Origin of the sequence: Pseudomonas sp. GL93 (genome assembly GCF_003408955.1) — a bacterium.
GTDB classification, from domain to species: domain Bacteria; phylum Pseudomonadota; class Gammaproteobacteria; order Pseudomonadales; family Pseudomonadaceae; genus Aquipseudomonas; species Aquipseudomonas paracarnis.
Window position 1 is genome coordinate 1 of the sequence record NZ_NKRF01000012.1, and the last position, 56486, is coordinate 56486.

Sequence of the window (56486 nt, forward strand, 5' to 3'; positions counted from 1 at the left end):
TCATTTGAGAGTGTGGAGCAACTGGCATCAGGCTTAGAGGATTACATCACCTACTACAACCAAGACCGCATAAGCCTCAGACTGAATGGCTTGAGTCCGGTACAGTTTCGGACCCAGGCACTAAATCAATAGCGTCTCCTGTCCAACTTTTGGGGGGCAGTTCAAACCTTGGCTACTATTCGGCGGGTGTCAACATCGGCGTGATGATCGCGCCATCGCTGGCGTTCATGTTGCTGGCCCGGCCAACCTTGCCGTCACCCTGGCTGCTGGCAGGCTGCGTGTTGTTGCTGTTCGCCATCGCGGTGGGGATGATGAAAAGCTCGGCGGTGTTATGGAACCAAGAGGCGTAGACGGCAACCGGCGCTGCGCCTTGCGCGCGCCAGGTTGCGTCACCGGGTTACTGGGCGGCGATGGCGTAACCGTCGAAGGCGCTTTGCTGTTGCAGCGCGGTCACGATGCTCTTACGTGTGACCGGCTGTTCGGCGCCGCTGTTGTCGATGAAGGTTTCGCTCGCAAGTTCCGCCTCGCTGCCTTCGCCCACAAAGGTGAAGCCCAGGAACTCCAGCGCTTCGCGGTCCACATTGAGCTTGGAGCGCGGCGTGCGCAGCGGCAGGGTGACGCTGATGCCATCCTTGCTGATCACAAACACTTCGGTGTCTTTCTTGGCGCGTGCAGCCTTGCCCTTGCCGGCGCTCGGGTTGCTGATGGCCTGGTGCGACTGGTTAAGGACCTTGAGGGCCAGGCCATAGACCAGTTCCTGGAATTCGGGGTCGTCCTTGAAGCTGGACAGGATGCGGCTGATCGAGAACTGGCTGCTCAGGTGTTCCAGGGCGGCGTTGTCTGCGGCTTCGGCGTCTTTCAATTGCTTGAGCTGGCCCATCAGCTCATAGGCTTTGTCATCGTCGAAGGCATCGTGGGCCTGGCGGATGGCAACGCGCAGCTCGCGGATCTGGTCGCTTTCCTTGGAGGTGTGAAACGCGTCAAGCACCATCTCGCTGATGATCTTGGCGGCTGGCACATGCTGTGAAAGATTGATGGCGTTTTCGTATTCGGCTTTGGCGTGCAGGGCGACTACGGATTCTTCGGCGGATTTTTCGGTGTAGGAATCAGACATTAAAATTTCACTGCGTAGTAAGCGGAGGAGACAAAAAACGTCGGGCATTTTCAGCGGGTGAGGGCATCAGGTCAAGGCAGCCCGCTATTCGTCCAGCTGGGTGAGACACGCCTGGAGAATATCCAGGCCTTCCTCCAACACCGCAGGCTCAATGGTCAGCGGGGCCAGCAAGCGCACGATGTGCCGCGACTTGCCGCTGGGCATTAGCAGCAAGCCAGCCTCTCGCGCCAGCGCCAGCAGTTGCGCCAGTTGCTTGGGGGCAGGTGTACCGTCGGCATGGGCCAGTTCAATGCCCCGCATGGCGCCGACACCGGTGAGGCGGCCCAAGTAGGGCGACAGTTGCTGTGCGCGCCAGGCTTCATAGCGGCCCACAATCGCGGCCTCCTGCGCGACGCCCCATGCGTGCAGGCTTTTGTCGCTCATCAACTCAAGGGTCGCCAGCGCCGCCGCACAGGCGATGGGATTACCCGAGTACGTACCGCCCAGGCCGCCTTTGGGCAGGTTGTCCATCAGCGCCTTGCGCCCGACCACCGCCCCCAGCGGCATGCCGCCGGCGATGCTTTTGCCGAGCAGCAGCAGGTCCGGCTCGATGCCCAGGCGCGAGAAGGCGAAACGCTGGCCGGTGCGACCAAAACCCGACTGGATTTCATCGATGATCAGCAGGATGTTGTGCTGGTCGCAGAAGCGCCGCAGGGCCTGGGCGAACTCAGTGCCCAGGGCGAGAAAACCGCCTTCGCCCTGTACCGGCTCGATGATGAAGCAGGCCACATCGGTTACGTCGATTTCCACGCTGAACAGACGCTCCATGGCCTTCAGCGCTTCGGCGCAGGTCACGCCGTTATCGGTACTGGGGTAGGGCAGGTGATACACAGGGCCGGGCAGTACACCGACCTTCTGCTTGTAGGGCGCGACCTTGCCATTGAGGTTGAGGGTCGCGAGGGTGCGCCCGTGGAAGGCGCCGTCAAAGGCGATCACCGCCGTGCGCGAGGTGGCACCACGGGCGATCTTCAGGGCGTTTTCTGCCGCTTCTGCGCCGCTGTTGGTGAGCATGCCGCTGACGGGGTAACCCACCGGGATAAAGGCGCTGAGACGTTGCATCAACTCGATGTAAGGCGTATGCGGCGCGGCGTTGAATGCGTAATGGGTGAGCCGGGTGGCTTGCTCGCAAATGGCCGCCACCACGGCCGGGTGGCAATGACCCAGGTTGAGTACGCCGATACCGCCGACAAAGTCGATGTAACGCTTGCCCGCCATGTCCCAGACTTCTGCGTTTTTACCGTGGCTGAGGCTGATGGGGTGAACGATGGAGATCGACTGGCTGATGCTAGCGTGGCTCATGACTCTGGGACTCGACAGTGGTGGGCGCAGCGCTATCTAAGCCGCGCGCCTGGCCTTGCCGCAAACGAAATAAAGTTGCCGGGTCATTCCACCTTGGAAGGAGCTGCGGCCTATTCCGACACCCCATCCTTGCCCGCCGCCTTGGACCGATACAAGGCTTGATCGGCCCGCGCCATCAGCGCAGCCGGGGATTCACCCATGCGCCGCTCTACTACGCCCAGGCTCAGGGTAACGTTCAACGCGCCCAAGGGGGCCGTCGTCTTGATTTTATGGCGAATCCTTTCGGCCAACTCTTTGGCCGTGTCCAGGTTGCTTTTGGGCAGCACCACCATAAACTCATCGCCGCCCCAGCGCGCCAGCAAGTCGCTTTTACGTACGCAGGCTTCCAGGTGTTCCACCACCCGTATCAGGGTCTGGTCGCCGACGCCGTGGCCGTATTGGTCATTGATCGGCTTGAAGTCATCGACATCCATAGCCACCAGTGCCAAGGGCAGGCGGAAGCGCTCGGCGCGGTCGCATTCCTCCAGCAGCACTTTTTCCAGGCGGTACCGGTTGGCGATGCGCGTCAGGGCGTCGCGCTCGGCCAAAGAGCGGTTTTCGTCCAGCTGCAATTGCAGTTGCTGGTTGACGCGCGACAACTCAAGGGTGCGCTCCGCAACCAGTGCTTCCAGGGACTGGTTGCGTTTTTGCAACTGTTCGATGGAGCATTTGCGCGCATGAATATCGCGGTGTGCGCCGATCATGCGCGCCACAGAACCGTCGGGGTTACGGGCAATGACGTAGCCACGGTCCTCGATCCAGAGGTACGTACCGTCTTTTTTGCGACAACGGTATTCGGCCCGGTAATGAGCAGCGCGTTGGCTGATGTAGTCATCGAACACCGCCATCACGCGAGGATAATCCTCGGGGTGGATCACGTTCTCCCAGGTGAAGACGCTGTTTTCCAGGGAGTGGTGGGAGTAGCCAAGCATTTCGTACCAGCCGGGATTGCGGTAGACGAAGCCGGTATTGGCGTTCCAGTCCCAGATGCCATCACTGACCAGTTCCATAATGGCGTGCAACAGGTCGACGTTAAGGTCGGACACCTCATTGCGTAGCGGTTCTTTGCCGGATGTATCGTCCATCTGCGCGCTTCCTGCGGGGGCTGGCGCCCAAGGCCAGTCATGGTTGACGCCGATACTCCGTGGCTGGCGCTACTGTACATCGGCGCTTGCGCGCTTTGAATAGGGCAGGTGTGCTGCTTATGACGAGTGGCGAAACGCTATTTTTCTGGCGCCATCATTTTAGTCCGAGGCCGTCCATCCGCGTTGTGCTGGTAAATCTCCTGCGGTTGGCCCTGCTCATTGAAAAACACCTGGCCAATGCCCGCCGAGTTCCACAACCGCTCACCCGCTTCGGCATGCTCTGGAATATAGGGCACCACCTGCATAGTGCGGCGGCGGGTAAACCAGTTGAGCGGCGAACGCGGGGAGTAGAGCCAGCGGTTGAGGCGATCGAACCATTCAAGCAGGCGCGGCGGGAACTCGTTCTTGATACCACTGCTGGTGATTTGCCAGATCTTGGGGCCGCCGTTGCGGTGGCGGATCAGCACTTGGTAGACGAACGAGTAATGCACGTCACCGGAAAGGATCACGTAGTTACCCGGCGTGCGTGAGTGGCGGAAGATATTCAAAATCACTTGGGCGGCGCCGCGGTGGGCCATCCAGTTCTCGGCGTCCACCAGTAGGGGAAAACCGCACCAGCTGAAGACTTTTTGCACTGTCTCGATCAGCTTGACGCCAAAGACCGGCGCGGGCGAGACAATGATGGCGGATGGGTGGTCCAGCAGGGCTTGTTGCAGTTCGCTCAAGGCTTCCCAGTCCAGTAGGCCGGAAGGTTGCTTGAGGGTGAACTCGCTGCGCCAGCGTCGGGTGCGGGTGTCGAGTACCACCAGCGCCGGGGTGGTGGGCAATACGTAGTGCCACTGCTGGAATTTCAGCAAGGCGTCCAGCAACGCGTCTTGCGCCGTCGCGTCGAGATGATTGGCCTGTACCTGGCCGGTCAGTGCCTGGGTTTGGCCCAGCAGTTCGCCAAACACCTGGGGCTGGTTGCCCCAGCCTTGGCATAACAGATACGCCAGCAAGGCATTGCCGATGATGCGCTTGGAGAAGGGGTGGCCGTAGGCGGTTTCTTCCCACTGCGCGCTGAGGTTCCAGTCATCGGTGATGTCGTGATCGTCGAACATCATCAGCGTCGACAGGTGCGCGAACACCCGCGCCACCCCAGGCAGGCCGTTGCGGAACTGGTCGATATGAACCTGTTCGCGGGCATAGCGTTGTTGTTCTTGCGCACTCAGCGGCGGCGGTTCTGGTGTGATCAGCGTCCAGGGTGTCGGCGACCAGGCCAGCAGGTACATGGCGATCACTTCGGCAAAGGTCACCAGGTGATTGTCGGCGGTGCTGCTGGTGAAGATTGGTTTCTTCACGCCGCCGAAAAAGCGTTCGCGCAAGGTCTCGTTACTGTCCAGCGCAGGGAGCAGGTCGGCTCGGTGGTAATAGCTGGCGCGATGCCCATAAAGGCTGGCGCTGTCGCTCACCACCGCGCCCTCCAGAAACTCATCGTACAGGCCCAGGCGCGCAATCAGCCCATGAATGGCCCGCAGCATGGGCCCTGCGACGTCGTCGGCGTAGATCTGGTCGCCATTCATCATCAGCAAGGCTGGGCGTTCGAGCGGTGTGCGGGCGTCCGCCAACAGGCGGTCGACACACAGCAAGCCTTCGTCGGCACGGTGGTGGGGTTTGCGGCACGAGCCATGCACCAAGTGGTGGATGCGGCTATGCAGCACGAAACTAGGCGTAGTCGCGTCGCCATACAGCAAGTGGGGTGCCCATTGTGCAATGCCGAGGCCGTCGATCAACAGGTCGTAACCGATGATTTCATCCTGTGGCAGGGCGTCGCTCAGGGCTATGTCGATCAGGTGGATAAAGGCATGGCGCCCGACGGGTACGACTTGGCAGTGCGTTGCATCGAGCGGGATATCCAGCGCCTCGCCCGAGGGTAATTGCAGCCGCAAGCACAGGGGCAGGGCACGACTGCCCACCAACCAGATAACCAGGCGCTGTGGTTCCAGGCGTCTTAGCAAGGGGCCGGTGATCACGGCAGGCAGGATTTCAGGTTGACCCATGAAGAATGCAGCTCATACCAAGTGGAACTGGAAAGGATAACGCAGAGGATGTCAGTGTTTTGTTAACGCAAGTGCAACGCGGTGCGCTGCACTCGTTGCCGGTGACTGGTAACGGTTTAAAGCAGTTTGCCTCCTCCAAGGGAGGTCATACCCGAATCTTTGGGTTTTGGTCGCGTGTCCTGCCCCTGTGGGGGGCTGCCAACCGGCGAAGAGGTGGGTGCGGGATTGCCTGGAGGCTGGTTATCTTTAAAGCCTTGCTGGATGTTATAGCTGAAGCTGTCAAACGAATTGCCAATGATCATCGGTAAAACCCCTTACTCAATTGGAGGACTGTTGTCGCATCAATACTCCCTTTGACTGCGCATTGAGTGAGTGGAGCTGGCCGGGTTTTTCGTTCCCGGCCATAAGTAACCCTATGTTGGCTTGTAGGATTTATGCGCGTTTCAAGCTGGCTTTGGCACCGTAAACCTGAATTCACTGCCGCGTCCCAGTTCGCTTTCGGCTTCGATTCGTCCACCATGGGCCTGGACAATCCCCTGGGTGATATACAGCCCCAGCCCGCTGCCCGTGGGGTTGTTTTCAGTCTGGGTCCAATAGCGATCGAATACATGGGGCAAGTCGTGCGGTGCAATGCCTTCACCCGAATCGCGCACCGAAAATATAATCTCCTCGCCATTGCTCATGGCGCTGATGCCGATATTGCCCTGGCGCGGAGTGAACTTGATCGCATTGCCGATCAGGTTCGACAGCACCTGGAACAAGCGCTCCGGGTCGGCCTTTATTTGCAGTCCAGGCTCGGCATTGAACGACAGATCAATGCCTTTTTCCGTGGCCAGGGGGGCCAGCAACGAATACGCCTCTTCAAAGATCTGGCTGACGTCCAGCGCCACCGGCTTGACCACATAGCGCCCGGCTTCGATTTTCGAGGTGTCGAGCAAGTCTTCCAGCAACACATTCATGCGCCCGGCGGCCTGTTGCATGGTGTCGATCGCTGAAGAGATACGGCGTGAAGTGTGGGGGCCATCGGAGCTGAAGGCTTTTTGCATCATGCCGCAGAGCATGGAGATGACGGTCATGGGGTTGCGCAGGTCGTGGGAAACCACCGCCACCAGCTCGTCCCGCGCACGCACCGCTTGTTGCTCGCGCAGCACCTGCCGGGACAGGTCGTTCTCCAGGGCCGAGCGGCGCAAATCGTTGGCGGCAAACAGGTCGCCATGGCTCCATTTGGTGGAGATGCCGGCCATTTCCACCTTCCAGATTTCAAACGAGGTGCGTGGGCGAAGGCGCATGCCCGCGTCGCAGGTTTCCAGGTTCAGCGGCTTGTTCGGGTCGCCGCTCCAGTGGATGTTCTCTTTGACTTCCGGGCGAAACCACAACACACCGTTATCCACAGGCTTGGGCAAACTCATGGCGAGCACACCACTGGCCACGCTCTGATACTCGGCGGCAGGCGGGTAAACCGAGGCCAGGTGATGGCTGGAAAAAACCGGCTCACCCTTGCCCTGCAACCACTTGTGCAGCGCGCGTATCTGCGCTGGTTCCGGGCAGTTGCCGTAGCGGTGCAGTTGTTTATCTTCGATGATCGCCACGCCGCCGGAGAGGGTCAGGTCCAGCAGCATTCGGCCTTGTTGGGCCAGGCCGTCGAAGACGTTATTGGCAGAGGCTTTCATCGCTTGGTCCAGCAGCGCCAGCGCTTCGACTTTCTCGTCGCGCTGGCGGGTCAGCTCCAGGGTCTCCATGGCACTGATCTGCAATGACAGCACCTGGCCGATGGTCTGGCAGGCCATGCGCAGGTCATTAGGTACCAGCAGCGGCTCACGGTTGCCGCAACTGATCAGGCCCCAGAGTTTGTCGCCCTTCATCAATGAAATACTCATGGACGACAACACGCCCATGTTCTGCATGTACTGGCAGTGAATCGGCGACACGCTGCGCAGGGTGGCGAAGCTCAGGTCCAGGGGCTGCCCGGTGTCCGGGCGCAATTTGGGCAGCAGCGGCACCGGTTCGTAGGACGCATTCGGGATGATCCGTAGCCAGTTGGTGCGATACAGCTCGCGAGCCTGCTCGGGGATGTCGGACGCGGGGAAGAACAGCCCGTTGAACAATTCCATGGACGGCGCCGAGGCCTCGGCGATCACCTGGCCATGGCCTTCCTCTTCGAAGCGATAGATGAGCACCCGGTCATAACCGGTCATGGCCTGGATTTCGTTGACGCTGATGGCGTAGAGCGCCTCCAAGGTCTTTGCCGATTGCAGGCGGTGCAGCATCTTGCCCAGGTTGCTGGTGCGGCCATTGTGCGCTCGGGGTTTGAAATCCTTGAGCCGTGGTTCGAATTCCAGCACTAACACGCCCTGGTGGCGATGCAACAGGCCTTCGAACTGCTCACCCTTGAAGGTGATCAGCAAGGGCGGCGAGTCCAGGAATGCGCTGTCCTCGGCCATGGTTTGCACGGCCTGGGCGTACTCCTCGCCAATCAATCTGTGCAACGGTTGATCCAGCAGCGCCTCGGGGGCGTGGCCGAACAACGTACCAACGTTGGCACTTACCTGAATGATGTTCAGGCCAGGTTCCGACAAGGTCAGCAGCACGCCGTGGGGCTGGATGGCCCCCGGAAAACGAATGGGTTCATCGGCGCAGTTGGCAAGCAGCTCTTCAAAATCTTCGGGTTTCATAGCAATACCTCCTGGCTGTCGAGCCATTGCTCAAAGCCGCTGAATGTCGAGCGGGCTGCCATCACCGCGCGTGTGGCGGCCTGTGTATCCAGTGGCTGGCGGCCCAGATAATCGAGGAAATCTTTCCAGCGCCGTCCGGTCTCGGCGCCGTATACATTGAGAAAGGCACCGCCGTTGTCGGCGTTCACATCCAGGCGCAGGGCCATTTCCCGGCGTAGCACTTGGCCGCCCAGGGTGGCGCCTTCCAGCACATACAGGGCGCCGAGGCACGCAGCCGGTGTGTCTAATCCGGGGAGTTGGGTACAGCGAGGCAGGGCATGGATGGCGTGGTCAGTCAGGCCGAGTGCGTGCAGGTCATGGACCAAGGTTGGCGTTTTCACACGCAACACAGACTCATATCCCTCGGGAATCAACCCGCTGTCATACAGCGCCGCTTCCATCGGCTGATAAAAGCCGTAGTACGCCTGCAGCAAGCGCCGATACCACTGGGCATCCAGGCGCTCGGAAAAAAACGGCAGGCGCTGTTCCAACGCCACATGCAGCAGGCCCGTGCCCGTGCGCAACGTTTCCAACAAGGAGGGCGCACCAACGTCATGGGCCTGTGAATGCATTCAATGAGCTCGAACTGTGGGCCTGTCGGCCATGAATGACGCGTGAAAATGGGCGATGATTCTACACAACTCATTGTCGTCAGCTGAACGCATAAGCGAAAAGGCTGACCAGCGAATCAGAAAAGTCGCTCCCTGCCCTTTACATGACCGCAGAACGGGCCCTCAAGTTCGGTTGAAATGATGTCGCGCTGCTATCAATGCAGGGACAGGCCCTAGTGCGTCAATGCTGTCTGCACGCACTCAAGCAAGTGGTCGGTACTCCAGGGCTTGGGCAGAAACCGCACGGAACTGCCCAACTCGGCGGCGATTTTTGTATTACCTGAGGTCAGCACCACCTGTACTTCAGGCCAGCGATGGGCGACGACGCGGCTCAAGTCATAACCATTGAGCAAGCCGGGCATTTGAATATCACTGACAATCAAATCCACCGGGTCATCGCCGCGCTCCAGGTAAATCATCCCTTCGTCTGCCGATGCAAACGATGTCACCACCGCACCAAAGTCTTCCAGCACATCCACCATCAACGCCCGAATGATCTCGTCGTCTTCCAATACCAAAATCGATGGCTGAGCCATGATCCTTACTCCACCATCAGGGGTTCAGTAAGGTGGAGTAGGGGTTGGGTATATAGGTTCGATTGGGTGTTTTTTAAACGATGGGTGGTCGTTTGGCCACTTGTGAGCCATGGGCACGACAATCCGTTAAGGTGAACGCCACCCTGCCGCCCAAGGAATGCCATGTTCAACCGTAACCCACTCGTGCCGGAACTGATCGTCCCCCGCCTCGCCGCAAGCCTGGCGTTCTGGGTCGAACAGTTAGGTTTCGCCATTGCCTATCAGCGCGCTGAAGAAGGCTTTGCCTACCTCGACCTGAACGGCGCGCAAATCATGCTTGAACAATACGACCCCGTGGCCGGTCAGTGGCTGACCGCACCGTTGCAGCCACCGTTCGGCCGCGGCATCAACCTGCAAATCGATGTGCCCTCCGTGGCGCCCATCCTGCAACGCCTGGCGCAAATTGGCTGGCCATTGTTCCGTGATGTAGAAGACGCCTGGTACCGAGCCGGTGACGTGGAGGCCGGGCAGCGCCAGTTCATCGTGCAAGACCCGGACGGTTACCTGGTACGCCTGGTGGAGAGGCTGGGGGAAAGGCCGTACGAGCAGGCATAATCGACGTCAACAGCCGATAGGGAGACCTGAATGAAGTATGTGTTATTGACCCTCGCCCTGACCGTTATCGCCGTACCCGCGTTCGCTGCGGGCGACGCCGAGGCGGGCGGCAAACTCTTTACCAAGACCTGCGGCGGCTGCCACAGCATTGGTGAAGGCGCGCGAGGTGGTTTTGGCCCGGAACTGAACGGCATCATTGGCCGGCCTGCCGGTACCACCACGGACTACCAGTACTCGGATGCGATGAAGAACTCGGGCGTGGTATGGACGCGGGAAAAACTGGCGGCCTACATTGAAGACCCGAAGTCGGTGGTCAGTGGCACGCGGATGATCTTCTGGGGGATCAGTGACCAAGAGAAGATTGAAAATATCCTGGCGTATCTGGAGAAATTCCCAGGCTGACGGCTACCACCGGGCACAACGTCACCGTCCTCTGTAGGAGCGAGCTTGCTCGCGAAAAACGTCAACGATCACGCGTGCTTCCTGAATAAACGCGACGCCTGTGAGCTTTTCGCCAGCAAGAACTGGCATCAGTAGCGAACCCGCGACGCAAGGTCCGGGTAATAGGTCGCAAGTTCAGTCAAGCACTGCCGCAGCATCTTGGCATCGTGAGGTAGGCGCTCTGAAAAAATATCCCACCCAGAAAACTCAAGCGTCTCGGGCATTTCTACCAAGCCGGTGATGGCGTCCCAAAAGGCATCCCAGTTTTGGCCATACCAGTCGGGGAAGTTGAGTGAACTGCACAGCGTGGTGTGAAGCTCTTTGGGAGTCTGGATGCGGCTCAGGTCTATTTTGATGATGGATGAACGGGTCACTTGTGCACCATTTGCTTTTTCATCTGCTACAGCTCAGGCTGAATTCTTTGAGTCTGCACTACTCGTTTGCAACTTCGTAATCAAATGCGATGAAGTAGTCGCTTTCTGAAAGAGCAATTTCATGAGAAAAATGCGGCTGTATCACTGATAGCCATTCCTTGCGCAATTCAAACATGCCGTTATTGACGTCCACTGCGCTCAACAACCCGAGCGTGGAAATCACCGAGTAGTCATCTCCGAAGTTCGCTGAAATCTCCGTTCCGCTTAGTCTCTCTGTGGTTCTGTCGAACCATTCCAACATTACTTTTAGTCCCATGTACCCCTTGAGTGTGCCGTCGTCGCGGTGCTCGATATGCAGCCGCATCTGCGAACGCGCTCGTTGCAGCGAACGCAACTGTTCCTCGTTGTAGAGCGCGCTATCACTTAGATCTGACGGCCAAGCCAGCGCTACCAACCCTGTCAACAGGCTACCGCGCCCCGGGCGTCCACTTCGCGCCCGCCCAACAGACTTACATGGCCGTACTCCTTGATCAGTTCCAGTGGGACAAAACCGGTGGGGCTCGAGTAATGAGCGATACCGTCAGGCAGTTGGCATGGTTTTATGAAAACGCAGCTTGGAGGTTGGGCTGGTGTAGGTGGCTGGGCAGGGGACGGCTCGAAAAAATCGACAGTAGGCGAATACGGCACACGCGACGGTTGCCGGGTGAGGATTCGTCGCTTGAGTAACGCTTGTTCGGTGGGTGGATAAAAGCGTTCTGACATGACCGATTCACTTCCTTGCGTGAGGGAGTGAGCCTATGAGGGGGAGTCAGGAACAGATATCAGCTCAACTTTCAGTTGATGTGGGAAAAGTTGACTGGTACGTGAGTCACCGGCATTGTTTCGAATATTGCGATTTTCGTTTGTTTCGTTTAGCGTTGGCCTCAACTGAATTGCGCAAGACCGGAGTTGCATCATGACCAACCTTCCCAAAACGATCCTTCCGCTGGAAAAAGAAGTCGAGGCAGCAGTGCAAGGCCAGCGTGAATTAGCGTCCCTATTGTCGACCAAATTTGAAACCCAGCGCATCGACATCTTCGACAAAGAAGACAAGCCACACAGGCTTGTCCTACCAACCTCCGCACTGCGTCTGCTGGTCGATATTCTGGGCGAATTGGCGCTCGGCAATGCCGTCAAGGTAGTGCCGGTTCATGCCGAGTTGACCTCGCAGGAGGCGGCCGACCTGCTTAATGTGTCACGCCCGCATTTGGTCAAGATGCTGGAGGAAGGCGCCATCCCCTTTACAAAAACGGGCCGACATAGGCGAGTCCGTTTTTCGGATTTGATGGCGTTCAAGCAACGGCGTGACGAGCAAAGCCAAGAGGCAATGGAAGCGCTGGTTCAACAGGCCCAAGAGTTGGGAATGGGGTATGACGGATGAGGTGTTCGCCCTTTACTGCGGTGTACGATGCTTGTGTTCTCTATCCTGCGGCACTTAGGGACTTACTCATGTGGCTTGGTTTGTCTGGTTTGTATCGAGCGCGATGGACTGGCCAGATTCAGGATGAGTGGAAGCGCAATGTACTTAAGAACCGACCCGATCTTACGGCGGCTCAGGTGGACTGCACGTCGGCGCTAATGGACATTGCTATACCTGACGCGTTGGTGACGGGATATGAGGATCTGTGTTCGAGTTTGGATTTACCAGACCCGGATGACCGGCATGTGTTGGCGGCGGCAATTCGGAGTAAAGCTGAGGTTATCGTGACCTTCAATTTGAAAGACTTTCCACCTCATATATTGGCTGCCTATGACATTGAACCAATGCATCCGGATGACTTTATTTCGGATCTCTGGGATTTGGATCAGGCGGCAGTGTTGGGAGCGGCGCAGAAGCAGAGGAGGGCGTTGAAGAAGCCCGCGATGGAGGCGGGAAGTTATCTTGAGATGTTGATGCGGCAGGGGTTGGTGCAGACTAGCAAGGCAATGGGACCCTATGAAATGATGCTGTGAGCAGGATGAGCCCGGTGTACGTCAGCTGAACCGCAATAAAAAAGACCTTGAAACACCAAGGTCTTTTTGTGTTCCTGCGGATCAACTCAGCAGGTGCTTGGAAATCAGCTGGGAGATTTCCACGATCGAGGTCTTGCCAGTGAATTCGAATTTCACCTTCCCCAACGACGAAAAATAAATCTCCAACTCCGAATCCAAGTCAAACGTCCCTGACGTTTCCACCGAGTACGCCACGATGTTCTTGTATGGCAATGAGGTGAAATCCTTCTTGCTGCCGGTAATCCCCTGCACGTTCACCGCGATGATGCGTTTGGTGGTGAACACGACGCCGTCGCGCATGGCTTTGTAGGCGTCGACCACTTCTTCGCCGTCCAGCAGCAGGGCCGCTACGCGTTCGGCGTATTCGTTGTTTTGCTTGAGCTTGAAGAAACCTTTGTTGTTGAAGTCGATCATGTGCCTGTCCTGGGTAAGGGGTGCCGTCGGTGTATGACGTTTTGCTTGCGGATCTGTATCTAACGCCTGGGCCTGCAAGCCCCTAGCATGACGCTCAACACGACCGCGTCGGCGAAGGATTTCACGCTGGCAGCCTAAAAAACCAGGAGCCAATCCATGCCTGATATGTCCAGCTTGCTCGCCTACGGCCTGATTTCACTCGGGATGGTACTGACACCCGGGCCGAACATGATCTACCTGATTTCCCGCTCCATCTGCCAGGGGCGCACGGCCGGGTTGATTTCCCTGGGCGGGGTGGCGCTGGGGTTTTTGGTGTATATGGTGTGCGCGGCACTGGGTATCACCGCGTTGGTGATGGCGGTGCCTTTTGCCTACGACGCGCTGCGGCTCGGCGGGGCGTTGTACCTGGTGTACCTGGCCTGGCAGGCGGTCAAGCCGGGTGGGCTCTCGCCATTCCAGGTGCGCGACTTGCCCAAGGACAGCCCGCGCAAGTTGGTCACCATGGGGCTGGTGACCAACCTGCTCAATCCCAAAGTGGCGGTGATGTATTTGTCGTTGCTGCCCCAGTTCATCGACCCGAATGGTCATGGCAGTGTGCTGATGCAATCCCTGGCGCTGGGCTCCCTGCAGATTGTTATCAGCGTGAGCGTCAACGCGGTGATTGCCTGCATGGCGGGTTCCATCGCGGTGTTCTTCGTCACACGGCCAGGTTGGCAGGTGCTGCAGCGCTGGCTGATGGGGTCGGTGTTGATGGGCTTGGCGGTGCGGATGGCAGTGGAAGGGCGCAAGTAGATCAGCGTGCCATCACGTTTACGATCACATGCAGGATGAACGCAGGGCCGTAGCAGGGTTGCCCGTGTTCGTTCTCTATCCGCCAGATGGAAGTGACCGTGCAGGTCTCCTTGGGGGCGGCGAACTCTACAGTGATATGCACGGGTTGGCCGGGCAGCGTATCGGCGATGGAGATTTCGTTGTTCAGGCTGCGCAAGTGTGTGTCCATTACAACTTCCAATGGCGCACCCGTAGCGGTGCGTCGGGCGATGACGTACTCGCCGTCTACGCGCACCAACTTACGCCCGCGCCAGGGGTAGGTGCCGAGGTTCTGGACCTCCCAGGTCTTATGAAAAATCTCACTGGGCAGCACCACGCTTTGATCGGGCGTGGTGACGTCTGCATTGAAGACGGCGATGTCGCTGGGGTCGTGCAGGCCGACGGCGCGGTTCGTGGTCGCAATCGAACAAGCATCCACGGGGGCGCCAGCCAGGTCGGCGAAGTAACGAAACAGCAACAGCGGTGAGACCTGGAGTGCCTTGGCGAGTTTGATCAGGGTGCGTACCGAGGGATCCTGAGATACACCGCCGGTCAAACCGTACAGATAGGTTCTGGAGATGCCGGCTTCCTTGGCCAAGGTGGTCATGGATTTGCCCAGCTCGCGACTGCGTCGCACAACGAGAGATCGGAGGGTGTCGCGCGTTCGTATGCTCATATTCGATTGCCAATCCCTAGTCCTTGAAAAGGTCTGCAAGTTGTTCGCCAAAGAAGACAACCTGACCGCCGTTGCGGGTAACGCGCGATGCACACTTACGGCCTGCTGGCGATGTTGTGAAGGACACGGATGGGGCCCTTTTGTTGGCTATGTCCAGTGTCGTAGTTTCTCGCATGCTTGCGAACCTAGTGTTTGTTGCATTCCTTCACATCTATCTTTGGATATAGCGATGACTCAAATAAAAAAGTGCTGCGCTTCCATTGCTCGATCAGGCTTCGGCACTCTGCAAATACCTGAAGCCATGCTGCGGGACTACAAACAAATTGTTGATGGATATTCAGCAATTTCCCAAGCTACCAAAGCATCCTTTTCTTTCAGTCAGGACACTGATGGTTTTTTCCCATTCGGTGCCGAATATTCAAGTGTTGAGAATCATCCTGATCTCTGTGAGCGATTCTGTTATTGGCCTGCACATGCATCGAAACGAATAGGTTTTGAATTTACTCGGAGCGTTTTTTTTGCCACCGTGGATATTTTTGAACGCCAGATCAGCGAGTTGGCTCAGGAGTTGATGGACGGAATTTGTAGTGAGTTTGGGGTACCGTCACTCGCCCCGTTTCGCTCGGCGTCCTATGTGCAGTTGTGTGTCTATCACGCCCAGGCTGCAAGAACTGGGCGTCGATTCGCCCAAGATCCCCATGAAGATGGTCATATGCTTTCGTTTATCAAACCTAGCCGCGAAGGGCTGGTGTTGGTGAAGGGGCGTTCGCTTGAGCCCGTGCGTCTTTTGGAGAACGAGATTGCAGTGCTAGCGGGGTCTTTACTGACTGAGCTATCTGATTACGCAATTCCTGCGGCTTATCACGCGGTTCTCACCCCTCCGAGACCGGTGGAGAGAAGCTCGTTGATTTATTTCGCTAACCCGACTCCGGAGCAAGTGTTAACCAGCTTTTTCCGAAGGCAGCCAATTGACTTGAGTGGTGCTGTGAATGCTCGCCACACGGGCTTCGGTAATCAACCTATTCAACTCCTATAAATTTCTCTGAGGGCACGGACACTCCATGGCTCCCTACTTCAATGCTCTCTACCTCGAAGGCTTGCTCTTGGGTATGGGGCTGTTCGCCGCCCCCGGGCCCAAAGACACCTTGGTAATCCGTCAAGGTGTCAGCCGTGGTCCCGTCTGGGGCGTGGTCGCAATCTGCATACTGGCCGACATCCTGCTGATTGCTTTGGGCATCACTGGGTTAGGTTCGCTTTTGGAAAGCCGGCCAAAGCTGGTTGCGCTGTTGCTGATCTCCGGTGCAGCGTATCTGCTTTGGTTTGGCGGTCAGCGCCTGTTGGCTTGCCTGCGTAATCGATCCATGCCGGATAGCCAAGGTGCGCATTCGCAGCGTGGTCTGTTGCGCACAGCGGTAGTGCTTGGGTTCGCCAACCCCTACGCATGGCTCGACACGGTCGTACTGATCGGTTCTATCGGCGCAGCCAAGCCCACGGACCAACAAGCATTCTTTGCTACGGGCGCCATGACCGCGTCGCTGTTGTGGTTCGTGTTATTGGCGTTGGGATGTCAGCGGGTGACCAAGCTATTTCGTGCGCCGGTAGTGTGGCGTTGGCTGGATGCAGGTGTGGCGGTGTTGATGGTGTATCTCGCTGGAATGTTGATTACGGATTCACTGGATATCTTTCAGATAATCCTTGAGGGCCGTTAGCGCAGTGGGCAGTTCATCAAGTTGATCCACGCCTTGCACATGATTCGCCAACCTTTGCAGTTCGCGCCCCATCACCGTGTCAGCCCCGCCCAATGCCCCAAGTGCTTGATCAACACATTCAGCTATTTTGGACTGAATCGTAGCCAGATCTCCCTGGCGCACCAATAATCCAAACACCTCCCGCTCATAGCCATCCATCACCAAGTCATCCCGTAAAACCGGGCTGCCGCCGTCCGTCTCATGCACCAGTTTAAGTGCAAAGAGCGCGACCGCTTCCAGCGTCAATTCCATGGTTTGAGTTCCTCGGCGTTTTTGGGGGAAGGTGGGGAGGGCGATGATCACTGTTCTGCGCGTGGAAAAAAAGACCCAATCTTCACCGTCTATTCCACGTGACTCCGGTGTTCCCATCCGCTGTGCCTGGGCAGCGCATTATCTGGGGGAGATGGCCAAGGCGGTGGTGGATGATTTGGCGAATGGGATGTTGCCGAATGGGGTGACAGAGGAGGGTGATGCGGTTGCTGTGTAGGCAGATGGTTTGAAGGTGTCGGGGCTGGCGTCTTCGCAGGCAAGCCAGCTCCCACATTGGATCGTGTTTCAGGTTGGTAATGGGCAGTGAGCAATAAAGCAGCTGGTTGTTCACTTTTTTGCAGGCGAAAAAAAAGACCTTGAATTTCAAGGTCTTTCTTTAAGATGGTGCCCCGAGGGAGACTCGAACTCCCACTCCTTTCGAAAACGGATTTTGAATCCGCCGCGTCTACCAATTCCGCCATCAGGGCTCAATGGCGGCGAAGTATAGAGATGAGATTACCGTTGGTCAATCACGTTTCATGGTCTATTTTCACTATTTCCGCTAGACTTCCCGGCCCTGCTAGACGAACCCCATCATGCGCGTTGCTGACTTTACTTTTGAGCTCCCTGATTCGCTGATCGCTCGCCACCCTTTGGCCGAGCGTCGCGCCAGTCGACTGCTGACCCTTGATGGGCCCAGCGGTGCCCTCGCACACCGTCAATTCACTGATTTGCTTGAGCATTTGCGCCCAGGCGATCTGATGGTTTTCAACAATACCCGGGTGATTCCAGCGCGGCTGTTTGGCCAGAAAGCTTCCGGCGGCAAGCTGGAAATCCTGGTGGAGCGGGTGCTGGACAGCCATCGCGTGCTGGCCCATGTGCGCTCCAGCAAGTCGCCCAAACCGGGGTCGAGCATCCTGATTGAGGGCGGTGGCGAAGCCGAGATGGTCGCGCGCCACGATGCCTTGTTCGAGCTCAAGTTTGCCGAAGAAGTGTTGCCGCTATTGGAGCGCGTCGGCCATATGCCGTTGCCTCCTTATATAGACCGCCCCGACGAAGACGCGGACCGCGAGCGCTATCAGACCGTGTACTCACAGCGCCTCGGCGCCGTCGCCGCCCCGACTGCCGGGCTGCATTTCGACCAGCCACTGCTGGATGCGATTGCCGCCAAGGGCGTCGACACCGCCTATGTAACCCTGCACGTGGGGGCCGGTACGTTTCAGCCGGTGCGTGTGGATAACATCGAAGACCACCATATGCACAGCGAATGGCTGGAAGTCAGCCAGGACGTGGTGGATGCGGTGGCGGCGTGCAAGGCGCGGGGCGGTCGAGTGGTTGCCGTGGGTACCACCAGCGTGCGCTCGCTGGAGAGTGCAGCGCGTGACGGCGTGCTCAAGCCGTTCAGTGGCGACACCGATATCTTCATTTTTCCAGGGCGACCCTTTCATGTGGTCGATTGCCTGGTCACCAACTTCCATTTGCCCGAATCCACGCTGTTGATGCTGGTATCGGCATTTGCCGGTTACCCGCAAACCATGGCTGCCTACCAGGCTGCCATCGCTAACGAGTACCGTTTTTTCAGCTACGGTGATGCGATGTTTATCACCCGTAACCCGGCGCCGCGCGGCCCTGAGGACAACTTATGAGTCGTATGTCGTTTGAACTGCTCGCTACGGACGGCAAAGCCCGTCGCGGTCGCCTGACCTTCCCACGCGGCACTGTGGAGACCCCGGCGTTCATGCCGGTCGGCACCTACGGCACCGTCAAGGGCATGTTGCCCCGCGACATCGTCGCCACCGGTGCCGAGATTATCCTCGGCAATACCTTCCACCTGTGGCTGCGCCCGGGTACGGAAGTAATCAAGAAGCATGGCGACCTGCATGACTTCATGAAGTGGCAAGGCCCGATCCTCACCGACTCCGGTGGTTTCCAGGTGTTCAGCCTGGGCGCCATGCGCAAGATCAAGGAAGAGGGCGTGACCTTTGCCTCGCCGGTCGACGGCGCCAAGGTGTTCATGGGCCCGGAAGAGTCGATGCAGGTACAGCGCGACCTGGGCTCGGACATCGTGATGATTTTCGACGAGTGCACGCCGTACCCGGCCGATGAAGAGGTGGCGCGTATCTCCATGGAGTTGTCGCTGCGTTGGGCCCAGCGTTCGAAGAACGCCCATGGCGATAACACCGCGGCGCTGTTCGGTATTGTCCAGGGCGGCATGCATGAAAACCTGCGCAAACGCTCGCTGGAAGGCCTCGACAAGATCGGCTTCGACGGCCTGGCCATCGGCGGTTTGTCGGTGGGCGAGCCCAAGCACGAAATGATCAAGGTGCTGGATTACCTGCCGGGCCTGATGCCCGCTGACAAACCTCGTTACCTTATGGGCGTTGGCAAACCGGAAGATCTCGTAGAGGGTGTGCGCCGCGGTGTGGACATGTTCGATTGCGTGATGCCAACCCGTAATGCCCGCAATGGGCATCTGTTCATCGATACAGGCGTGCTGAAGATCCGTAACGCGTTCCATCGCCATGATGATTCGCCGCTGGATCCTACCTGTGACTGCTACACCTGCCAGAACTTCTCCCGTGCTTATCTGCACCATCTGGACAAGTGCGGGGAAATGCTGGGTAGCATGTTGAATACCATCCACAATTTGCGTCACTACCAAGTCCTGATGGCTGGTTTGCGCGAGGCTATTCAACAGGGTACATTGGCCGCCTTCGTCGATGCCTTCTATGCCAAGCGTGGCCTCCCTGTGCCGCCCTTGGACTGAGTTTTCCGACCCTAAGATTCACTATTTGCAACTGGAGTGCTAAATGAGCTTTTTTATCTCTAACGCCATGGCTGACGCCGCTGCGCCTGCTGCCGCCGGCCCTATGGGCGGTGGTTTCGAGTGGATTTTCCTGGTCGGCTTCCTGGTCATCTTCTACCTGATGATCTGGCGTCCACAGGCCAAGCGTGCCAAAGAGCAGAAAAACCTGCTGGGCAGCCTGCAAAAAGGCGACGAAGTCGTGACCACTGGCGGCATCGCCGGCAAGATCACCAAGGTTTCCGATGCTTTCGTGGTACTGGAAGTCTCCGACACCGTGGAAATGAAGTTCCAGAAGGGCGCTATCGCCGCCACGCTGCCTAAAGGCACGCTCAAAGCGATCTAAGTAACAACCTTTACCAATCGACGGGGCGCGCAAGGCGCCCCGCGTTATAAGCGGGCGGCGTGATGCTGAACAAATACCCTCTGTGGAAATACGTACTGATCCTGGCGGTGCTGGCGATCGGTTTTATTTATTCCGCTCCCAATCTCTATCCTGATGACCCGGCGATCCAGATCTCTGGCGCCAGCACTTCGTTGCAAGTCAATCAGGCAGACCTGGACCGTGCGAGCAAAGCGCTCAACGACGCGGGTATCCAGGTTAAAGCGGCAACCTTGGCGGCTGGTTCCAAGGGCGGCTTGTTGCGCCTGACCAAGCAAGAAGACCAATTGCCGGCCAAAGACGTCGTACGCAAGGCCATGGGTGACGACTATGTTGTCGCGCTCAACCTGGCCCAGACCACGCCACAATGGCTGCGCAGCATTGGCGCGCACCCGATGAAGTTGGGTCTGGACTTGTCCGGTGGTGTGCACTTCCTGCTGGAAGTCGACATGGACAAGGCCCTGGATGCACGTCTGAAAGTCTACGAAGGCGACGTGAAGAGCCTGCTGCGCAAAGAGAAGCTGCGCTACCGCAGCCTGCCGCAGCTCAACGGCGCCATCCAGTTGGGCTTTGCTGACGAAGCATCCCGCGAACAGGCCCGTGCGCTGATCCGCAAGAACTTCAATGACTTCGACATCGTGCCTGCAGACCTCAATGGTCAAGCGGTGCTGCGTCTGGCGATGAGCCCGGCCAAGATCGCTGAAATCCGCGAATACTCCATCAAGCAGAACTTGACCACGGTCCGTAACCGCGTCAACGAACTGGGTGTGGCCGAGCCGATCGTGCAGCGCCAGGGTGCCAACCGTATCGTGGTTGAGCTGCCGGGCGTACAGGACACCGCTGAAGCCAAGCGTATCCTCGGCAAGACCGCCAACCTGGAGTTCCGTCTCGCGGCAGACCCAGGCGCTACGCGTGCCACTTCCGAAGAGTTCGAATTCCGTGAAGGCAACCGTCCTCCTGCGTTGATCGAGCGTGGCTTGATCATCACCGGTGACCAGGTGACCGACGCCAAGGCGGGTTTCGGCGAGCACGGCACGCCTGAAGTGAACATCCGTCTGGATGGCCATGGCGGCGAACTGATGAGCCGCGCCACGCGCAGCAACGTCGGTCGCAGCATGGCGGTGATCTTCATCGAGCAACGCCCGGTGACCACCTACACCAAGCAAATGGTCAATGGCGTCGAGAAAGACGTGCCGGTGCAGACCTTCAAGGAAGAGAAGAAGATCATCAGCCTGGCGACCATCCAGTCGCCGCTGGGTGCTCAGTTCCGTATCACGGGCCTGAATGGCCAGGGCGAGTCTTCGGAGCTGGCGTTGCTGCTGCGTGCCGGTGGCCTGGCTGCACCGATGTACTTCGCTGAAGAACGTACCATTGGCCCGAGCCTGGGTGCCGACAACATCACCAAGGGTGTCGATGCCGCGCTGTGGGGCATGTTGTTCGTGTCGCTGTTCATCATCGCCATCTACCGCTTCTTTGGTGTGATCGCCACTGTCGCCCTGGCGGGTAACATGGTGATGCTGCTGGCCTTGATGTCGTTGCTGGGCGCCACACTGACCCTGCCAGGTATCGCCGGTATCGTACTCACCATGGGTATGGCGGTGGGCGCCAACGTGCTGATCTTTTCGCGGATTCGTGAAGAGATCGCCGCCGGCATGACCGTACAGCGTGCAATCAACGAAGGCTTCGGCCGGGCATTTACCGCGATCCTCGACTCCAACCTGACCACACTGTTGGTCGGCGGGATTCTCTTCGCCATGGGCACAGGCCCGGTGAAAGGCTTTGCGGTGACCATGTCCCTCGGGATCTTTACCTCGATGTTCACGGCCATCATGGTGACCCGCGCAATGGTCAACCTGATCTTTGGCGGGCGTGACTTCAAGAAGTTGTGGATTTAAGGGGCTGCCATGTTACGTACAATCAACTTCATGGGCGTTCGCAACGTTGCGTTCGGCGTCACCGTGCTCCTTACCGTTCTGGCGTTGTTCAGCTGGTTCCATAAGGGCCTGAACTACGGCCTGGACTTCACCGGTGGTACGCTCATCGAGCTGACCTACGAGAAGCCGGCCGACGTTACCCTGGTGCGCAGCGAGCTGGTCAAGGCTGGCTATCACGAAGCCGTGGTGCAGAGCTTCGGCGCTACCACTGACCTGCTGGTGCGCATGCCTGGCGAAGACCCGCAACTGGGTCACCAGGTAGCTGAGGCCTTGCAAAAGGTGGGTGGCGACAACCCGGCGTCGGTCAAGCGCGTCGAGTTTGTTGGCCCGCAAGTGGGTGAAGAGCTGCGCGACCAGGGCGGCCTCGGCATGCTGATGGCGCTGGTCGGCATCATGATCTACCTGGCATTCCGCTTTCAGTGGAAGTTCGGTGTCGGCGCCATTGTGTCGCTGATCCACGACGTGATCGTGACCGTGGGTATCCTGGCCTACTTCCAGATCACCTTCGACCTGACCGTATTGGCGGCTGTGCTGGCGATCATTGGTTACTCGCTCAACGACACCATCGTGGTATTCGACCGGGTTCGTGAGAACTTCCGGGTGCTGCGCAAAGCATCGTTGATCGAGAACATCAACATCTCCACCACCCAGACCCTGCTGCGGACCATGGCGACGTCGATCTCCACCTTGCTGGCGATTGCTGCGCTGATGATCTTCGGTGGCGACAACCTGTGGGGCTTCTCCCTGGCGCTGTTTATCGGCGTTCTGGCGGGTACCTATTCGTCGATATACATCGCCAACGGGGTGCTGATCTGGCTGAACCTCAACAGCGAAGACTTGATCCCTCCTGCCGCTACCGACAAGGAGGTCGACGACCGCCCTTGATGAGCGTTTGTTGATCCGCTGTTACAAGAAAGGCGCGAGTATTGAACTCGCGCCTTTTTTTTTGCTCCAAGGCTGGGTATAGCGCGGATCTTTCGGTCCGCTTGTGATGGTCAGGAGGTTCATGTGAACAAGTCGTTGCTGGTTGGTGCGGTATTGGGTGCTGTCGGTGTGACTGCCGGAGGCGCTGTTGCCACCTACAGCCTGGTAAAAAGCGGCCCTGAGTATGCGCAAGTGCTGGCGGTACAGCCGGTGAAAACCCAGATTAAAACCCCGCGTGAGGTCTGCAAGGACGTCACTGTGACCCGGCAGCGTCCGGTGCAGGACCAACATCAAATCGCCGGTACCGTGGTGGGTGCCCTTGCGGGTGGCCTGCTAGGTAACCAGATTGGTGGCGGTAACGGTAAGAAGCTGGCCACCGTGGCCGGTGCGGTCGGTGGTGGCTACGCCGGTAACAAGGTTCAGGAAGGTATGCAGAATCGCGATACCTACACCACTACGCAAACTCGCTGTAACACCGTTAACGACATCAGTGCCAAGGTGGTCGGTTATGACGTGCGTTACAACCTGGACGGCAAGGAAGGCACCGTGCGTATGGAGCGCGACCCTGGCAGCCAGATTCCGGTGGATAAGGAAGGTCGTCTGATCCTGGGTCAGAACCAGCAGTAATCCCCAGGTCTGGTTTCGATCCAAATGTGGGAGCTGGCTTGCCTGCGATAGCGGTGGGTCAGTAACTAATCAGTTGGGTGGCAGCCCGCCATCGCAGGCAAGCCAGCTCCCACATTGGATTGTATTGAGTCAGTTGGAATTGGTTTTTTGCTAAATCCCAGGCATAAAAAAAGCACCCCGTGGGGTGCTTTTTTTGTGCTCGCTCGCTTAGCGCTTCAGCGAAGCCGGCAGGTGCGGCTGGATCGCCGTCAGTACTGCCTTGAAGCATTTGGTGTTGCCAGCCACGACGTGGCCTTTCTCCAGGAAGTCGTGACCGCCGGTGAAGTCGCTCACCAGGCCGCCTGCTTCCTGAATCAGCAGAGCGCCAGCAGCCATGTCCCACTCGGACAGGCCCGACTCCCAGAACGCATCAAAACGACCGGCGGCTACATACGCCAGGTCCAGGCTGGCTGCACCGGCGCGGCGGATGCCGGCGGTCTGGCCAACCAGCGCGCGGAACATGCCCAGGTAGTTTTCCAGGTTGTCCATCTGGTCGTCACGGAAGGGGAAACCGGTACCCAGCAGGGCGCCTTCCAGGCTGGTGCGGCCGCTGACACGCAGGCGGCGGCCGTTCAGTTGGGCGCCACGGCCACGGCTGGCGGTGAATTCTTCCTGGCGAACCGGGTCCAGCACAACGGCGTGTTCCAGGCGGCCACGGTATTTGCAGGCGATGCTCACGGCAAAGTGCGGGATGCCGCGCAGGAAGTTGGTGGTGCCATCCAGTGGGTCGATGATCCACAGGTAGTCTTCGCCTTCGCCGCTGCCTTTGTGCAGGCCGGTTTCTTCACCGAGGATGCCGTGGGTAGGGTAGGCCTTGCGCAGGGCGTCGATGATTTTCTGTTCGGCGGCGCGATCCACCTCGGATACATAATCCTTGGCGTCTTTTTCGTCGACCTTGATGGTATCCAGGCGCTCGATGGAGCGGAAGATCAATTCACTGGCGCTGCGGGCGGCGCGCAGCGCGATATTCAGCATGGGCTGCATGGATAGGTCACCTAAGGTTGTTAAAGAAAGCCGAGCATTCTAGCAGAAACTTTCCCCAGGTGAAGGACGACGTTCGCTTTCATGGCATAACCTTAGGCGGTTCTGTAAGATTTGCTCCCCTTTCCTGTGTCCGCGAGCGCCTCCCTTGCTGCAAAACATTCGTGTCGTCTTGGTCAATACCAGTCATCCCGGCAACATCGGCGGGGTGGCGCGAGCCATGAAAAACATGGGGCTGACGCGCCTGGTGCTGGTCGAACCGCGGGTATTCCCGCACCACGAGGCTGATGCCCGTGCGTCCGGCGCCAATGACTTGCTTGAAAATGCCCAGGTGGTCGCTACCTTGGAGGACGCCTTGGTCGGCTGCAATCTGGTACTCGGCACCAGCGCCCGTGACCGGCGTATCCCTTGGCCGCTGCTGGATCCGCGTGAATGTGGCACCAAAGTGGTGGAGGAGGCTGCTGGCGGTGCTGAAATCGCCTTGGTATTCGGCCGTGAAGATTCCGGCCTGACCAATGAAGAGCTGCAGCGATGTCATTATCACGTGCATATCCCCTCAGACCCTGAGTTCAGCTCGCTGAACCTCGGGGCTGCGGTGCAGGTGCTGACTTATGAAGTGCGCATGGCCTGGCTGGCCGCTGCAGGCCAGCCGAGCAAAGTGGAAAAGGAAGAGGTTGCATCGACCAAAAGTGGCGAGTTGGCCACCATGGACGAGCTGGAGCGGTTCTATGAGCACCTGGAGCAAACCCTGGTCGCCATCGAATTCCTCGACCCTGAAAAGCCACGGCACTTGATGGCGCGCCTGCGTCGTTTGTACGGCCGCAGCTCGGTTAGCCGGGCTGAAATGAACATATTGCGTGGCATCCTCACGGAAACCCAGAAAGCGGCCCGTGGTGAGCTTCTAAAGCGGAAGGATTAAAAATGTTCGAGCGTTTGCGAGAAGATATCCAAAGTGTTTTCCATCGTGACCCGGCGGCGCGCAACGCCTTTGAAGTGCTGACCTGCTACCCGGGCATGCACGCGATCTGGATCCACCGCTTGTCCGGCGCCCTGTGGGGCATGGGCTGGAAATGGCTGGCGCGGCTGGTATCGAACTTCGGGCGCTGGTTGACCGGTATCGAGATCCATCCGGGTGCCAAGGTGGGTCGCCGGTTCTTTATCGATCACGGCATGGGCATTGTGATTGGCGAAACGGCTGAGATCGGCGATGACGTCACCCTCTATCAAGGTGTGACCCTGGGCGGCACCACCTGGAACAAGGGTAAGCGCCACCCAACGCTGGGCGATGGCGTGGTAGTAGGGGCGGGCGCCAAGGGGCTCGGGCCGTTTACCGTGGGTGCCGGGGCGAAGGTCGGCTCCAATGCGGTAGTGACCAAGGCTGTGCCGCCGGGTGCCACGGTTGTGGGCATTCCAGGCCGCATCATCGTCAAGCCGCAAGCCGGTGATGAACAAGAGGCCAAGCGCAAGGCGATGGCCGAGAAGATTGGTTTCGATGCCTATGGTGTCAGTGAAGACATGCCCGACCCGGTGGCCCGTGCGATTGGTCAATTGCTTGATCATCTGCAGGCGGTGGATGGCAAGCTGGAGGGCATGTGCGGGGCGCTGAAGGAGTTGGGCAGCCCGTACTGTGCCAAAGACCTGCCTGAACTGCGCGAAGAAGATTTTGCTGAGATCAAGGACGAAACCGCTACCACCAAGGCAGGCTGAGCGCGGTCCACTGTGGGAGCTGGCTTGCCTGCGATTGCGGCGGGCCAGCAACCTATAAGCTAGCTGATAGATAGCTATCGCAGGCAAGCCAGCTCCCGCATTTGATCTCCATTGGCTCAGTGGCCTTGCAGCAGGCCTGGTTGCGCTGGTCCATCCCACCCCATCCTGCTATGATTCGCGCGCCCTTTTTACGGGTAATCCTGACTAAAGTACTAGGTCTTATAGTTGACTTAAATACTCGGGAATCGCATACTTGCTCCCATTCTGAAACACCTTGGTACTTGTCCATGAGACTGACTACAAAAGGCCGATACGCGGTAACCGCCATGCTCGACTTGGCCTTGCACGCGCAAACTGGGCCGGTGTCCCTGGCCGATATCTCCGAGCGCCAAGGCATTTCCCTGTCCTACCTCGAGCAGTTGTTCGCCAAATTGCGCCGTAGCAATCTGGTTTCCAGCGTTCGTGGTCCAGGTGGTGGTTATCAATTGTCCCGCGATATGCAGGGCATCCAGGTAGCCCAGGTAATCGATGCGGTCAACGAATCCGTCGATGCCACCAAATGCCAGGGTTTGGGTGATTGCCACGCCGGCGACACCTGCCTGACGCACCACTTGTGGTGTGACTTGAGCCTGCAGATCCATGAGTTTTTGAGTGGTATCAGCTTGGCTGATCTTGTGACTCGCCGTGAGGTGCAAGAAGTAGCCCAGCGTCAGGACCAGCGCCGTTGCAACACCAAGGCGCCGCGTCTGGACAAGATTGAAGCGTCCGCCGTCGAGTGACAGCCGAAGAGCTAACGGCACGCCAGCCAGCCTGATTTAGGAGAAAGTCCATGAAATTGCCGATTTACCTTGATTACTCAGCGACCACCCCGGTTGATCCGCGTGTCGCGCAAAAAATGAGCGAATGCCTGCTGGTCGACGGAAACTTCGGCAACCCGGCCTCCCGTTCCCACGTATTCGGCTGGAAAGCCGAGGAAGCGGTCGAGAACGCTCGTCGCCAGGTGGCTGACCTGGTCAATGCCGACCCGCGCGAAATCGTCTGGACCTCCGGTGCCACTGAGTCCGACAACCTGGCTATCAAGGGCGCGGCGCATTTCTACGCGACCAAAGGCAAACACCTGATCACCACCAAGATTGAGCACAAGGCTGTCCTGGACACCATGCGCCAACTGGAGCGTGAAGGTTTCGAGGTCACCTACCTTGAGCCGACCACCGACGGTATCGTCACCCCGGCGATGATCGAAGCTGCGATGCGTGAAGACACCATCCTGGTTTCGGTGATCCACGTGAACAACGAAATCGGCACCATCAACGACATCGCCGCCATCGGCGAGCTGACCCGCTCCAAGGGTGTGTTGCTGCACGTCGACGCTGCTCAGTCCACTGGCAAGGTCGATATCGACCTGTCCAAGCTGAAAGTCGACCTGATGTCGTTCTCTGCCCACAAAACCTATGGCCCTAAAGGCATCGGCGCGCTGTACGTGAGCCGCAAGCCTCGCGTGCGCATCGAAGCCACCATGCACGGCGGCGGTCACGAGCGCGGCATGCGTTCGGGCACCCTGGCGACCCATCAGATCGTCGGCATGGGCGAAGCTTTCCGTGTAGCCAAGGAAGACATGGCTGCCGAAAACGTGCGCATCAAGGCCCTGAGCGATCGCTTCTACAAGCAGGTCGAAAACCTTGAAGAGCTGTACATCAACGGCAGCATGACCGCTCGTGTACCGCACAACCTGAATTTGAGCTTCAACTACGTCGAAGGCGAGTCGCTGATCATGGCGCTCAAGGACCTGGCGGTATCGTCCGGTTCGGCCTGCACCTCGGCGTCCCTTGAGCCTTCGTACGTACTGCGCGCCCTGGGCCGTAACGACGAACTGGCACACAGCTCGATCCGCTTTACGTTCGGCCGCTTCACCACTGAAGAGCAAGTCGACTACGCCGCGCAGAAGGTCTGCGAAGCCGTCAACAAGCTGCGCGTTCTGTCGCCACTGTGGGACATGTACAAAGACGGTGTCGATATTTCCAAGATCGAGTGGGCGGCACACTAACTATAGAAGCCGCCACCCAAGCTCTGTAGGAACGTGGCGGAAAACGCAGGCGTTTCTACAGGGTTCCAGAGCGGCCCTGATGAGTGAGGATTCAGTACCATGGCTTACAGCGAAAAGGTCATCGACCACTACGAAAACCCGCGCAACGTCGGCAAGATGAACGCGGAAGATCCTGATGTCGGCACCGGCATGGTCGGCGCCCCGGCGTGCGGCGATGTGATGCGCCTGCAGATCAAGGTCAATGATGCTGGCGTTATCGAAGACGCCAAATTCAAGACTTACGGCTGCGGTTCGGCCATTGCCTCCAGCTCCCTGGCGACCGAATGGATGAAAGGCAAGACCCTGGATGAGGCTGTCACCATCAGCAACACCCAACTGGCCGAAGAACTGGCGCTGCCGCCAGTGAAAATCCACTGCTCCGTACTCGCTGAAGATGCCATCAAGGCAGCAGTTCGCGACTACAAGCAGAAGAAAGGCTTGATCTAAGCATTTGGCGACGAGTAAGGAGTCAACGATGGCTATCAGCATGACAGAAGCGGCTGCGCAGCACATTCGCCGCTCCCTGAATGGGCGCGGTAAAGGTGAGGGGATTCGTCTGGGTGTACGCACCACGGGCTGTTCCGGCCTTGCCTACGTGCTGGAGTTTGTCGACGAGGTGGTTGAAGAGGATCAGGTGTTCGAAAGTCACGGCGAGAAAGTGATTATCGACCCCAAAAGCCTGACCTACCTGGACGGCACCGAACTCGATTTCGTCAAGGAAGGGTTGAACGAAGGCTTCAAGTTCAACAACCCTAACGTGCGCGGTGAATGTGGCTGCGGCGAAAGCTTCAACATCTGAGGCTACTCGTGGGTACTCCTTGTCATTTCGCTTTATTCGAGCTGCAGCCGAGCTTTCGGCTGGACCTTGAGCAGCTCGCCACGCGCTACCGTGAATTGGCGCGTGGGGTGCATCCGGACCGCTTCGCTGACGCTTCCGAGCGTGAGCAGCGCTTGGCCCTTGAGCAATCGGCCAGCCTCAACGAAGCCTATCAGACGCTCAAAAGCCCCCCCAAACGCGCGCGCTATTTGCTGGCGATGAAGGGCGGCGAGTTGCCGATGGAAGTCACCGTGCATGACCCGGACTTCCTGATGCAGCAGATGCAATGGCGTGAAGAACTCGAAGAACTGCAGGACGAAGCCGATGTGGCGGGTGTCGCGGTCTTCAAGCGTCGTCTGAAAACCGCCCAGGATGAGCTCAACGAAAGCTTCGCAGCCTGTTGGGATGATGCGGCGCAACGCGAACAGGCCGAACGCCTGATGCGGCGCATGCAGTTCCTCGACAAGCTCACCTACGAAGTGCGCCAGCTAGAAGAGCGCCTCGACGATTAACCCAGTGCTGCCCGTGATGCACGCCTGATAGACAGATAAGACCTGATTACCATGGCTCTACTGCAAATCGCCGAACCCGGCCAAAGCCCTCAACCGCACCAGCGTCGCCTGGCGGTCGGGATTGATCTGGGCACCACCAATTCCCTGGTTGCTGCCTTGCGCAGCGGCCTGTCCGAGCCACTGCCTGACGCCGATGGGCAGGTGATCCTGCCGTCCGCCGTGCGTTATCACGCTGATCGCACTGAAGTGGGCGAATCGGCCAAGCTGGCCGCGTCTGCAGACCCCTTGAACACCGTGTTGTCGGTCAAGCGCTTGATGGGGCGTGGGTTGTCCGACGTCAAGCAATTGGGTGACCAACTGCCGTACCGCTTTGTCGGCGGCGAGTCCCATATGCCGTTCATCGACACTGTCCAGGGGCCCAAGAGCCCGGTGGAAGTGTCGGCCGATATCCTCAAGGTGCTGCGCCAGCGTGCAGAAAGCACCCTGGGTGGTGAGCTGGTAGGGGCGGTTATCACCGTTCCGGCGTATTTCGATGACGCCCAGCGTCAAGCCACTAAGGATGCGGCGAAACTTGCCGGCCTGAACGTGCTGCGCCTGCTGAACGAGCCGACTGCGGCCGCTGTAGCCTATGGCTTGGATCAGCACGCTGAGGGCCTGGTTGCTATCTATGACTTGGGCGGCGGCACCTTCGATATTTCGATCCTACGTCTGACCGGCGGTGTGTTTGAAGTGCTCGCGACCGGCGGCGACAGCGCTCTGGGAGGCGATGATTTCGATCACGCCATTGCTGGCTGGATCATCAGCAGTGCCGGCTTGTCGGCCGACCTGGACCCAGGCGCGCAGCGCAACCTGCTGCAAACTGCCTGTGCGGCCAAAGAGGCGCTGACTGACGCTGCTTCTGTTGACGTTTGCTACGGTAATTGGTCGGCGCCACTGACTCGCGAAGCGTTTGATGCGCTGATCGAGCCGATGGTCGCCCGCAGCCTCAAAGCCTGTCGTCGTGCTGTGCGTGATTCCGGTATCGAGTTGGAAGACGTTGGCGCAGTGGTCATGGTAGGCGGTTCCACCCGCGTGCCGCGCGTGCGTGAAGCGGTAGCCGAAGCCTTTGGGCGCCAACCACTGACCGAAATCGACCCGGATCAAGTCGTCGCCATCGGCGCTGCCATCCAGGCCGATACCCTGGCTGGTAACAAGCGCGATGGCGGCGAATTGCTGTTGCTCGACGTGATCCCGTTGTCCCTGGGCCTGGAAACCATGGGCGGTCTGATGGAGAAGGTGATTCCGCGTAACACCACCATCCCCGTCGCACGTGCCCAGGACTTCACCACCTACAAAGACGGCCAGACAGCCATGATGATTCATGTGCTGCAAGGCGAGCGCGAGCTGATCAGCGACTGCCGCTCCCTGGCGCGCTTTGAATTGCGCGGCATTCCGGCGATGGTGGCCGGTGCCGCCAAGATTCGCGTGACCTTCCAGGTCGATGCCGATGGTTTGCTCAGTGTTGCCGCGCGCGAACTGGCGTCCGGCGTTGAAGCCAGCATCCAGGTGAAGCCGTCCTACGGCCTCACCGATGGCGAAATCGCCAAGATGCTCAAGGACTCGTTCCAGTATGCCGGTGACGACAAGGTCGCCCGCGTATTGCGCGAGCAGCAAGTGGATGCCCAGCGCCTGCTCGAAGCGGTGCAGGGCGCCCTTGAAGCCGACGGTGAGCGCCTGCTTGATGCCGAAGAACGCATGGTCATTGACCTGCAAATGCAGGAACTGGCCGAACTGATGAAAGGCAGCGATGGCTACGCCATCGAGCAACAGACCAAGCGCCTGTCGCAAGTGACTGATGCCTTTGCCGCCCGCCGTATGGATCAGACGGTTAAAGCCGCGCTGGCGGGCCGCAACCTGAACGAAATTGAGGAATAACTGATGCCGCAGGTCACTTTTCTACCGCATGCCGAACATTGCCCTGAGGGCATGGTCGTGGAGGCGGAGACCGGCAAGTCCCTGCTTGACGTTGCCCATGACAACCACATCGAGATCGAAAGTGCCTGTGGCGGCGTCAATGCCTGCACCACGTGTCACTGCATCATTCGTAAAGGTTTCGACAGCCTCAATGAGGCTGACGACCTGGAAGAAGACTATCTTGATCGGGCGTGGGGCCTGGAGCCGACGTCGCGCCTGAGTTGTCAGGCGAAAGTGGGAACTGAAGACCTCACCGTTGAAATCCCGAAATATTCGCTCAACCATGCGGCCGAAGCGCCGCATTGATTCAAGGAAGTGTCATGAGTCTTAAATGGGTTGATGTACAAGAGATCGCTATCCTGTTGGCCGATGCCAACCCGGATCTGAATCCTTACTCCCTGAACTTTGTAGCTTTGCGTGACATGGTCATGGCGTTGCCAGGGTTCGAAGATGAGCGTGATCGCGGTGGTGAAAAGGTTCTGGAAGCTATCCAGACTGCCTGGAAAGAAGAACAGGACTGACGCCTCCCTTTACGCAGTTAGGCAATACCCAATAACCCGCGTATAATTCGCGGGTTTAATTTTTCGTAAATTACCGTTTCTGGAGTTACACCATGGCTGTTCAACGTACTTTCTCCATCATCAAGCCTGACGCTGTTGCAAAAAACGTCATCGGCGAGATCACCACTCGTTTCGAAAAAGCCGGCCTGAAGGTTGTAGCTTCGAAACTCAAGCAACTGTCCAAGGCTGAAGCTGAAGGCTTCTACGCTGAGCACAGCGCTCGTGGCTTCTTCGGCGACCTGGTTGCCTTCATGATCTCCGGTCCTGTTGTTGTTCAGGTTCTGGAAGGCGAAAACGCTATCGCTCTGAACCGTGAGCTGATGGGCGCTACCAACCCTAAAGAAGCAGCTGCCGGCACCATCCGTGCTGACTTCGCTGAGTCCATCGACGCCAACGCTGTTCACGGTTCGGACTCCGAAGCTGCCGCTGCTCGCGAAATCTCGTACTTTTTCGCTGCTACTGAAGTAACCGCTCGCTAAGCATCGGCTTAAAGAGTGAGGGTGAATCCATGACTACATCGACTGTTAAAACCAACCTGCTGGGTCTGACTCAGCCGGAAATGGAGAAATTCTTCGACTCAATCGGGGAGAAGCGTTTCCGTGCCGGTCAGGTAATGAAGTGGATTCACCACTTTGGCGTCGACGATTTCGACGCCATGACGAACGTCAGCAAGGCCCTGCGCGACAAGCTCAAGGCCATTGCCGAGGTGCGTGGTCCCGAAGTGGTCAGCGAGGACATTTCCAGCGACGGTACCCGTAAGTGGGTCGTGCGCGTGGCGTCCGGCAGCTGTGTCGAGACCGTGTACATTCCCCAGGGCAAACGTGGCACTTTGTGCGTTTCGTCCCAGGCAGGCTGTGCCCTGGACTGCAGTTTCTGCTCCACCGGCAAGCAAGGCTTCAATAGCAACCTCACCGCCGCCGAAGTTATCGGCCAGGTGTGGATTGCCAACAAATCCTTTGGCAGCGTCCCGGCGACCGTCGACCGTGCCATCACCAACGTGGTGATGATGGGCATGGGTGAGCCGCTGCTGAACTTCGACAATGTGATTGCGGCCATGCATCTGATGATGGACGACCTGGGCTACGGCATCTCCAAGCGCCGTGTGACCCTGTCGACCTCCGGCGTGGTACCGATGATCGATGAGCTGGCCAAGCACATCGACGTCTCCCTCGCGTTGTCGCTGCACGCACCTAATGACGCATTGCGTAACCAATTGGTGCCGATCAACAAGAAGTATCCGCTTAAGATGCTGCTCGAGTCGTGCCAGCGTTATATGGCGACCCTGGGTGAGAAGCGTGTGTTGACCATTGAGTACACCATGCTCAAGGACGTCAACGACAAACTGGAGCACGCGGTCGAGATGATCGAATTGCTCAAGGACACCCCGTGCAAGATCAACTTGATCCCGTTCAACCCGTTTCCTCATTCTGGTTACGAGCGGCCGAGCAACAACGCCATCCGTCGTTTTCAGGATCAACTGCACCAGGCCGGCTATAACGTCACTGTGCGAACCACTCGTGGTGAAGACATCGATGCCGCGTGTGGCCAATTGGTAGGGCAGGTGATGGACCGCACCCGCCGCAGTGAACGTTATATCGCCGTGCGCGAACTTAACGCCGCTGAAGATTTGCCGCAAATCGCTGTGAATCGAATCTGAGAGAGGATCTCTATGCCCTTGCGCCTTGCGCTGCTTTTACTGTTTATCGGCCTGGTGGCCGGTTGCGTTTCATCGGGCCATGACAGCCCGTTGCGCACTGATAAAGGCCGTGATGAGGCGCGAGTTGCCTATGTGCAACTGGGTTTGGGGTATCTGCGCCAAGGCATGAGCGAGCAGGCCAAGGTGCCGTTGAAAAAGGCCCTTGAGCTGGACGCCGATGATGCCGATGCCAATGCCGCGCTGGCCTTGGTATTTCAGGCTCAGGCCGAGCCGGAGCTGGCCGACCGCTATTTCCACAAGGCCCTGGCCTCCCGCCCTGCCGATCCGCGGCTGCTGAACAACTACGGCAGTTTCCTGTTCGAGCAGCAACGGTACGACCTGGCGTCACGTTATTTCCAGCAAGCCGCCACCGATACCCTCTACCCGCAGCGTTCGCGGGTGTTCGAGAACCTTGGTGTGACCTCGATGCGCCTCGGTCAGCGCGACAGCGCTCGCCAGCAGCTGGAAAAAGCCCTGCACCTGAACAGTCGCCAGCCACGGGCATTGCTCGAAATGGCTGAGTTGTCTTACGAAGACAGGCATTATGTGCCGGCACGTGACTATTACGAGCGTTTTAGCCTGCTCAGCGGGCAAAATGCACGTAGTCTATTGCTCGGTGTGCGCCTGGCGACCGTTCATGAAGAACACGACACGGCCGCACGTTTTGGCCAGCAACTCGAACGACTCTATCCCGGTACGCCGGAATATCAGCAATACCTGTCGGAGCAATGATGAAAGCCGCGCACCCGGAAGATGTAGCAGCTAATCGCGTCAACCCAGGCGAAACCTTGCGCCAGGCCCGCGAAAGCAATGGTTGGTCGCTGGCGGAAGTGGCCCTCAAGCTCAATTTGACCAGCACCTCGCTGGCCAACCTGGAAGCCGGCGCGTTCGACAAGCTGCCTGGGCACACTTTTGCCCGCGGCTATATCCGCGCCTATGCCAAATTGCTGGGTATCGACCAGGCTGTGCTGGTCCAGGAGTTCGACCAGTTTACCGGCACCGACGCCCAGGGCAGTAATGTCCATGGGTTGGGGCGTATCGAAGAGCCAACGCGGGTTTCCCACACGATTTTGCGGATTGTCAGCTTGTTGTTGCTGATTGCCGTGATCGGCGGCGGTTTCGTCTGGTGGCAAGACCAGACGTCCCAGCGCAACAAAGACCTGACCAGCAACGCCATGGAACATGTCGAAGTCGAAAGCGCCGACGGCACCACCCAGATTCACCCCCTGGACGAGCCGGAAGACCAGGCCGTGGTAGAAGGGCAAGCCGCGCCGCAAGCGCCGGCCACTGCCGAGCAACCCGCGCCAGACGCTGGCACGGCCCCTGCTGCGGTACCGGCTCCGGCTGTTCCGACCGCTCCGGCAGCACCCGTGGCCCAGGCTCCGGCGGTTCCGACGCCTGCACCTGCGACCCCTGCGCCAGCCGCGCCGGCGATGTCGCCTCCCACCACCCCGGCATTGATCGCCGGTGATGGGCGCGTACAAATTACCTTCATCGCTGATTGCTGGACGCAGGTCACCGATGGCAACGGCAAAGTGCTGTTCAGCGGTTTGAAGCGTAAGGGAGATACGCTTGACCAGGGCGGCAAGCCTCCTTTGACGCTGCGTCTGGGCTTTGCCCGTGGCGCGCAAGTGGCCTACAACGGCCAGCCTGTAGACGTGGCGCCGTTCACCAGTGGCGAGACTGCTCGCCTCAAGTTGGGACAATAGTCATGCACGGCGAATCTCCAATCAAACGTCGCGTATCGCGCAAGATCTGGGTCGGCTCGGTGCCGGTGGGTGGCGACGCCCCCATCGCAGTGCAGAGCATGACCAACAGCGACACCAACGATGTGGCCGCCACCGTGGCCCAGATCAATCGTCTGGAAGCGGCTGGCGTGGACATCGTGCGGGTGTCCGTTCCGGACATGGACGCAGCCGAGGCCTTTGGTCGTATCAAGCAGTTGGTCAAGGTGCCACTGGTTGCCGATATTCACTTCGACTACAAGATCGCGTTGCGCGTGGCCGAACTGGGTGTGGACTGCCTGCGTATCAACCCCGGCAACATCGGGCGTGAAGACCGCGTGCGTGCCGTGGTGGACGCTGCCCGTGATCGCGGTATTCCAATCCGCATCGGCGTCAACGCCGGCTCCCTGGAAAAAGACCTGCAAAAGAAATACGGCGAGCCCACTCCGGCGGCGCTGGTCGAGTCGGCACTGCGCCACGTTGAACACCTTGAACGCCTGAATTTCCAGGACTTCAAGGTCAGCGTAAAGGCCTCGGACGTGTTCATGGCCGTAGAAGCCTATCGCCTGCTGGCCAAGGAAATCGTGCAACCGCTGCACCTGGGGATCACTGAAGCGGGCGGTTTGCGCTCAGGCACAGTGAAATCTGCGGTGGGTCTCGGTATGCTGCTCGCCGAAGGGATTGGCGATACTATCCGCATCTCCCTGGCGGCAGACCCCGTAGAGGAAGTGAAGGTCGGCTACGACATTCTCAAATCCCTGCGTTTGCGTTCCCGTGGTATCAACTTCATCGCCTGCCCGAGCTGTTCGCGGCAGAACTTCGACGTGGTGAAAACCATGAACGACCTGGAGTTGCGCCTGGAAGACCTGCTGGTGCCGCTGGATGTCGCAGTGATCGGTTGTGTGGTCAATGGGCCGGGTGAGGCCAAAGAGGCCCACGTGGGCCTGACCGGTGGTACACCGAACCTGATTTACATCGACGGCAAACCATCGCAGAAGCTAACGAATGACAATCTGGTGGATGAGCTGGAAAAGCTGATCCGCGAGAAAGCGGCCGAGAAGGTCGCCGCTGACGCAGCGCTGATCGCTCGCGGCTGATTGAACGAACTTAAGGATTTGATGTGAGCAAGTCTCTGCAAGCCATTCGTGGCATGAACGACATCCTGCCGGAGCAGACGCCACTGTGGCGCTATTTCGAAAGCACTGTCGCGCGCCTGCTGGATAACTACGGTTACAAGCAGATCCGCATGCCGATCGTCGAATTCACCGAGCTGTTCAAGCGCTCCATCGGTGAAGTGACCGACATCGTCGAAAAAGAGATGTACACCTTTGAAGACCGTAACGGCGACTCCCTGACCCTGCGTCCGGAAGGCACGGCCGCGTGCGTTCGCGCCGTACTGGAACATGGCATCACCGGTGGTGGCCAGACCCAGAAACTGTGGTACATCGGCCCGATGTTCCGCCACGAGCGCCCGCAGAAAGGCCGTTACCGCCAGTTCCACCAGATCGGTTGCGAAGTTTTCAACCTGGACGGCCCGGACATCGACGCCGAGCTGATCGTGCTGACTTGGCGCCTGTGGGGCCAACTGGGCATCCGCGATGCGGTCAAGCTTGAACTCAACAGCCTGGGCACCAGCGAGTCCCGGGGGCGCTATCGCGAAGCCCTGGTCGAGTACCTGTCGGCCCACCTGGACAAGCTGGACGAAGACAGTCAACGCCGTCTGAAGACCAACCCGTTGCGCGTCCTGGATACCAAGAACGCCGATACCCAGGCCGTGCTGGTCGATGCGCCGAAAATGGCTGATTACCTGGACGACGAGTCCCGCGTGCATTTCGAGGGCCTCAAGGCTCGTCTGGATGCAGCCGGTATTCCCTACGTGATCAACCCCAAGCTGGTGCGTGGCCTCGACTACTACAGCAAGACCGTGTTCGAGTGGGTCACCGACAAGCTCGGCGCCCAGGGCACCGTGTGTGCCGGTGGTCGCTACGACGGCCTGGTCGAGCAAATGGGCGGCAAGCCGACCACGGGCGTAGGCTTTGCCATGGGCATCGAGCGGCTGATCCTGCTGCTGGAAACCCTGGAGCAGGTTCCAGAAGAGATTTCCCGTCAGGTGGACGTGTACCTGTGCGCCTTCGGCGAGGCTGCCGAACTGGCGGCCCTGGCCTTGAGCGAAAAAGTACGTGACCAACTGCCCAACCTGCGCCTGCAGATCAATGCCGGCGCTGGTAGCTTCAAGAGCCAGTTCAAGAAGGCCGACAAGAGCGGTGCGCTTTACGCACTGATCCTCGGCGATGACGAGCTGGCCCAGCAAGTGGTAGGTTTCAAACCCCTGCGTGGCCAGGGCGAACAACAGAACATTGCCTTTGATGCGCTCGCTGCGCACTTGGCCACCTGCGTTGTGCAGGGTTGAAGCTGTCGAACAGCCGAATTTAGCGATTAAGGAGTATTGGGGTGTCGAGTACTGATGATGAGCAACTGGCCGACTTCAAGGACTGGTGGCAGCGTAACGGCAAGCCCCTGGTCACAGGTGGCCTGCTGGCGCTAGTGGTGGTGTTCGGCTGGCAAGCCTGGACCAAGTATCAGGCCAACCAGTCCCAAGGTGCCTCGATCGTTTATCAGCAACTGCTGGAAACTACCCTGACCCCGGACGGCAAGCCTGACCCTGCGCAGGTGGCAGACCTGGCCGGCAAGCTGAAGAACGAATTCGGCGGTAGCACCTACGCCCAGTACGGCAGCCTGTTCGTCGCGAAAGTCGCGGTCGACACCGGCAAGCTGGATGACGCCGCCACCGAGCTGAAGGCCATTGCCGACAAGCCGACCAACCCGACCCTGGGTGAAATCGCACGTCAGCGCCTGGCACAGGTATTGGCGGCACAGAACAAGGCTGACGAAGCACTCAAACTGCTCGACGGCGATGCTGACAAGGCATTCGTGGCCACTCGCGAAGAGCTCAAGGGCGACCTGTTGGTCCAATTGGGTCGTACCGACGAAGCCCATGCTGCGTACCAAAAAGCCAAGGCGGCGCTGTCTGATGAAGCGGCGGTCGGTGGCTTACAAATCAAGCTCGACGACTTGGCCAAAGGGGATGCGTGACGTGATCCGTTGGAAACATGCAGCATTGCTGGCTCTGGCCGTTTTGGCCGCGGGTTGCAGCAGCAACAGCAAAAAAGAACTGCCTCCTGCCGAGCTGACCAGCTTCAAGGAAGAAGTGGTCCTGCAAAAACAATGGAGCCAATCCATTGGTGATGGGCAGGGCGACCTCTACAACCTGTTGCAGCCGGCGATTGACGGCGACAACATCGTGGCCACTGATTCCACTGGCGTCGTGGTTGCCATGGATCGCATGAACGGCGACATCAAGTGGAAGAAAGACCTCGAACTGCCGGTTTCCGGCGGTGTGGGCGTCGGCTACGGCATGGTGCTGATCGGTACCCTCAAGGGTGACGTGGTCGCGCTGGACTCCAGCACCGGTGAAGAGAAATGGCGCGCCCGCGTGACCAGTGAAGTGCTCTCGGCACCGGCGACCAACGGCGATATCGTCGTGGTGCAAACCCAGGACGACCGCGTGATCGGCCTGGATGCCTCCACCGGCGACCAACGCTGGTTGTACGACAGCACCCCTGCGGTGTTGACCCTGCGCGGTACCAGTGGTCCGATTGTGACCAACAACCTGGCCGTTGCTGGCCTGTCGACCGGTAAAGTGGTTGCCTTGAATACCCAGAACGGCGTGCCGGCCTGGGAAACTCGTGTGGCCATCCCGCAAGGTCGTTCCGAATTGGATCGCGTTGTAGACATCGACGGCGGCTTGCTGCTGTCGGGTGAAACCCTCTACGTCGCCACCTACCAGGGTCGTGTTGCCGCGTTGGACCTGCAAAGCGGTCGCATCAACTGGCAGCGTGATGCTTCCAGCTATGCGGGTGTCGCCCAAGGGTTTGGCAGCGTCTATGTGAGCCTGGCATCCGGCACCGTTGAAAGTGTCGATGAGCGTTCCACCACTGCACTGTGGAGCAATGACTCCCTGGCTCGCCGTCAACTGTCGGCACCGGAAGTCTTCTCCAGCTACGTCGCGGTGGGTGACTTCGAAGGCTACCTGCACCTGCTGAGCCAGGTGGACGGTCGTTTTGTCGGTCGCCAGCGTATCGACAGCGACGGCCTGCGTGCGCGTCCGCTGGTGGTGGGTAACATGCTTTATGTGTATGGCAACGGCGGCAAGCTGGAAGCCCTGACCATCAAGTAAAGATTTGACTATGCTTGGGGTAACCCCCAGGCGGCCCTGCTTCGGCGGGGCATGCGGCATCTGACGATGCTGCCCCGAGCACCAGCCGCTGCCCTGCAGCGGCTTTTGTATTTTCTGAAATAACGAAGTGGAGAGCCGCATGGTTCCCGTAATCGCCCTGGTGGGCCGACCTAACGTCGGCAAGTCCACCTTGTTCAACCGCCTGACCAGGACTCGCGACGCCATTGTCGGCGACTTGTCCGGTCTGACCCGTGATCGCCAATACGGTGAGGCAAAGTGGCAAGGGCGCTCCTACATTATTGTCGACACCGGTGGTATCTCCGGTGACGAGCATGGCATGGACGAAAAGATGGCGGAGCAGTCGCTGCTCGCTATCGAAGAAGCCGATGTGGTGCTGTTCCTGGTGGACGCCCGCGCGGGCTACACCGCTGCCGACCAGATGATTGGCGAGCACCTGCGCAAACGCAACAAGCGTTCCTATCTGGTCGCCAACAAGATCGATAACATCGATCCTGAGGCGGCCCGTGCCGAGTTCAGCCCGATGGGCCTGGGCGACGCGATCCCGGTCGCCGGTGCCCACGGCCGCGGCATCACCCAGATGCTGGAAATCGCCCTGCGCGACTTCCCCAAGGATGACGTCGAGGAAGAAGAGGGCGAGGAGGAGATCGTCGCTGAAGGCGAGGAAGCCAAGCGCATTCCTGGCCCGAGCGAAAAAGACGGCATCAAGATCGCAATCATTGGCCGCCCGAACGTCGGCAAGTCGACCCTGGTCAACCGTATGCTCGGTGAAGACCGCGTTATCGTCTACGACCAACCCGGTACCACCCGCGACAGCATCTACATCCCGTTCGAACGCAACGAGGAAAAGTACACGCTGATCGACACCGCCGGTGTGCGCAAGCGCGGCAAGATCCACGAAGAAGTTGAAAAGTTCTCCGTGGTCAAAACTCTGCAAGCGATCAAAGACGCCAACGTGGTGATCTTCGTGATGGACGCCCGCGAAGGCGTGGTCGACCACGACCTCAACTTGCTGGGCTTTGCCCTGGAAGCCGGTCGCGCCCTGGTGATCGCGATCAACAAGTGGGACGGCATGACGCCGAGCGAGCGTGATTTCGTCAAGATCGAGCTGCAGCGCCGGTTGTTCTTCGTGGAATTCGCCGATATCCACTTTATCTCGGCACTGCACGGCACCGGCGTGGGCAACCTCTACGCGTCCGTCCAGAACTCGTTCAAGTCTGCGGTCACCCGCTGGCCGACCAACCGTCTCACCCAGATTCTGGAAGACGCGGTGGGCGAACACGCCCCACCGATGGTCAACAACCGCCGGATCAAACTGCGTTACGCCCACTTGGGTGGTGCCAACCCGCCGATTATCGTGATTCACGGTAACCAGATCGAGAAGGTGCCCAAGTCCTACGTGCGTTACCTGGAAAACACCTACCGCCGTGTCTTGAAGCTGGTCGGTACGCCGATCCGTATCGAGTTCAAGGGTGGCGAGAACCCATACGAAGGCAACAAGAACACACTGACCGACCGTCAGGTGAACAAGAAGCGTCGTTTGATGACTCACCACAAGAAGGCCGACAAGAAGCGCCGTGATAAGAAGTAACGGCAGCTTCGAGTTGTAAGCGACAAGCTGCAAGAGAGGGCTCCTTCGGAGCCCTTTTTTGTGCCTGACGGTTTGCCCCTTGACCTGCTTGCAGCTTGCAGCTTAAAACTTGCAGCTCACCCGAAGGGGGCTCCCATGATCACCAGTAAGCTGCCAAACGTCGGCACGACCATTTTCACCACCATGTCGCAACTCGCCGCCGAAACCGGCGCGCTCAATCTGTCCCAGGGTTTTCCCGATTTCAATGGCCCGCAGAGTCTGCTCGATGCAGTGGGTAAGCACATCGCCCTCGGTCATAACCAGTACGCCCCCATGACTGGCCTGCCGGTGCTGCGCCAGCAAGTGGCGGCCAAGATCGCCCGCAGCTATGGCGTCAAGGTGAATGCCGACACTGAAGTGACCATTACGCCAGGGGCCACCGAGGCGATTTTCTGTGCCATTCAGGCGGTGATTCGCAGCGGCGATGAAGTCATCGTTTTCGACCCCAGCTACGACAGCTACGAGCCTTCGGTTGAACTGGCCGGTGGCCGCTGCGTGCATGTGCAACTGAGCCTGCAAGGCTTCGCCCTGGACTTCGAGAAACTCGAGGCTGCGCTTTCACCGCGTACGCGCATGATCATCCTCAATAGCCCGCACAACCCCACCGGTGCGTTGATCAGCCGTGCCGAGCTGGACCAGTTGGCCGAACTGATCCGCGACCGCGATATCTACCTGGTCAGCGATGAGGTCTACGAGCACCTGGTGTTCGACGGCGTGCCCCACGTCAGCGTACTGGCCCATGAGGAGCTGTATCAGCGGGCGTTCGTGGTGAGCTCATTCGGCAAGACCTATCACGTCACGGGCTGGAAGACCGGCTACGTGGTCGCGCCACCGGCCCTTAGCGCCGAACTGCGCAAGGTGCATCAATATGTCAACTTCTGCGGCGTCACCCCTTTGCAGTACGCTTTGGCGGACTTCATGGCCGAACACCCGGAACATGTCGAAGAACTGCCGGCCTTCTATCAGGCCAAGCGGGACCTGTTCTGCGACCTGCTGGCGCCATCGCGCATGAGCTTTACCCGGGTGACCGGCACTTATTTCCAACTGGTGGATTACTCGCAGATTCGCCCTGACCTGGATGACGTGGCCATGTCCCTGTGGATGACCCGTGAACATGGCGTGGCGACCATTCCGGTTTCGGTGTTCTACCAGCACCCACCCCAAGGCCAGCGTCTGGTGCGCCTGTGCTTTGCCAAACGCGAGGAGACGTTGCGACAAGCGGCGGAAAAACTATGCGTGATCTGAGTGTACTGCCCAATCTGAACATTGCCCTGGTGCAGACGACCCTGGCCTGGCATGACCGCCAGGCCAATTTCGAGCACTTCGAGTTGCTGCTGGAGCAGGCCAAAGGCGCCGACTTGATCGTGCTGCCAGAGATGTTCACCACCGGTTTTTCGATGGAATCAGAAACCCTCGCCGAGCCGGAAAACGGCCCCACCCATCATTGGCTCCAGGCCCAGGCGGCAAAGTATCAGGCCGTGATTACCGGCAGTGTGATCATCCAGGCCGCCGATGGCAGCCACCGCAACCGCCTGCTGTGGGCGCGGCCGGATGGCGAGGTGTTGCATTACGACAAGCGCCACCTGTTCCGCATGGCCGGTGAACATGACCATTACACCCCCGGCGAGCGCCAGGTGTTGTTTGAGTTGAAAGGCTGGCGCATTCGTCCGCTGATCTGCTACGACCTGCGCTTCCCGGTATGGAGCCGCGATGCCCAGGATACGGACCTGCTGCTGTACACCGCCAACTGGCCGGGCGCTCGGCGTCAGCATTGGAATCGGCTGTTGCCGGCGCGGGCCATTGAGAACCTGTGTTACGTGGCGGCGGTGAACCGGGTGGGCACCGACGGCAAGGGTTTTGCCTACACCGGCGATAGCCAGGTGTTGGATTTCCAGGGTGAGACTTTGCTGAGTGCGGGGGAAGCGGATGGGGTGTTTCAGGTGATCCTGGATGCGGCGGAACTGGCAGCTTACCGTACACGGTTCCCGGCGAACCTGGATGCCGATAGCTTTCAGTTCCTGTAGGAGCGAGCTTGCTCGCGAAAAGCGCCAACGATAACGCAGCGTTATCAGATTGCCAGCGGTGCCTTTGGGTTTTTCGCGAGCAAGCTCGCTCCTACAAGGTATTGAAACGAGAAGGCCCCTGGATTCACACCCAGGGGCCTTTCGCATTTCAGCATCCGATTACGCCGCTTTGGCTTCCAACTGGCTCAACGAACGGTTCAGCGCACTGAACAGCGCCTTGAAGCTGGCGGTAGTGATGTTTTCATCGATCCCCACACCATGCACCGGGCGTTCGCCGTTCACGCGCAGTTCAATATAGGCCGCCGCCTTGGCATTGGTACCCGCACCAATCGCGTGCTCGTTGTAGTCCATGATCTCCACGCCAATCGGCAGGCCCGCTACCAGCGCTTCCAACGCACCGTTGCCTTTGCCCTTCCAATGCAGGTTGGTTTCGCCCTGGCCTTTGCCGGAGACTTCCACCTCGACAAAGCTGTTGCCATTCTCTTCCTGCAGGCGGTGGCTGACCAACGCGTACGGGGTGTTGGCTTGCAGGTATTCACGCTGCAGCAAGGCGTAGATCTGTGGCGCGGTCATCTCCAGGCCTACGCGGTCGGTTTCGGCCTGTACCACCTGGCTGAACTCGATCTGCATACGACGCGGCAAGCTGATGTCGTATTCCTGTTCCAGCAGGTAGGCGATGCCACCTTTGCCCGACTGGCTGTTCACGCGGATCACCGCCTCGTAGCTGCGGCCAATATCGGCTGGGTCGATCGGCAAGTACGGCACTTCCCACAGCGCATCGTCTTTCTGCTGGGAGAAGCCTTTGCGGATCGCGTCCTGGTGCGAGCCGGAGAACGCGGTATGTACCAGATCGCCGACATAAGGGTGACGTGGGTGCACCTGGATCTGGTTGCATTCCTCGACCACTTTGCGCACGCCGTCAATGTCGGAGAAGTCCAACTGCGGGTCCAGGCCCTGGGTGTACATGTTCAGCGCCACGGTGACCAAATCGACGTTACCCGTACGCTCGCCGTTGCCAAACAGGCAGCCTTCCACACGGTCAGCGCCGGCCATCAGGCCCAACTCGGTGGCCGCCACGCCAGTGCCACGGTCGTTGTGGGTGTGCAGGCTGATGATCACACTGTCACGACGGTTGATATGGCGACCGAACCACTCGATCTGGTCGGCATAGATGTTAGGGGTGGCGCATTCAACGGTGGCCGGCAGGTTGAGGATCATCTTGTGCTCGGGCGTCGGGTTCCACACCTCGATCACCGCGTCGCAGACTTCCTTGGCGAACTCCAACTCAGTGGCGCTGAACGTCTCCGGGGAGTATTCGAAGGTCCACTGGGTTTCAGGCTGTTGGGCGGCGTATTTGACGAACAGCTTGGCCGCGTTGACGGCGATAGCCTTGATGCCGTCCTTGTCCTGGTTGAACACGATGCGTCGGAACGACGGCGACGTGGCGTTGTACAAGTGCACGATAGCTTTTTTGGCGCCGCGCAGGGATTCGAAGGTGCGTGCGATCAAGTCTTCACGGCCCTGGGTCAGCACCTGGATGGTGGTGTCCTCGGGGATGTGGTTGTCTTCGATCAGGGTGCGCACGAAGTCGAAGTCTGTTTGCGAGGCGGCCGGGAACGAGGCTTCGATTTCCTTCACGCCTACAGAGACCAGGGTCTTCCAGAAACGCAGCTTTTTCGCGGCGTCCATCGGCTCGATCAGCGATTGGTTGCCATCACGCAGGTCGGAGCTGCACCAGATCGGCGCGGTGGTGATGGTCTTCGATGGCCAGGTGCGATCCGGGATATCGATGGTCGGGAACGCGCGGTATTTCGAAGACGGGTCTTTGAGCATGCTCATCGGGAAATCCTTTGTTGTAGGGGCCGAGAAAAGGCGGCCTGCCGTAGAACTGTTTTTGGGGATAAAGCTTAAAGACGAGGCAGATCGATTCAGCCTGGCAGTCGTGCGCTGACAAGGCACAGGCTGCGGTGCTGACGGAGCTGAATGAGGGTGTGAGAGGTTTTCATGTGGTCAACCCTAACCGCGGGGCGGAAGGATGGCAAGTTGTGAGAAAAAATTGAGATAATTTCTACTATTTTGGTTTTTTTTGAGGTTTTATTTCGTTTTTAATAGGCTTGCATGTCTTATATTGCTATTGATTTCCTTGTGGCGCAATCGTAAGCCTCTCGAATCTTCTGTCGAGAGGCTTGCCTCGTGGGGGCGTTATACGGTGATTGCGTCAATGTTGTATTCGATATGAATGTCTCCAGCGGGCTCGGGGACGCCTCCGTGCATGAATTTCAATGGCGGAGGAGGTGTATGGGGAGGTTGGCTGACAACGGTCGGACTGCCTTTAGGCGCCGGGGTTACGGATATCCCGACGCTACCGGTCAACTCAGCGACACCCGGTACATTATCAAAAGTATTCATATGGTTTTTCCCGACCAAGACGACGAACTTTTCGCCGGGCGGGGTTCGTTTGATGATTTCTGCTGCGTAGTAGTTAAACTCTTGCAGGCGGCCTTGTTGCCATTGATCCATTGGCATATTCCTGAGGTTGCCTGCTGCATTATCCACATGCCAAGTCAACTGATGGTGTTCGAGTCCCACAACCTTGATTCCGCGCTTGTTTGCCTCGCTGATTATGTCGAGCATTGTCGGTCCGCCCGTGTAGTCGGAGTCGTAGGGATGTAGCCCCAGGCTGGGCGCATCAGACGGTAGTAAGGCGGCGTCGCTGACTTTCGGAGAACCTTGAAAGAAAGGTGCGCCCTCAAGATAAATAGTGGTTACCCCGTTTTTTGCGAAGTTATCCAACTGGTCGATCACCAGTTGATAGGCTGCAGGCTCATGATGAAGTTCGCCGATGACCAGCCCGCGTACATCGGGCTGCGACAACGTTTTCTGAATGGCCTCCGTCGGTGTGTTGCTGCTGTTCAGCATGGGCATCGAAGGGCGAGTCGGTATCCCGTTGGTTCGTATGGAGTTGTAGAGGTTGATCATGTCGCGCCTGAACCAGCGCCGAATGTGCCCGGTAATGGCTGGACTTCCAGTAATGTCATGGGCCGCGGTGCCCGAAAGAACACGGTCCATATAGGTGTCGTCGGGTGGTGCAGTTCTCCCCCTTTTGCCTCGGCCACCAGGTAGTTCACTCAACCGCCATTCCCCGTTTCCAGCCGATTGCAGGGACGCCACGATTCTACTGCCGCGTGGCGCCGTCAGCGGAGCATTGGGGTTGACGATATTGACCTGGCCGTTGCGCGCGTGAAACACCGAGTCGATCTGATAAACCCTGTTTGTACCGGTACTGTCGGTGTAACGCACATACCAATGGTCACCCACGTTATAAGTGCCGTCTGGCCTCAGGCGTTGCCCGCTGATGACTTCGTTCGGCACGGTGTAGGCACTCAGGTCGCGGTTGGGCGCAGCGGCGGTGGGCGAGGGGCGGGTGGCAATGGTGGTGACGCCGCTGCTGGTGGAGGCCGCCGCAGTGGGAGGGCTGGTGGGTGCCGGCAACGCTCTGGGACCTGAACGTGTGGCGAGCGGGCCGGCTTGGACGGTGGATCTGAATACCGGCCGCATCGGTGCGGCGCGAAGATTGGTGATGCCTGTGGCAGCCAGGCTGAAGTCACTGTAGATCGTCCGTGCCAAGCCAGGTTTTTTGATCAAGTGCGGCAAGATTCTGCTATTGGCGCGCAGCGCCGTCACACCGGCTTTGCCCAGGCGAACACCTGTGGACACACCTTTGCCGACCACAGGTAACAGGTCCGCGAAGATCAAGGCCACTTCAATGCCGAACTCGATTTTGTTCAGGGTGGATTGCTTCGCCACTTCCGCGCTGCTTACGGACTGGTGATCCGCGCGGTCGATCACCATCTGTACGTGTTGTTTGTACAGGTGATCCTGAACATCGCCTTCGATTGGCTTGAGGCTTATCGCGCTGCCCAATAGCTTGGTCGATGAAATGATCAGCTCGGGGGAGAGCAGCTTCAAAGGGTTGTACGCACTATCTTTAAGGGCTTCCTTGAATTCAGCGATCTCATCTTTACTGACTGGCGATTTCCTTTTCGCGATATAGGAGGTCCATTCGCCTTTAGCCAGAAGGGCGTCCAAGGCTTTGCGGTCTGCCACTTCGCGAAATGTGATGCCGTCGGGAGCCTTGGGGGTGTAAAGCACCAGCGACGAGTCCGTCTGATTGCCGATCACCATCACGCCTTGCACCGCCAACCCGCGATGGACAAGGCTATTGGCCACAATGGTTTTTCCATCGACCTGCGGGCGTGTGACGGGGTCGGGGTAGGCCAATACTGCATCAACCCACTGCGTCGCGCGTTTGGTGGCAGGTTTTTCGTGCGCTTGTTCTTTGTACGCGTCGGGATTGAGTTCTGACAAAAACGCCTCTTTGAACATGGCGTCTTCCAGGCTGGCTTTCCAGGCTGTACGCAATTGTGCGGCGCTATCAGAACCGGTGTCAGTGGCCATTTCCTGTTTAAGCAGCTTGGTGTATTCGCCGCCGACATCGGCGGCATTGACCAGTTTCTTAAGGCTCTCGGTGTCCAGGATCACCGGTTTGCCAGCCAAGTCCCGGACAGGCTTGCCTTGTGTGTCCAGCAGCGCCAAGGTCATTTTTACATCGGTAAAAGTGCCTCTCTCGATGGCTGGAAAACCACTGGGATTGCTCAACGCCAAGTCGGTTAGAGAGACGGGGTCATTTTTGGAATAGAGGGGCTGGCCAGTACCCCGGCCGCCGTGGACGCCAGTGCGGGTGTGCACCTGTACCTTTAATTGATCAGCATCGACTATCGCCCCCGGGTATTGCTTGTTGAGGGCCGCATTCAGTCTGTCGCGGGAGAAGGCGCCCAGGGATGGGATTTTTTCGAGCAGTGGCGCCAGCGTATTCAGGCTTTTCTCTTGCACCTGTTCCAAATGTGAAAACACCGCTTCCTGACCGGGGAGCAGATTCTTCAGCCACTCGGGTTGGTTTTTGTCGGCCAATTTGGCGTCCCTGGCCAGCATGGCATTGCTGCCATCGAGCAGATAAGACCAGTCCGCAGCATTGTCTATGGCTTGAAGCGATGCGCTGTCGACTAAGGGGTTGGCGCCGTTACCTGAGGTCAGTGCTTTGCTCATGCCTGCGTTGATTTCTGTTTGCTGGCGTCTGAGCATCCAAGGTACGGCTTCTGCCAACACATCACCGGAAGATGGCGAGACACTGCGCATCAGGTCATCGCTGGAAAAACCATCAGGTCTTTTTTGCAGGGCCAGTGGCAGGGTTTGCAACAACAGTTCGGCCTGGATGCCGCCTTGATCCAGCCGGTCTGCCAATGCCTGGCGTGCCTGCGCGGGCGTGGCAAACTCCTCGAATCCTTCGCCGGGCGTGTACAGCACGACGGGACCATTGGTGTCGTTGAGCTCAAGCGTGCGCCCATTCGGCCAGGTAGGCGACGTGGCATGTGAACCGTCGCTTTTGGTGATGAGGAACGCCCCCGCCAGCATTGCACCGCGTTCGGTTTTGTCATCGATTGTGAGGGGATATACGCCAAGGCGAGCACCATTGGCGAATTTTTTTTCCCGGGCATCCAGGGTGGGGTATCGCAGCGCGTCGTCGATCAGTGCTTTGCTTTCTGTGCTCAGGGTTTGATCGCTGACACGCAGGGCGGCCAGGCTCGACAATTGGCGTTTGTGCAGGGTCAGCAATTGATTGAGCGGCGACTCTTGCTTGCTCGGTTCTTCCCGAACCGGGCTGGGGGTGTTCCAGTAGTGTTCAATCGCCTCTGGGTACTGGGTGGCGATGCTGCGCGCGATGGTTTGCAATGTGCCTGCGGTGGCGGCGGGCATTGCCAGGTCGGCCAGGCTTCTGCGATGAGTGAATTCGACGTTTATGTTGCGCTCAGGGCGCATCAGCTTATTGGGATTAGCCAGGATGTCTTGAACCATCCTGGCCAGGGCGGTCATCAGAGGCTCGGACGACGCCAGTGATTCCTGATTGCCGTCAGTGCGGTAACGATTGACGCTCATTGTCTCGGCATTCAGCGGCCTGACGGCGGGGAATGCTTGTTCAAGTTGCGCCTGTATGAAGGTTTTGAAGCTCGGCTGTTGGTTGTGCAGGCGTTGCATGTCCTCCGTCAAGAGGCCGTGTTCAACGGTGTAGGCTAACTGCTTGCTGGGTTTGAAGTGTTTCTCCAGCTTGGGGTAACGCAGTTGGGCGCTGGTTATGCCGGAAGAGGTGGGGACGGGAGGCGTGTCGGGAGCGTAGGTTGTTGGTGCGGGAGGGAGCTCTTGTGTGGTGCTGGAAGGCGTGGGAGGAGAGGAGGAGGTGGTGGCTGCAGAAGTGCTCAGGGTTTGTTGTTGGTGTCGGGCTGCCAAAGCTTGGGTAAGAGAGAACATGGAGTGAGTCTCACAGGTTTCGAATTTCCACTGGTCAGGTCATGCTCATTACGCTCCGTGTAAGTTATGAGATAGGTGAGTGTTGGATGTCGGATGGTTCCTGGCGAAATTGTAAGAGGTGCTCAACAACCTGCTTCGAAGTCCCCTCGCTTGAGGGTGAGGTGGTAACGCCAGGCAGGTGTGTTCGGCGGGGTGCGCTGCTACCGCCCGCGCGCCGTCATCAGGTCGATCAAGGCGTTTTAAGGTAAGGGTCAACGTTCTGGTGGACTTGGTAGTCTCCCACCGTTGCATTGGCGGCGAGCCGTTCTTCAGGCGCCGGACGCGGGCCGGTATGCTTGACGGCGACACTGCTGGCGCCGGGCGTTGCATCGTATACACCCACGCTGATGGCCCCGGTTTGTTCAGCGATGCCGGGCACGCCCTGGGTGGTGTTCATATGTCTTCTACCCACCACCGCAATCCACTTTTCCCCTGGAGGGGTCTGCTGAATAACCTTGCTGGCGAAGTAGTTGAGCTCTCGCAATCGATCAGTGGTATGCCGAAGGTTAGCAACGTCATCGTCAAAGGGGCGAGTTGAGTGCATCGTCAGATGTTCATGTTCGATACCTACGATTTTGATGCCGTGTTGCTGTGCGGCGGCCAGCACATTCTCGCGCGTAGGGACTTCGGGTTTATAAATACGATTGCGGGGCTGCGGGGGGATGCGTGAAATTTCATCGGCTGTGTAACCTGTGAAGCCATTCCATTCAGCGCCTTCCAGATAAAGGGTTGTGACGCCTTCATCTGCATAGGCCTGCATGTTCTTTATCAGCATGACGTTGGTAGCAATCTGATTGTGTTGCTCTCCAAATACAATGCCGTTTGAGGTGCGTAGCAGCTCACGTGCCAGTTCGCCCGGTGATGCGTTTGGCGTTATAGCAGGCATGTTCGGACGAGGTGTAGGCGCTAAGGCTTGATTGACATAGCTTTCATTCGCTCCTTCTCTGAACCAGCGTGTCGCAAAGCGTCTGTTAACGCCTGCTGCGGTCATATCAAGTCCTCCCGAGAGCAAGTAATCGGTGTAATTCACCGGCCATTCATGCATTTGCTTGCGTTCTCTACCGCGCCTGCCGCCAGGCAGTTGATTGATACGCCATTCCCCGTTGCCTGCCGATTGCAGGGAGGCCACTGTCCTGCTGCTTCTGGATGCTGTCGCTGGGGCATTGGGATTAATGATATTGACCTGTCCACTGCGAGCGTGGAATGCCGAGTCGATCTGGTAAACACCGTTCGCACCGGTACTGTCGGTAAAGCGCACGTACCAGTTATCTCCCACGTTGTAAGTGCCGTCGGGCCGCAGGGGGCGGCCGCTGATGACCTCATTGGGCACGGTGTAGGCGCTCAAGTCGCGGTTTGGAATGGCCGCGTTGGTCGAGGGGCGCGTGGCGGCGGTGGTTACGCCGCTGCTGGTGGAGGCGCTTGCTGACGATGGAGCGCTGGGCGTCCCTGTCGACGTGCTGGGCCCTTGACGTGGCACAGGCGCGCTCGTCGTTGTCGATGATCTGAAGACGGGGCGTAGTGGCGCGGCACGCACACCCTTGATACCTGCTGTAGCCAGTGCGAAGTCAACATGGATCGTATGCGCCAGGCCGGGTTTGCTTATGAGCTTGGGCAAAAGTTTCCTGTTGGTGCGCAAAGCAACTAACGCGGCTTTACTGAGATGAGTCCCGGTTCTTGCGGCCTTGCCGACACCTGGCAAAAAATCCAGAAATAGCATGCCCACTTCGACGCCAAACGTGGCTTTATTGATGAACGATTGCTGGGCCACTTGCGCACTGCTGACTGATTGATGGTCTGCCTTGTCTACTATCATCTGAACGTTTTGCTGATAGAGATGATCCTGAACATTACCCTCTATGGGTTTGAGTACCGAGCCGCCGAACGCGACCTTTATCTCTTTGACGGCTATATCCAAGACTTTGTCGGGCGACAGGACGGTGAACGGATTGTTGGGGATATCCCTGATCGCCTCGTTGCGTTTAGCCACATCATCTTTATTGACCGGTGATTTTCTGTCCGCGATGTAGGCTTTCCACTCGTCTTTTTTCAGCAAGGCGTCCATTGCTTTCTGGTCCGCTACTTCGCGAAACGCGATGCCGTCGGGCGCTTTGGGCGTGTACAGCACCAATGATGAATCGACCTTGTTGCCAATCACCAGAACCCCATGAATCGGTTGTCCATAGTCGAGCAGGGCATTGGCGATAATGCTTTGACCATCGACCTTGGGGCGGTTGGCGGGGTTGGGGTGGTCCAGGATTGCCGTAACCCATTGCGCTGCGCGTTTGCTGCTCTTGTCTTCGGCGGCCTGCTCTTTATAGGCCGTAGGGCTGAGCTGCGCTAGAAACGCATCTTTCTCCATGGCATCACTCAGGTTGGATTTCCATGCCTCGCGCAGATCCGAAGGGGCATCAGGTGCCAGTTCTTTTTTAAGCAGCTTGTCGTATTGGCCTCCCACATCCGCCGTGTTGATCAAGGCTTTAAGCTGTTCATCATTGAGTATGATCGGCTTGCCATTGCTATCGGGAATCGGATTGCCCTTTATGTCAACCAGCGGCAGGGTCAGTGTGAGGGTGGTCGTTTTCTTGACACTTCTTGGAAGAAAACCGGTGGGGTTTTTCAGTGCCAGATCAGTCAGTGAAAGATGTTTTTGTTCTGACGAGGTAGTGATGTGTTTACCCAATATTGACATGGCCAGGTCGGCAATCAAGAAGTCGGTCGAGTTGTCCTGGATCGTGGTTTCGTCTATCTGCACCTTTAATTTGTCGGCATCAATCTGCGCAGTCGGATACAGCTTCTTGATCGCCTCGTTCATCCTGTCGCGGGAGAAGTCTGACAGGGAAGGGATTTTTTGAAGCCTTGGAAGTAACGCGTCAGTGCTTTTTTTCTCCGACCGTTCCAGGTTCAGAAAGATGGCTTCTTGAGCCGGGGTCAGGTTTTTCAACCACTCGGGTTGTTGTTTTTCGATCAGCTTGGCGTGGTAGGCCAAGAGTGCATTGCTGCTATCAAGTTGGTACGACCAGTCGGCGGCGTCATCAATGGCTTGGGTTGACGTCGGGTCTGTCAGTGGGTTGCCTGGCGTAGCGGCCGTCAGTGTCTCGGTGAGCTGCTTGTTGATTTCTTCTTGCTGGCGCTTGAGCATCCACGGAATGCCCTCTGCCAGAACATCTGCGGTCAAAGGCTCAATGCGCAGTGTCAGGTCATCTCCCGAAGGCTGCTCTGCTCGGTTTTGCAGCGCCAGCGGCAGCGTTTGCAGCAACAGTTCGGCGTTTACCCCACCTTGATCAAGGCGCTTGGCCAATGCCGCGCGGGCTTGGGCGGGCGTGGCGAACTCCTCGAACCCTTCGCCGGGGGTGTACAGAACCACCGGACCATGGCTGTCACCGAGCGACAAGGACCGACCTTTAGGCCATGTGGGCTCAGTCGCGAAGGAGCCGTCGGTCTGGGTGATGAGGAAGGTACCCGCCAACAGCGCCCCACGTTCAGTACCGTCATCCACGGTGAGTGGGTACACCCCAGGGCGGGCACCGTCAGCAAAGGTATTTTCTCGCTCGGCCAAGGTGGGGTATTGCAGCGCTGTGTCGATCAGTTGCTTGCTTGCCGGGCTCAAGGTGCCATCGTTGGCGCGAGCTGCGGCCAGTGTTGCCAGCTGTCGCTTGTGCAGGGCCAGTAGCTCGTTCTGTGGCGTGGTTCGCACCTGCGGGTTTTGCGGGCTTTGACGAGGTGTGGTCCAGAACGTCTGCTGCGCTGTCGCGTATTGGATGATGCGCTGAGCAATCGTGTGCAATGAGTGTGCTGAGTTGATCAGGGTAGGGGGCACACCGGCGCTGCCTTGCGTGAACAAGCCCACGTGTACGTTGTTATCTTCGCCTGCTTTTTTCCCAGGATTACGCAGCTGTTCCTGGATTTCTTTATTCAGTTCGTCGAGAAGGGGTTCTACGGACAGCGTTTTTATACTGCCATCGTCTTGCTTGCGCCAACGCTTGAAGGTGAGGTCTGCGGCATTGAGATGGGGTTGGTCAGGAAACAGTGTGGCCAGTTGTTGCCGCAGGAAGGTCTTGAAGTTCGGTTGCTCTTTGTAGAGCTCCTGTATCGAATGGGTGGCTTCGTTGTGTTGTTCTATGAGGCTGACAGTGCGTGAAGGGAGAACAGTGGCAGGTGGCGTACTTGGCGAATCGGGTAAAGGCAGATCGTCAGGGGCGTACGTCGAAGGCGCTGCGCGGGGGGCGGTCTGGCTTTTTCCTTGGGGGGGAGGCGTTTCGGCGGGTGGGGCAAAGGTGTGATGTTGATCCAAAGGGCGTTGGACTGTAGAGCTGGCTGGCGCAAACATAGAAACAACCTCATCACTTAATCGAAATGTGTCGTTACGGTCCTTGTAAGTCGCCAATTAAGTGAGGGGCAGCGGTGGGTTGGTTCCGGTTGCAAATGTAGCGATATGTCCGGGGGCAGGGCATTGGACAGCGCTCAGGGCTGAAAAGCGCCGATAAAGATCGCCGGATCTACACGTGCATCGTTCAGGCTGATATTCCAATGCATATGCGGCCCGGTCGCACGGCCCGTCGAGCCGACCTTGCCCACTACTGCGCCGCGCTTCAGTTGCTGGCCCACCTTCACGTCAATCTTCGACATATGGCAGAACATGCTGATAAAGCCTTGGCCATGATCGACGAACACCGTGTTGCCATTGAAGAAGTAATTGCCAACCAGAATCACCTTGCCGTTCGCGGGCGTCTTGATCGGCGTACCGGCCGGCACGGCGAAGTCGAGGCCCGAATGCGGGTTGCGCTCTTCACCGTTGAAGAAGCGCCGCACCCCGAACTTGCTCGACAACGGGCCGTTCACCGGTTTGTCCAGCACCAGGTTGCTCGGCAGGGTGGGGCTGAAACTGCGGTAAGCCTTGAGCTGTACTGCCAACTCGCCTTCGATGCGCTTGAGCTGGGCCGGGTCAGGGTTGACCTGGCTTTTATTTTTCAGCGTGATGCGCTGTTCCGGGTACTTCTTGTAACCGACGATAAACGGCAAATTGCGCCCGCCGCTGCTGATGCGCTCGTTTCCGGGCTTGACCGTCAACGGGATACCGACGATGGCTAGCCAGTTGTCCTGTTCTTTGACCACCAGCACCGGTTTGCCTTGGTAAGTGGCTTTGGGCGCCGTGGCGGCCGGTCCCAGTTCGACCACGGCCACACCACCGGGCACCGGTTTGTTCAAGGTGCGGGTGATATAGCTGTCCGCGTAGGTATTCATGGACAGGCACAGCAGCAACAAACTCAGTAGACGTGGCATCAATCAATCCAGTAGCGAAAGGGTGACGGGGGTCAGGTGATTGTCTTCCACCCGCACTTGCAGTTGACCTTCACCCAGGCGCGCGGTCAGGCGCTGGCCGGTGTGGGTTTGTGCAGCATTGCGAATCGCCTGGCCGCGTTCGTCCAGCAGGATGCTGTAGCCACGGCCCAGGGTCGCCAGCGGGCTGACCACCTGCAACGTCTGCACCTGGCTTTGCAGTTGCAGGCGTCGTGTGTTGAGACCTTCGCGCATGGCTCGGGGCAGGCGTTCGGCAAGGCTGTCCAGGCGCTGGCGCAACAGCGCCAATTGGCGGCCTGGATGTTGGCCGGCGAGGCGGGGCTCCAGGCGGATCAGGCGCTCACGGCGGGTATTGAGGCTGCGCTCGAAGGCGCGGCGCATACGCATGTCCAGGTCATCCAGGCGCTGGGCCTGCTGGCGCAAACGCTCGCCCGGGTGACGCAGGCGCCGGGCCATGCCTTCCAGGCGCAGGCGGCTGTGGCTCAGGCGGTTGCGCATCAGCATCACCAGGCGACGATGCAGGTTGTCTACCTGGCGCACCAGATGGCTGGCGTCCGGTGCCAGCAGCTCGGCGGCGGCGGAGGGCGTCGGAGCGCGCACGTCCGCCACGAAGTCGCTGATCGACACATCGGTTTCATGGCCGACGGCGCTGACGATGGGCGTGACGCAGGCGTCCACCGCTCGGGCCACGGCTTCTTCATTGAAGCACCAGAGATCTTCCAGTGAGCCGCCGCCACGGGCCAGGATCAGCGCGTCGAAGCCGCGGGCATCGGCGAGTTTAAGAGCCCGCACGATCTGCGGGATCGCCTCGCGGCCCTGGACAGCGGTCGGGATCAGTGTCAGTTCAATGTTCGGCGCCCGGCGGCGGAACACACTGATGATGTCGCGAATCACCGCGCCGGTCGGCGAACTGATGATGCCGATACGCCGTGGGTGCGCGGGCAGCGGCACCTTGCGCTTGACGCTGAACAGGCCTTCGGCGCTGAGCTTTTCCTTCAAGGCATCGAAGGCCAGGCGCAGCGCGCCATCGCCGGCAGGTTCCACGGTGTCGAGGATCAGTTGATAGTCGCCACGCCCCTCGAACAGCGAGACCTTGCCACGCACTTTGACCGCCAGGCCGTCCTTCAACGCCTGGCGCACGCGTGCAGCGTTGTTGCGAAACAGCGCGCAACGCACCTGGGCCCCGCTGTCCTTGAGGGTGAAATACACATGGCCGGAAGCCGGGCGGGCGAGGTTGGAGATCTCGCCTTCTACCCAGATATTGGTGAACACGTCTTCCAGTAACACCCGCGCGCGGCCGTTGAGCTGGCTGACAGTCAGGACTT

54 protein-coding genes, 1 tRNA gene and 1 pseudogene (1 of these 56 running past the window's edge) are annotated in these 56486 nt (G+C 58.6%); 37 read left to right on the forward strand and 19 right to left on the reverse strand.

All coding sequences use genetic code 11. The features are described from left to right. Together CER19_RS03160 and CER19_RS03165 are read left to right on the forward strand one after the other, a co-directional pair. On the forward strand, positions 1-132 hold a 132-nt coding region (locus CER19_RS03160; protein WP_133298300.1), incomplete at its 5' end, for an IS3 family transposase. Between the two features lie 71 nt (positions 133-203). Next, positions 204-350, forward strand: coding sequence for a hypothetical protein (locus CER19_RS03165; RefSeq protein WP_256660371.1), 147 nt, complete (start codon positions 204-206; stop codon positions 348-350). Between the two features lie 47 nt (positions 351-397). Here CER19_RS03165 and CER19_RS03170 read toward each other — a convergent pair whose 3' ends face one another. From CER19_RS03170 to CER19_RS03200, 7 genes are all read right to left on the reverse strand, one after another. Continuing rightward, the gene (locus CER19_RS03170) at positions 398-1114 is read right to left on the reverse strand and encodes a hypothetical protein (protein WP_020302011.1); all 717 of its coding nucleotides are present in this window, start codon (positions 1112-1114) and stop codon (positions 398-400) included. A gap of 84 nt (positions 1115-1198) precedes the next feature. Then, positions 1199-2452, reverse strand: coding sequence for an aspartate aminotransferase family protein (locus CER19_RS03175; RefSeq protein ID WP_116665374.1), 1254 nt, complete (start codon positions 2450-2452; stop codon positions 1199-1201). Between the two features lie 110 nt (positions 2453-2562). After that, the gene (locus tag CER19_RS03180; protein WP_116665375.1) at positions 2563-3576 is read right to left on the reverse strand and encodes a sensor domain-containing diguanylate cyclase; all 1014 of its coding nucleotides are present in this window, start codon (positions 3574-3576) and stop codon (positions 2563-2565) included. Positions 3577-3713: 137 nt separating this feature from the next. Continuing rightward, entirely contained in the window at positions 3714-5615 is a 1902-nt protein-coding gene (locus tag CER19_RS03185; RefSeq protein ID WP_116665376.1) for an alkaline phosphatase D family protein, read from the reverse strand. Positions 5616-6058: 443 nt separating this feature from the next. Beyond that, complete coding sequence (locus tag CER19_RS03190; RefSeq protein ID WP_116665377.1) at positions 6059-8287, reverse strand: ATP-binding protein; 2229 nt, start codon at positions 8285-8287, stop codon at positions 6059-6061. Next, positions 8284-8898 carry a biliverdin-producing heme oxygenase gene (locus CER19_RS03195; RefSeq protein WP_116665378.1) on the reverse strand — a complete coding sequence of 205 codons (615 nt, stop codon included), beginning with the start codon at positions 8896-8898 and terminating at the stop codon, positions 8284-8286. The genes CER19_RS03190 and CER19_RS03195 overlap by 4 nt, the downstream gene beginning before the upstream one ends. Positions 8899-9110: 212 nt before the next feature. Continuing rightward, positions 9111-9473 carry a response regulator gene (locus tag CER19_RS03200; protein ID WP_003194033.1) on the reverse strand — a complete coding sequence of 121 codons (363 nt, stop codon included), beginning with the start codon at positions 9471-9473 and terminating at the stop codon, positions 9111-9113. Positions 9474-9635: 162 nt separating this feature from the next. Here CER19_RS03200 and CER19_RS03205 point away from each other — a divergent pair, with 162 nt between their 5' ends. Together CER19_RS03205 and CER19_RS03210 are read left to right on the forward strand one after the other, a co-directional pair. After that, positions 9636-10067 (forward strand): VOC family protein, encoded by a 432-nt coding sequence (locus CER19_RS03205; protein WP_116665379.1) that lies wholly within the window; start codon positions 9636-9638, stop codon positions 10065-10067. 30 nt (positions 10068-10097) lie between these two features. Further along, complete coding sequence (locus tag CER19_RS03210) at positions 10098-10469, forward strand: cytochrome c family protein (protein ID WP_116665380.1); 372 nt, start codon at positions 10098-10100, stop codon at positions 10467-10469. Between the two features lie 128 nt (positions 10470-10597). On the opposite strand, the gene CER19_RS03215 is transcribed toward CER19_RS03210, so the two are convergent. Beyond that, complete coding sequence (locus CER19_RS03215) at positions 10598-10882, reverse strand: barstar family protein (RefSeq protein WP_116665381.1); 285 nt, start codon at positions 10880-10882, stop codon at positions 10598-10600. Positions 10883-10940: 58 nt separating this feature from the next. Further along, a pseudogene (locus tag CER19_RS29335) lies at positions 10941-11644 on the reverse strand (colicin E3-like toxin immunity protein). Positions 11645-11837: 193 nt separating this feature from the next. On the opposite strand from CER19_RS29335, the gene CER19_RS03230 reads away from it, so the two are divergent. Further along, positions 11838-12302 carry a helix-turn-helix domain-containing protein gene (locus CER19_RS03230; protein WP_116665382.1) on the forward strand — a complete coding sequence of 155 codons (465 nt, stop codon included), beginning with the start codon at positions 11838-11840 and terminating at the stop codon, positions 12300-12302. Further along, positions 12299-12874: a PIN domain-containing protein gene (locus CER19_RS03235; RefSeq protein ID WP_038451456.1), complete on the forward strand. Its 576-nt coding sequence runs from the start codon at positions 12299-12301 to the stop codon at positions 12872-12874. Before CER19_RS03230 ends, CER19_RS03235 begins: the two co-directional genes overlap by 4 nt. A gap of 81 nt (positions 12875-12955) precedes the next feature. Here CER19_RS03235 and CER19_RS03240 read toward each other — a convergent pair whose 3' ends face one another. Further along, on the reverse strand, positions 12956-13327 hold the full coding sequence (locus CER19_RS03240) for a PH domain-containing protein (RefSeq protein ID WP_116665383.1): 372 nt from the start codon (positions 13325-13327) through the stop codon (positions 12956-12958). Positions 13328-13483: 156 nt separating this feature from the next. Here CER19_RS03240 and CER19_RS03245 point away from each other — a divergent pair, with 156 nt between their 5' ends. Further along, positions 13484-14119, forward strand: a complete 636-nt coding sequence (locus CER19_RS03245; protein ID WP_116665384.1) for a LysE family translocator — start codon at positions 13484-13486, stop codon at positions 14117-14119. A 1-nt stretch (position 14120) separates the two neighbouring features. On the opposite strand, the gene CER19_RS03250 is transcribed toward CER19_RS03245, so the two are convergent. Next, positions 14121-14774: an NBR1-Ig-like domain-containing protein gene (locus tag CER19_RS03250; RefSeq protein WP_256660372.1), complete on the reverse strand. Its 654-nt coding sequence runs from the start codon at positions 14772-14774 to the stop codon at positions 14121-14123. A gap of 268 nt (positions 14775-15042) precedes the next feature. Between CER19_RS03250 and CER19_RS03255 the strand changes: the two genes are divergently transcribed. Both CER19_RS03255 and CER19_RS03260 read left to right on the forward strand, forming a co-directional pair. Next, on the forward strand, positions 15043-15849 hold the full coding sequence (locus tag CER19_RS03255) for a 2OG-Fe(II) oxygenase family protein (protein WP_116665386.1): 807 nt from the start codon (positions 15043-15045) through the stop codon (positions 15847-15849). Between the two features lie 25 nt (positions 15850-15874). Further along, positions 15875-16522 (forward strand): LysE/ArgO family amino acid transporter, encoded by a 648-nt coding sequence (locus CER19_RS03260; RefSeq protein WP_116665387.1) that lies wholly within the window; start codon positions 15875-15877, stop codon positions 16520-16522. On the opposite strand, the gene CER19_RS03265 is transcribed toward CER19_RS03260, so the two are convergent. Continuing rightward, positions 16484-16813: a hypothetical protein gene (locus tag CER19_RS03265; protein WP_116665388.1), complete on the reverse strand. Its 330-nt coding sequence runs from the start codon at positions 16811-16813 to the stop codon at positions 16484-16486. The genes CER19_RS03260 and CER19_RS03265 overlap by 39 nt on opposite strands. Positions 16814-16856: 43 nt before the next feature. Here CER19_RS03265 and CER19_RS03270 point away from each other — a divergent pair, with 43 nt between their 5' ends. After that, positions 16857-17048 (forward strand): DUF3077 domain-containing protein, encoded by a 192-nt coding sequence (locus CER19_RS03270; RefSeq protein ID WP_256660373.1) that lies wholly within the window; start codon positions 16857-16859, stop codon positions 17046-17048. A 165-nt stretch (positions 17049-17213) separates the two neighbouring features. Here CER19_RS03270 and CER19_RS03275 read toward each other — a convergent pair. Further along, a tRNA-Leu gene (locus CER19_RS03275) sits at positions 17214-17298 on the reverse strand. Positions 17299-17406: 108 nt separating this feature from the next. Between CER19_RS03275 and queA the strand changes: the two genes are divergently transcribed. The 6 genes from queA (at position 17407) to CER19_RS03305 (ending at position 23480) form a co-directional block, all read left to right on the forward strand. Further along, positions 17407-18456 (forward strand): tRNA preQ1(34) S-adenosylmethionine ribosyltransferase-isomerase QueA, encoded by a 1050-nt coding sequence (queA, locus tag CER19_RS03280; RefSeq protein WP_056789023.1) that lies wholly within the window; start codon positions 17407-17409, stop codon positions 18454-18456. 5 nt (positions 18457-18461) lie between these two features. Further along, positions 18462-19577, forward strand: coding sequence for a tRNA guanosine(34) transglycosylase Tgt (gene tgt / locus CER19_RS03285; RefSeq protein ID WP_165861591.1), 1116 nt, complete (start codon positions 18462-18464; stop codon positions 19575-19577). Between the two features lie 43 nt (positions 19578-19620). Then, on the forward strand, positions 19621-19959 hold the full coding sequence (gene yajC / locus CER19_RS03290; protein WP_003175975.1) for a preprotein translocase subunit YajC: 339 nt from the start codon (positions 19621-19623) through the stop codon (positions 19957-19959). A 62-nt stretch (positions 19960-20021) separates the two neighbouring features. Further along, positions 20022-21890 (forward strand): protein translocase subunit SecD, encoded by a 1869-nt coding sequence (gene secD, locus CER19_RS03295; RefSeq protein WP_116665390.1) that lies wholly within the window; start codon positions 20022-20024, stop codon positions 21888-21890. 9 nt (positions 21891-21899) lie between these two features. Continuing rightward, positions 21900-22814, forward strand: coding sequence for a protein translocase subunit SecF (secF, locus tag CER19_RS03300; protein WP_116665391.1), 915 nt, complete (start codon positions 21900-21902; stop codon positions 22812-22814). A gap of 123 nt (positions 22815-22937) precedes the next feature. Further along, a complete protein-coding gene (locus CER19_RS03305) occupies positions 22938-23480 on the forward strand; it encodes a glycine zipper 2TM domain-containing protein (RefSeq protein WP_116665392.1) in 543 nt (180 codons plus the stop codon). Positions 23481-23687: 207 nt separating this feature from the next. Here CER19_RS03305 and suhB read toward each other — a convergent pair whose 3' ends face one another. Further along, entirely contained in the window at positions 23688-24503 is an 816-nt protein-coding gene (gene suhB, locus CER19_RS03310; RefSeq protein ID WP_005791195.1) for an inositol-phosphate phosphatase, read from the reverse strand. A gap of 145 nt (positions 24504-24648) precedes the next feature. Here suhB and trmJ point away from each other — a divergent pair, with 145 nt between their 5' ends. The 21 genes from trmJ to CER19_RS03415 all read left to right on the forward strand — a co-directional run bounded on the left by trmJ (position 24649) and on the right by CER19_RS03415 (position 43461). Next, positions 24649-25419: a tRNA (cytosine(32)/uridine(32)-2'-O)-methyltransferase TrmJ gene (trmJ, locus tag CER19_RS03315; RefSeq protein WP_014719824.1), complete on the forward strand. Its 771-nt coding sequence runs from the start codon at positions 24649-24651 to the stop codon at positions 25417-25419. Between the two features lie 2 nt (positions 25420-25421). Next, complete coding sequence (cysE, locus tag CER19_RS03320; RefSeq protein WP_116665393.1) at positions 25422-26207, forward strand: serine O-acetyltransferase; 786 nt, start codon at positions 25422-25424, stop codon at positions 26205-26207. Positions 26208-26494: 287 nt separating this feature from the next. Further along, positions 26495-26986 (forward strand): Fe-S cluster assembly transcriptional regulator IscR, encoded by a 492-nt coding sequence (gene iscR / locus CER19_RS03325; protein ID WP_003194020.1) that lies wholly within the window; start codon positions 26495-26497, stop codon positions 26984-26986. Between the two features lie 50 nt (positions 26987-27036). Next, positions 27037-28251, forward strand: coding sequence for an IscS subfamily cysteine desulfurase (locus CER19_RS03330; RefSeq protein WP_003194019.1), 1215 nt, complete (start codon positions 27037-27039; stop codon positions 28249-28251). 99 nt (positions 28252-28350) lie between these two features. Continuing rightward, the gene (iscU, locus tag CER19_RS03335) at positions 28351-28737 is read left to right on the forward strand and encodes a Fe-S cluster assembly scaffold IscU (protein WP_003175965.1); all 387 of its coding nucleotides are present in this window, start codon (positions 28351-28353) and stop codon (positions 28735-28737) included. A 28-nt stretch (positions 28738-28765) separates the two neighbouring features. Next, positions 28766-29089, forward strand: a complete 324-nt coding sequence (iscA, locus tag CER19_RS03340) for an iron-sulfur cluster assembly protein IscA (protein WP_003209680.1) — start codon at positions 28766-28768, stop codon at positions 29087-29089. Positions 29090-29097: 8 nt separating this feature from the next. Beyond that, the gene (gene hscB, locus CER19_RS03345; protein WP_014719822.1) at positions 29098-29619 is read left to right on the forward strand and encodes a co-chaperone HscB; all 522 of its coding nucleotides are present in this window, start codon (positions 29098-29100) and stop codon (positions 29617-29619) included. 51 nt (positions 29620-29670) lie between these two features. Then, entirely contained in the window at positions 29671-31533 is a 1863-nt protein-coding gene (hscA, locus tag CER19_RS03350) for a Fe-S protein assembly chaperone HscA (protein WP_116665394.1), read from the forward strand. A gap of 3 nt (positions 31534-31536) precedes the next feature. After that, complete coding sequence (fdx, locus tag CER19_RS03355; protein ID WP_032895388.1) at positions 31537-31878, forward strand: ISC system 2Fe-2S type ferredoxin; 342 nt, start codon at positions 31537-31539, stop codon at positions 31876-31878. Between the two features lie 14 nt (positions 31879-31892). Then, a complete protein-coding gene (gene iscX, locus CER19_RS03360) occupies positions 31893-32093 on the forward strand; it encodes a Fe-S cluster assembly protein IscX (protein WP_116665395.1) in 201 nt (66 codons plus the stop codon). A gap of 92 nt (positions 32094-32185) precedes the next feature. After that, positions 32186-32611, forward strand: a complete 426-nt coding sequence (gene ndk, locus CER19_RS03365; RefSeq protein WP_003175956.1) for a nucleoside-diphosphate kinase — start codon at positions 32186-32188, stop codon at positions 32609-32611. Between the two features lie 29 nt (positions 32612-32640). Next, positions 32641-33789 carry a 23S rRNA (adenine(2503)-C(2))-methyltransferase RlmN gene (gene rlmN / locus CER19_RS03370; RefSeq protein ID WP_003194014.1) on the forward strand — a complete coding sequence of 383 codons (1149 nt, stop codon included), beginning with the start codon at positions 32641-32643 and terminating at the stop codon, positions 33787-33789. A 12-nt stretch (positions 33790-33801) separates the two neighbouring features. Then, the gene (pilW, locus tag CER19_RS03375) at positions 33802-34560 is read left to right on the forward strand and encodes a type IV pilus biogenesis/stability protein PilW (protein ID WP_116665396.1); all 759 of its coding nucleotides are present in this window, start codon (positions 33802-33804) and stop codon (positions 34558-34560) included. Further along, positions 34560-35537, forward strand: a complete 978-nt coding sequence (locus CER19_RS03380) for a RodZ family helix-turn-helix domain-containing protein (protein WP_116665397.1) — start codon at positions 34560-34562, stop codon at positions 35535-35537. The genes pilW and CER19_RS03380 overlap by 1 nt, the downstream gene beginning before the upstream one ends. A gap of 2 nt (positions 35538-35539) precedes the next feature. Next, a complete protein-coding gene (gene ispG / locus CER19_RS03385; protein ID WP_003175952.1) occupies positions 35540-36649 on the forward strand; it encodes a flavodoxin-dependent (E)-4-hydroxy-3-methylbut-2-enyl-diphosphate synthase in 1110 nt (369 codons plus the stop codon). Between the two features lie 23 nt (positions 36650-36672). Continuing rightward, positions 36673-37962, forward strand: a complete 1290-nt coding sequence (gene hisS, locus CER19_RS03390) for a histidine--tRNA ligase (protein WP_034128022.1) — start codon at positions 36673-36675, stop codon at positions 37960-37962. A 41-nt stretch (positions 37963-38003) separates the two neighbouring features. Continuing rightward, positions 38004-38645 (forward strand): tetratricopeptide repeat protein, encoded by a 642-nt coding sequence (locus tag CER19_RS03395; protein ID WP_056789048.1) that lies wholly within the window; start codon positions 38004-38006, stop codon positions 38643-38645. After that, complete coding sequence (gene bamB, locus CER19_RS03400) at positions 38638-39789, forward strand: outer membrane protein assembly factor BamB (RefSeq protein ID WP_116665398.1); 1152 nt, start codon at positions 38638-38640, stop codon at positions 39787-39789. The genes CER19_RS03395 and bamB overlap by 8 nt, the downstream gene beginning before the upstream one ends. A gap of 139 nt (positions 39790-39928) precedes the next feature. Continuing rightward, positions 39929-41398: a ribosome biogenesis GTPase Der gene (gene der, locus CER19_RS03405; protein WP_016977675.1), complete on the forward strand. Its 1470-nt coding sequence runs from the start codon at positions 39929-39931 to the stop codon at positions 41396-41398. A gap of 135 nt (positions 41399-41533) precedes the next feature. Continuing rightward, on the forward strand, positions 41534-42682 hold the full coding sequence (locus CER19_RS03410; RefSeq protein WP_116665399.1) for a pyridoxal phosphate-dependent aminotransferase: 1149 nt from the start codon (positions 41534-41536) through the stop codon (positions 42680-42682). Then, positions 42670-43461 carry an amidohydrolase gene (locus CER19_RS03415; protein WP_116665431.1) on the forward strand — a complete coding sequence of 264 codons (792 nt, stop codon included), beginning with the start codon at positions 42670-42672 and terminating at the stop codon, positions 43459-43461. Before CER19_RS03410 ends, CER19_RS03415 begins: the two co-directional genes overlap by 13 nt. A gap of 159 nt (positions 43462-43620) precedes the next feature. On the opposite strand, the gene leuA is transcribed toward CER19_RS03415, so the two are convergent. From leuA to xseA, 5 genes are all read right to left on the reverse strand, one after another. Beyond that, the gene (gene leuA / locus CER19_RS03420; RefSeq protein WP_032879611.1) at positions 43621-45300 is read right to left on the reverse strand and encodes a 2-isopropylmalate synthase; all 1680 of its coding nucleotides are present in this window, start codon (positions 45298-45300) and stop codon (positions 43621-43623) included. Positions 45301-45663: 363 nt separating this feature from the next. Beyond that, a complete protein-coding gene (locus CER19_RS03430) occupies positions 45664-49824 on the reverse strand; it encodes a membrane-targeted effector domain-containing toxin (protein ID WP_116665400.1) in 4161 nt (1386 codons plus the stop codon). A 229-nt stretch (positions 49825-50053) separates the two neighbouring features. Further along, positions 50054-54190, reverse strand: coding sequence for a membrane-targeted effector domain-containing toxin (locus CER19_RS03435; RefSeq protein WP_133298301.1), 4137 nt, complete (start codon positions 54188-54190; stop codon positions 50054-50056). A gap of 134 nt (positions 54191-54324) precedes the next feature. Continuing rightward, a complete protein-coding gene (locus tag CER19_RS03445) occupies positions 54325-55143 on the reverse strand; it encodes a M23 family metallopeptidase (protein WP_116665403.1) in 819 nt (272 codons plus the stop codon). Positions 55144-55146: 3 nt separating this feature from the next. Next, a protein-coding gene (gene xseA / locus CER19_RS03450; RefSeq protein ID WP_116665404.1) for an exodeoxyribonuclease VII large subunit crosses the window boundary here: on the reverse strand, positions 55147-56486 show its 3' portion. Its footprint extends 40 nt past the window's final position; 1340 of the gene's 1380 nt are visible here — the last part of the coding sequence; its start codon lies beyond the right edge, outside the window; it ends in the stop codon at positions 55147-55149.

What these genes read in the sequence shown, in the direction of transcription:
- secD (WP_116665390.1), top strand. Translation starts at nt 20,022, where the DNA reads ATGCTGAACAAATACCCTCTGTGGAAATACGTACTGATCCTGGCGGTG.
- CER19_RS03270 (WP_256660373.1), top strand. Translation starts at nt 16,857, where the DNA reads ATGATCACTGTTCTGCGCGTGGAAAAAAAGACCCAATCTTCACCGTCT.
- leuA (WP_032879611.1), bottom strand. Translation starts at nt 45,300, where the DNA reads ATGAGCATGCTCAAAGACCCGTCTTCGAAATACCGCGCGTTCCCGACC.
- CER19_RS03430 (WP_116665400.1), bottom strand. Translation starts at nt 49,824, where the DNA reads ATGTTCTCTCTTACCCAAGCTTTGGCAGCCCGACACCAACAACAAACC.
- suhB (WP_005791195.1), bottom strand. Translation starts at nt 24,503, where the DNA reads ATGCAGCCCATGCTGAATATCGCGCTGCGCGCCGCCCGCAGCGCCAGT.
- CER19_RS03410 (WP_116665399.1), top strand. Translation starts at nt 41,534, where the DNA reads ATGATCACCAGTAAGCTGCCAAACGTCGGCACGACCATTTTCACCACC.
- CER19_RS03265 (WP_116665388.1), bottom strand. Translation starts at nt 16,813, where the DNA reads ATGGAATTGACGCTGGAAGCGGTCGCGCTCTTTGCACTTAAACTGGTG.
- CER19_RS03175 (WP_116665374.1), bottom strand. Translation starts at nt 2,452, where the DNA reads ATGAGCCACGCTAGCATCAGCCAGTCGATCTCCATCGTTCACCCCATC.
- yajC (WP_003175975.1), top strand. Translation starts at nt 19,621, where the DNA reads ATGAGCTTTTTTATCTCTAACGCCATGGCTGACGCCGCTGCGCCTGCT.
- CER19_RS03180 (WP_116665375.1), bottom strand. Translation starts at nt 3,576, where the DNA reads ATGGACGATACATCCGGCAAAGAACCGCTACGCAATGAGGTGTCCGAC.
- fdx (WP_032895388.1), top strand. Translation starts at nt 31,537, where the DNA reads ATGCCGCAGGTCACTTTTCTACCGCATGCCGAACATTGCCCTGAGGGC.
- cysE (WP_116665393.1), top strand. Translation starts at nt 25,422, where the DNA reads ATGTTCGAGCGTTTGCGAGAAGATATCCAAAGTGTTTTCCATCGTGAC.
- ispG (WP_003175952.1), top strand. Translation starts at nt 35,540, where the DNA reads ATGCACGGCGAATCTCCAATCAAACGTCGCGTATCGCGCAAGATCTGG.
- CER19_RS03435 (WP_133298301.1), bottom strand. Translation starts at nt 54,190, where the DNA reads ATGTTTGCGCCAGCCAGCTCTACAGTCCAACGCCCTTTGGATCAACAT.
- der (WP_016977675.1), top strand. Translation starts at nt 39,929, where the DNA reads ATGGTTCCCGTAATCGCCCTGGTGGGCCGACCTAACGTCGGCAAGTCC.
- queA (WP_056789023.1), top strand. Translation starts at nt 17,407, where the DNA reads ATGCGCGTTGCTGACTTTACTTTTGAGCTCCCTGATTCGCTGATCGCT.
- iscA (WP_003209680.1), top strand. Translation starts at nt 28,766, where the DNA reads ATGGCTATCAGCATGACAGAAGCGGCTGCGCAGCACATTCGCCGCTCC.
- CER19_RS03185 (WP_116665376.1), bottom strand. Translation starts at nt 5,615, where the DNA reads ATGGGTCAACCTGAAATCCTGCCTGCCGTGATCACCGGCCCCTTGCTA.
- pilW (WP_116665396.1), top strand. Translation starts at nt 33,802, where the DNA reads ATGCCCTTGCGCCTTGCGCTGCTTTTACTGTTTATCGGCCTGGTGGCC.
- ndk (WP_003175956.1), top strand. Translation starts at nt 32,186, where the DNA reads ATGGCTGTTCAACGTACTTTCTCCATCATCAAGCCTGACGCTGTTGCA.
- hscA (WP_116665394.1), top strand. Translation starts at nt 29,671, where the DNA reads ATGGCTCTACTGCAAATCGCCGAACCCGGCCAAAGCCCTCAACCGCAC.
- CER19_RS03170 (WP_020302011.1), bottom strand. Translation starts at nt 1,114, where the DNA reads ATGTCTGATTCCTACACCGAAAAATCCGCCGAAGAATCCGTAGTCGCC.
- iscR (WP_003194020.1), top strand. Translation starts at nt 26,495, where the DNA reads ATGAGACTGACTACAAAAGGCCGATACGCGGTAACCGCCATGCTCGAC.
- secF (WP_116665391.1), top strand. Translation starts at nt 21,900, where the DNA reads ATGTTACGTACAATCAACTTCATGGGCGTTCGCAACGTTGCGTTCGGC.
- CER19_RS03230 (WP_116665382.1), top strand. Translation starts at nt 11,838, where the DNA reads ATGACCAACCTTCCCAAAACGATCCTTCCGCTGGAAAAAGAAGTCGAG.
- CER19_RS03210 (WP_116665380.1), top strand. Translation starts at nt 10,098, where the DNA reads ATGAAGTATGTGTTATTGACCCTCGCCCTGACCGTTATCGCCGTACCC.
- CER19_RS03255 (WP_116665386.1), top strand. Translation starts at nt 15,043, where the DNA reads ATGACTCAAATAAAAAAGTGCTGCGCTTCCATTGCTCGATCAGGCTTC.
- CER19_RS03205 (WP_116665379.1), top strand. Translation starts at nt 9,636, where the DNA reads ATGTTCAACCGTAACCCACTCGTGCCGGAACTGATCGTCCCCCGCCTC.
- CER19_RS03380 (WP_116665397.1), top strand. Translation starts at nt 34,560, where the DNA reads ATGAAAGCCGCGCACCCGGAAGATGTAGCAGCTAATCGCGTCAACCCA.
- CER19_RS03240 (WP_116665383.1), bottom strand. Translation starts at nt 13,327, where the DNA reads ATGATCGACTTCAACAACAAAGGTTTCTTCAAGCTCAAGCAAAACAAC.
- CER19_RS03165 (WP_256660371.1), top strand. Translation starts at nt 204, where the DNA reads ATGATCGCGCCATCGCTGGCGTTCATGTTGCTGGCCCGGCCAACCTTG.
- CER19_RS03200 (WP_003194033.1), bottom strand. Translation starts at nt 9,473, where the DNA reads ATGGCTCAGCCATCGATTTTGGTATTGGAAGACGACGAGATCATTCGG.
- CER19_RS03330 (WP_003194019.1), top strand. Translation starts at nt 27,037, where the DNA reads ATGAAATTGCCGATTTACCTTGATTACTCAGCGACCACCCCGGTTGAT.
- iscU (WP_003175965.1), top strand. Translation starts at nt 28,351, where the DNA reads ATGGCTTACAGCGAAAAGGTCATCGACCACTACGAAAACCCGCGCAAC.
- CER19_RS03190 (WP_116665377.1), bottom strand. Translation starts at nt 8,287, where the DNA reads ATGAAACCCGAAGATTTTGAAGAGCTGCTTGCCAACTGCGCCGATGAA.
- CER19_RS03245 (WP_116665384.1), top strand. Translation starts at nt 13,484, where the DNA reads ATGCCTGATATGTCCAGCTTGCTCGCCTACGGCCTGATTTCACTCGGG.
- CER19_RS03260 (WP_116665387.1), top strand. Translation starts at nt 15,875, where the DNA reads ATGGCTCCCTACTTCAATGCTCTCTACCTCGAAGGCTTGCTCTTGGGT.
- tgt (WP_165861591.1), top strand. Translation starts at nt 18,462, where the DNA reads ATGTCGTTTGAACTGCTCGCTACGGACGGCAAAGCCCGTCGCGGTCGC.
- bamB (WP_116665398.1), top strand. Translation starts at nt 38,638, where the DNA reads ATGCGTGACGTGATCCGTTGGAAACATGCAGCATTGCTGGCTCTGGCC.
- CER19_RS03195 (WP_116665378.1), bottom strand. Translation starts at nt 8,898, where the DNA reads ATGCATTCACAGGCCCATGACGTTGGTGCGCCCTCCTTGTTGGAAACG.
- CER19_RS03415 (WP_116665431.1), top strand. Translation starts at nt 42,670, where the DNA reads ATGCGTGATCTGAGTGTACTGCCCAATCTGAACATTGCCCTGGTGCAG.
- CER19_RS03235 (WP_038451456.1), top strand. Translation starts at nt 12,299, where the DNA reads ATGAGGTGTTCGCCCTTTACTGCGGTGTACGATGCTTGTGTTCTCTAT.
- iscX (WP_116665395.1), top strand. Translation starts at nt 31,893, where the DNA reads ATGAGTCTTAAATGGGTTGATGTACAAGAGATCGCTATCCTGTTGGCC.
- CER19_RS03445 (WP_116665403.1), bottom strand. Translation starts at nt 55,143, where the DNA reads ATGCCACGTCTACTGAGTTTGTTGCTGCTGTGCCTGTCCATGAATACC.
- rlmN (WP_003194014.1), top strand. Translation starts at nt 32,641, where the DNA reads ATGACTACATCGACTGTTAAAACCAACCTGCTGGGTCTGACTCAGCCG.